Source organism: Nonomuraea sp. NPDC049129 (genome assembly GCF_040648495.1).
Classification (GTDB): Bacteria; Actinomycetota; Actinomycetes; order Streptosporangiales; family Streptosporangiaceae; genus Nonomuraea.
The window spans coordinates 228504-286174 of record NZ_JBEZDU010000001.1 but is presented as its reverse complement, the minus strand read 5'-3'; the positions used below and the strand labels follow the sequence as shown (position 1 = coordinate 286174).

The window sequence follows — 57671 nt, the reverse complement described above, 5'->3', positions numbered from 1 at the left end:
GCGGCAGCTCGGCCATCAGGATGCTCCGCGCCAGCTCGGCCACCTCGGGCCTGCTCAGCGGGGTGAGGCTGACCGACCGCGCCGGCCCCGACGGCGCGCGGGCGAAGGCCTCCCGGATCGGGAGCAGCCCCGCCTCCGTACGGACCGTGAGGATCACCGACAGGTGCCTCGGCTGGTGGGCGGCGAGGAAGGCGAGGAAGTCGTGGGTGCCGCTGTCGGCCCAGTGCACGTCCTCCAGGATCAGCACCAGCGGGCTCAGATGGTCGAGCAGGGCCACGGCCGCCCGGAACACCCGGTGCCGCTCCGCCCGCTGGTCGGGCAGCGGCGGCAGGGGCGGTGGCAGGTGCTCGGCGATCTCGGGGAGCAGCGGCGCGAGCGCCCCGATGACGGGGTTGACCGGGCGGGACCGGGCGAGCTCGGCCCCGGCCAGGCGGAAGGCGTCGAGCAGGGGGGACAGCGGAAGGGGTTCCTGAAGCTGCTCGCACTGGCCCACGAGCCGGCGGATCCCGGCCAGGCCGGGTGTGGCCAGCAGCTCGCTCACCAGCCGGCTCTTGCCGATGCCCGCCTCGCCTTCGATCAGGGCGAGGGAGGGCGGAGCGGTGATGACCGTGCGCAGGATCGCGAGCTCCGCCTGACGGCCGACGAGCACGTCGGACAGGGAGCCCGAGGGGGCGATGCGGGCCGGTCCCAAGGGCATGTGGCGAACCCCCTACCTGCTGGTATCAGCATGAGCAGGCTACCGGATCTTAAACCCGCGGTAAGTGGCGGCCAAAAATCCGTATACGGTACGGATGCTCCTTCCGGCCGGCTCTCAATAGCCTCGGCGATCGTCCGCGTGATCCGCGGCGATGCACTGAGGGGCGACGATGGATCTGTCCACATCTCCTGGACGCACTACCAGCAGGCGCCGCCGGCTGGTGGCGGCCATGGCATTAGCCGGATTGACGCTGACCGGAGCGGCCTGGCCCGGTCCGGTGACCGCGGAAGCCGAACCGGAACAGCAGAAGACCTACATCGTGCAGATGGCCGCCGACCCCGTCGTGACGTACGAGGGCGACGTGGCCGGGCTGTCCGAGACCAAGCCGCAGCGGGGCGAGAAGATCGATCCCCGCTCCACCGAGGTGACCAGGTACGTCGACCACCTGCGCGGCCGGCACGACGCCGCGCTCAAGAAGGTCGGCGGTGAGAAGGTCTACGAGTACGCCTACTCCTACGGCGGTTTCGCCGCCCGCCTGACCGCGTCCCAGGCGTCGCAGCTGCGCGCGATGTCCGACGTCGTGACCGTGGTCGAGGACAAGAAGGTCTCGGTGCAGACGTCCTCGACGCCGTCCTTCCTCGGGCTGGACGCGCGCGGCGGACTCTGGGACCAGCTGGGCGGGCCCACCGGCAAGCGCCCGGGCAAGGGCGCCGGCGAGGGCCTGGTCATCGGCGTGATCGACAGCGGCATCTGGCCGGCCAGCAAGAGCTTCGACGGCCGCGACGCGGACGGGAAGCCGTACGGCCCGGTTCGCGGATTCCACGGCACGTGTACGACGGGGAGCCCGGACGACTCCTGGAACAGCGGGATGTGCAACGGCAAGCTGATCGCCGCCAAGCACTTCGACGCCGGGTGGGGCGGTGACGCGGGAATCAAGGAGCAGCTCCCGTGGGAGTTCCTGTCGCCGCGCGACTACAACGGGCACGGCACGCACACCTCCTCCACCTCGGGCGGCAACTACGGCGTGCCGGCGACCGGGGCGGCCGCGGCGTTCGGCAAGATCAGCGGCATCGCGCCGCGGGCCCGGATCGCCGCCTACAAGGCGCTCTGGTCGACGCAGGACGCCTCGACGGCCAACGGCTACTACTCGGACCTGGTCGCCGCCATCGACCAGGCGGTGGCGGACGGTGTCGACGTCATCAACTACTCGGTCTCGGGTACGCAGTCGGACTTCCTCGACCCGGCGGAGATGGCGTTCCTGTCCGCCGCGGAGGCGGGCGTCTTCGTCGCCGCCGCGGGCGGCAACAGCGGCCCGGCCGCCGCCACCGTGGCGCACCCGTCTCCCTGGGTGACCACGGTCGCGGCCGGTACGCACAACCGCGGCACGCAGGGGTCGGCGACGCTCGGCAACGGCACCACTTACAGCGGCGCCTCGCTGGCCGCCACCAAGGTCGGGCCCGCGCCGCTCGTGGACGCCACGGCGGCGGGGCTGCCCGGCGCCGATCCGACACGGCTGGCGCAGTGCTACGCCGCCAGGGACAACGACGGCAAGGCGGTGCTCGACCCGGCCAAGGTGAAAGGCAAGATCGTCGTCTGCGACCGCGGCGAGACGCCCCGCGTCAACAAGAGCGTGGCCGTCGCCGAGGCGGGCGGCGTCGGCATGATCCTCACCAACACCGACGAGAACTCGCTCAACGCCGACCTCCACTCCCTGCCCACGGTGCACCTCGCAGTCAAGGACAGGCAGGCCGTCAAGGACTACGCCGCCGCCGACGGCGCGACGGCGACGATCGACCAGGCCAAGATCAACAACAACACGCCGGCTCCGTACGTCGCGGAGTTCTCCTCGCGCGGCCCGCTGTACGCCGCGGGCGGCGACCTGCTGAAGCCGGATGTGATCGCTCCGGGGCAGGACATCCTCGCGGCGTTCGCGCCGCCGGGCGCCAACGGGGCCGAGTTCAACATCTCCAGCGGCACCTCGATGGCGGCCCCGCACGTCGCCGGGCTCGCCGCGCTGCTGAAGGACCTGCACCCGGACTGGTCGCCGATGGCGATCAAGTCGGCGCTGATGACGAGCGGCTCCGACATCCTCGACGGGCCCGGCACCGACCCGTCGGTGATCTTCAGCCAGGGTGCCGGCCACGTCACCCCGAACAGCGCCGCCGACCCCGGCCTGGTCTACGACAGCGGCATCAAGGACTGGATCGCGTTCCTGTGCGCCACGACCAAGGGCGTGTCGGACCAGGTCTGCGACGCGCTGGCCAAGAAGGGCTATTCGCTCCAGGCGCGTGAGCTGAACGTGCCCTCGATCTCGCTCGGGCGGATGGCCGGCACCCAGACGGTGACCCGCAAGGTCACCAACGTCGGCCGCTCGACCGCCACGTACACCGCCTCCACCGCCGGCCTGACCGGGATCACGGCCAAGGTCACACCGAGCCGGATCACGCTGCGGGCGGGGCAGACGAAGTCGTTCGCGGTCTCCTTCACCCGCACTACCGCCCCGATGAACAGCTACCAGGGCGGGCGGCTCATCTGGAAGGACGGCCGCCACACCGTACGCGTCCCCGTCATCCTGCGTCCGGTGCCCGAGACATGGGCGGCCACCCACGGAGTCACGGGCGGGCAGGACTCCGCCGAGTTCATCGCCCTGGACCCCAAGGGCAAGCGGGTCTACGTGACCGGCGCGAGCTTCGGGTCCTCGCCCGGCATGCTCAGCCCGCGGATCGAGACCGTCGCCTACGACGCGGCGACCGGCGCCGAGCTGTGGAGCAAGGGCTACACGGGCCCCGCGGGGAACTATGACGAACCGCACGCGCTCGAGGTGAGCCCCGACGGGAGCAAGCTCTTCGTCACCGGCACGAGCGCCGGGAAGGAGACCGGCAACGACGCGGTCACGATCGCGTACGACACCGCCACCGGCCAGGAGCGCTGGATCGCCCGGCACACCGGGCCGGCGGGTCTGTCGGACTTCGCCAACGCGCTGACGATCGGGCCCGACGGGAAGAGCGTCTACGTCACCGGGATGTCCACGCTGGCCGAGGGCGGCAAGGACGACTTCTTCACGGTCGCCTACAACGCCGACAGCGGTGAGCGTACATGGCTCGCGTACTACGACGGGCCCGGAGCGGCCACCGACGACGCCAGGGCGATCAAGGTGACGCCGGACGGGTCCAAGCTCGTCGTCACCGGCCAGAGCCAGGGCGAGCCCGGCACCGGCCTGTCCGACTGGGGCACGGTCGCCTACGACGCCCGCACCGGCGAGCAACTCTGGACGGCCCGGCACAACGGCCCGTCGAACAGCATCGACATCCCCGTCGGCATGTCGGTCGCCCAGGACGGTAAGTCGGTCTTCATCACCGGAGCCAGCCAAGCCCCCGGCACGCAGACGGACATGACCACGATCGCCTACGACACCACCTCAGGAAAGGAGATCTGGGCGGACCGCTACGACGGCGCCGCGCACGGCAGCGACAACCCGCACGACATCACCCTGGCGCCCGGCGGCGGCAAGCTGTACGTCACCGGCAACACCGAGGGCGAAGGGACGCGGTCGGACTACACCACGATCGCCTACGATCCCGCCACGGGTAAGCGGTCCTGGGTCCAGCGCTACGACGGCCAGGCGAAGGGCGACGACGTCGCCTGGGACCTCGCCGTGACGCCGGACGGCGGCAAGGTCGTCGTCACCGGTCAGAGCACGGACGACGAGGCCAGGGGCGGCGACTACGTGACGATCGCCTACGACGCCGCGACCGGCGGGCAGACCTGGACGGGCCACTACGACGGCCCGGCCGGCGCCTCGGACAACGCGCACGCGCTCGCCGTGGACGCGGCCGGCGGTGCCGGGGTCCGGATCTTCGTGACCGGATCGAGCGCGACAGGCGGGAGCCCGCCCGACGCGCTGGAGATCGACTTCGCGACGGTGGCCTACTTCGAGCCCTGGAAGAAGCCCTGATCCTGGAGTGAATCGCGCGCCTCCGGCTCCCGCCGGGGGCGCGCGAGGCGTGTCAGGGCTTCGGCGAGGGTACGGTCGAGCTCGCTCTCCTCGGCTCGGGCACGCTCGCGGGCGTACTCCCGCATCAGGTCGTGGAAGGTGTAACGGCCCGGCTCACTCTCCTCGATGAGGTGCGCGGCGGCGAGCCGGCACAGCAGGAGGTCGGTCTCGTCCGGGGGCGCACCGGAGAGCGCGGCGGCGGTCTCGGCGGTGAACGTCGGCCCGGGGATGAGGCCGAGCAGCCGGAACAGCCGCCGTGACGGCGGGTCCAGACGACGATAGGACAGGTCGAACGCCCCACGCACCGCCGCGTGCGGATCCCCGTTGACCGCCAGCGAGGACAGCCGGGTCCCGGCGAGGCGGCGCACCTGGCCGGCGATGCCCCCGGCGGGTCGGCCGAGGACGCCGGCCGCCGCGACGCGCAGCGCCAGTGGCAGGTAGCCGCAGGCACTGGCCAGCTCACGGGCGGCGTCCCGCTCGGCCGCCAGGCGCTCGTCGCCGAGGAGCCGGCCGACCAGGGTGCCCGCCTCGTCCGGGGCCAGCATGCCGAGCGGAACGGGGATCACGCCGTCCCGGGCGACGAGGCCGGTCAGCCGGTCCCGGCTGGTGATCACGGTGGCGCAGCGCCGGCCGCCGGGCAGGAGCGGACGGACCTGCTCCTCGCTGCCCGCGTCGTCCAGGATCACCAGGACCCTCCTGTCGGCGAGCAGGCTGCGATAGGCGGCGCTGGCCTCCTCCTCCGCGTGCGGCACCCGTTCGGCGGGCACGCCGAGCCCGCGCAGGAACTGCCCGAGCGCCTCGATCGGGCGCAGCGGACGCTCCGGCGAGTGGCCGCGCAGGTTGACGTAGAGCTGGCCGTCCGGGAACAGCGAGCGCATCCGGTGCCCCCAGTGGACGGCCAGCGCCGTCTTCCCCACCCCGCCCGTGCCCGTGACCATGGAGATCGCCGCCGTGTCGCCGCCGGTCGCGGCCGAGTCCAGGAGACGGAGCTCGGCCGCCCGCCCGGTGAACTGCCCCGGCTCCGGCGGCAGTTGCGCCGGCATCGCCGACGCGTCCCACGTCTCGCCCTCGTTGAGAGCGACCCCGTTGAGAGCCGAAAGGTCGGGTGACCTGATGGTGGAGACCTTCCCCCGGAGGATCCGCTGGCGCAGTTGCCGCAGCTCGGGACTGGGGTCCAGACCCAGCTCCTCGATGAGGCGGCGGCGGGTGCGTTCGTAGCGCTCCAGCGCGTCCACCCGCCGGCCCGCCCGGTACAGCGCCAGCATGAGCAAGCCGACCAGGCCCTCCCGGAACGGGTTCTCCGCGACGAGCGCGATCAGCTCGGGGACCAGCCCGGCGTGCCGGCCCGCCCGCGTCTCGGCGTTCAGGCATTCCTCGGTGACCGCGAGCCGTTCCTCGACGAGGGCGTCGCGCAGCAGGTCCAGCAGCCCTCCGCCGGAGACGCCGCTCAAGGGCTCGCCCCGCCACAGCGCCAGCGCGCGTCTGAGCCCGGCGGCCCGTGCCTCGGCGGACTCCATCGTCCGCGCGCGGGCGACCGCGTTCCTGAACTCGTGTACGTCCACCTGCTCAGCGGCGAGCCTGAGCAGGTAACCCTGCGAGTAGTACGCGATCGTGACGTTGGCTCTGGCCAGGGCGGGCCGCAGCCGCGAGACGTACCCCTGCACCATGCCCCGGGCGCCCGTGGGGGCCCGCTCTCCCCACAGCCCTTCGATCAATCGTTCGACCGACACGGTCCGGCCCGCCTCCAGCGCCAGCAAGGCCAGCACCGCCCGCTGCCGGGGTGGTCCGAGTAAGACCTCCTGATGTCCGTGCCACGCTCGCACCGCTCCCAGCAGTCCGATCTTCAGCGCTTGGCCGAGGCCCTGCAGTTCTAATCCGTCTGGCATATCGCTCCCCGTCTGGCACGTCGTGGTTACAGGCCGCCATACGAAAGACACGAGACGCAGTCCAGTAGAAATCCTTCCGGAATCAAGCCCCCCTGCAGCGCCGTGCGGCACTCTGAACGCGTTCTCCGGGGTGCATTCGACGTCGAATGACCGTGGGATGAAAATACGCGGTGCTCCCCGGGGTCAGCTCGGAAAGAGGCAACCTTGTTTTATCCGTACGACCTGATCAAGGACTTCGCCGGCGCGGCCGGCCGCCATCCCGACCGCCCGGCCATCGCGTACAACGGCCAGACCCTCACCTACGCCCAACTCCACGCGTGGATGTGCGCGACCGGCCGGCGGCTGGGCCCGCGTCCCGGGGTGGTCGGGGTGCTGGCGTCCCGGTCGCCGGAGACGGTGGCCGCCCTGCTCGGCATCCTGGTGGCGGGCGGAACGTACGTACCGATCGATCCGGGATTCCCGTTGCCGAGGCGGCGGGCGCTGATGTCGGCGAGCGGGTGCACGACGCTGATCCCCACCACCAATTCCACCAAGCCCACCAAGCCCACCAGCAGTCCCAATGATCCCGCCGACCCCAGTGAGCCCGGCGTGCGCCTGGTGGATCTTCCCGATCTCCCCTCCCGCGCCGAAGCGGGCCAGGCCGCCCGTACACCGGACACGGAGGTCGTCGTCGCCGGGGACGATCCGGCCTACATCCTGTTCACGTCCGGATCCACCGGCGCGCCCAAGCCCGTGGTGACCCCGAGGCGGGCCATCGCCGTCGTGACCGGCGCGCTGCGGGAGCTGTTCGGCCTCACCCCCGAAGACCGCGTCCTGCAGTTCGCGTCCCTGAACTGGGACACCTGCTTAGAGGAGATCCTGCCCACCCTCACCACCGGCGCGACGCTGGTCTTCCACGACCACGCACACTCGGGATCGTTCCATCGCATGCTGCGCATGATCGCCGCCGAGCGGATCACCGTGCTGGACCTCCCGTCGGCGTTCTGGCACGAGCTGGTGCGCCACCTGGTGGACGAGGGGGCCACGCTGCCCGCCTGCGTCCGGCTGGTCGTCATCGGCGGGGAGGCCGTGAGCGCGGCGCGGCTGGCCGACTGGCGCGCGCTCGACACCGACGGGATCCGCCTGGTCAACACCTACGGGTGTACGGAGACGACGCTCATCACCCACGCCATAGACCTGCACGGCCCGCTGGCAGCAGGGGGAGCGGGGGAGCGGGTGCCGATCGGGCGGCCGCTGCCGCACGTCGGGCAGCACGTCAGCGAGGATGGCGAGCTGCGGGTCGGCGGTCCGTCACTAGCGCTGGGCTACCGGGGCCTGCCGGAGGCGACGGCGGAGCGGTTCGTCGAGCTCGGCTCCGAGCGGTACTTCCGTACCGGCGATCGGGTCGGCGTGGCCGCCGACGGCACGCTCACGCACGAAGGCCGGCTCGACCACGAGCTCAAGATCCGCGGCATCCGGGTCGATCCGGGCGAGGTAGAGGCGCAGATCTCCGGTCATCCGCGAGTGCGCGCCGTGGCGGTGGCGGGCGTCACCGTCGCCGACCACACGACGCTCGCGGCCTACATCGTCCCCGGCCGACCCGCCGACGGCGGCACGACGCTGGCCGCCGATGTCCGGGATTACCTGCGCGACCGCGTCCCCTGTCATCTCGTGCCCAGCCGGATCACCGTCGTCCCCGAACTCGTCTACACGGCGAGCGGAAAAGTCGACCGGGCCGGTTCGCATCGGCGATACGCGTCCGCCACCGTTTGAGGAGACCATTCCGTGAATGTCAACGCCGTCTCGGCGGTATTTCAGCGTGTCCTGGAGAATCCGGAAGTCAGCGCGGACTCAGACTTTTTCGTCATGGGCGGGGATTCGCTGCTCGCCACCCGTGTACTGAGCGCGATCGCCCGTACCAGCGGCGTTGAACTGGATTTCGACGACTTCCTCGACGCGCCGACCCCGAGCGCCCTGGCCAAGAAGATCGCGAGCGCCGAGCAGAGCGCGAGCCCGGCATGAGCGTCGTCGTCGTGGGAGCCGGCCTGGCCGGGCTCACCGCCGCCACGGACCTGGTGGCGAGCGGCGTCGAGGTCACCGTCCTCGAGGCACGCGAGCGGGTCGGCGGCCGTACGCACGGCATCGAGGTCGCCCCGGGCGTCTGGGTGGACGCGGGCGCCGCGTACCTGGGAGACCGGCACACAGCCCTGACCGCCCTGCTGGCCGAGCTGGACCTGAAGACCACCCCGACCACCATGACCGGCGCGAGCCGGTTCGCGCTCGGCGGCGAGGGGCAGGGCCAGACCCGGGCCGGCCGGTTCCCGCCGCTGTCGGCGGTCGCGCTCGGCGAGCTGTTCGACGCGCTGGACGAGCTGGACCGCGGGCTGCGCGCGGACGCCCCCTGGCTGTCGGCGGGCGCCGCCCGGCTGGACGCGCTGACCGCGGCCGAGTGGGCGCGCGAGCACCTGCGTCACCCGGACGCGCGGCTGTTCTTCCCGCTGTTCCTCGGCGAGATGATGGCCGCCGACCCGGCGGCCGTGTCCGTTCTGCACATGGCCTTCTACCTGCGCTCGGGTGGCGGGATCCGCTACCTGAACGCCTTCGCGGGCGGCGCGCAGGAGGACCGGATCGACGGCGGCGCGCACCAGGTGTGCCGGCGGCTGGCCGCCGGACTGGGCGACCGGGTGCGGCTGGGCGAGCCGGTGCGCGCGATCCACCAGGACGGCGACGGCGTGACCGTCGTCGCCGCGACCGGATCGGTACGGGCCAAGGCCGTGGTCGTCGCGGTGCCGCCGTCGCTCGCCGACGCGATCGACCACCGGCCCGGCCTGCCCGAGACCCGCTCCGGCGAGCGTACGGCGCCCGGCTGCGCGGTGAAGGTCCACCTGGTGTACCCGACGCCGGCCTGGCGGGAGCAGGGGTTGTCCGGCTGGTCGGTCAACGCGCGCGGCCCCTTGCTGTCCACCGTGGACGACTCGCCGGTGGACGGCGGAGTGGGTGTGCTGACCGGGTTCGTGACCGGCGGGGAGGCGCACAGGTACGCCGCGCTGCCCGCCGCCGAGCAGCGCGAGCAGGCGGTCGCCCAGGCGGCGCGGCTGTTCCCCGGGCTGCCGGAGCCGATCGGCTGCCACATCACCGACTGGGTCCACGAGCGCTACAGCCGGGGCTGTTACGCGGCGCTGTTCGGGCCGGGCGACTGGCCGCGGCTCGGCCCGCGGCTGACGGCCCCCCACCGGCGGGTGCACTGGGCCGGCACCGAGACGAGCACGGAGTTCTTCGGACTGATGGAAGGAGCCATCCGATCGGGGCACCGGGTGGCCGCGGAGATAAGCGCGACGTACCGATGGAGGGACATCCATGACTGACAGCACGTCCATCGCTCCCCTGGCCGTCCGGCAGGGATTCATGACCGAGCCCGGCCTGGGCGCGGGCAACTTCCTCGACCACGCCCTGGCGGCCAACCCGAACCGGGCGGTGCCGTTCGTCTACAGCCACCACAACGACCACCGAGGCCGGGTGGTGCTGCGCGGCCACAGCCTGGTCGACCTCGCGGCGCTGCGCGACCGGTACGCCAAGTGGTACTGGGCCAACGGGGTGCGGCCCGGCGAGCCGGTGGGCATCGTGGTGGCCGAAGGGCTCGAACCGCTGCTCCACTTCCTGGCGCTCACGGCGCTCGGCGCCATCCCGACGATGATCAACGACGCGATGCGGGCCGACGTCATGGTCCGCTACCTCGACCACGTGGGCGTCGTCGGCATCGTCGCCGACGACACGACCAGGCTGCAGATGGCCTACCGCAATGCCCCGCAGACCAGGCCCAGGTTCATCGCCCTGGCCGCCGAGGTACGGGCCTACGACGCCGACTCCGGCCGCTTACCGGAGGAGTACCCCTACCAGCACGCTCCCGACGACATCGTGGCGTTGATCCACTCCTCCGGCACCACCGGCACCCCGAAGTCGACGACGCTCGGGCATCGCAGCTTCTGGGACGGCAAGCAGCCGCGGATGCTGCGCTTCCCCGCCGAGCCGTACGACAAGCTGATGTCGCTCATGCCGCACACCCACGCCGGCGGGCTCAGCTACTTCCTCACGGCGGTGCTGCTCGGACTGCCGACCGTGGTCATGGCGGACTGGCGGCGCACGGTCGTGGAGCCGGTGATGGAGGCGTTCCAGCCGACCATGGTGGCCTCCTTCCCCCGGACGTTCGTGGAGCTGGCCACCGGCGAGCTGCCGGTCAAGGGGGCGGCGAAGGTCCACTCCTGGTTCAACACCGGAGACAGCGCCCATTACGGGCACATCAGGCGGCTGGTCGAGCTCGGCGAGCGGCCCGCCGGCCTGATCAAGTCGTGGCTGCTTCCGCAGGGCGACGCCGGCGAGCCGCTGCCCGGCTCCCAGTTCGTCGACGGGCTCGGCTCCTCGGAGATGGGGATGGCGCTCTTCGGCCAGGTGACCGCGCCGGAGACCCCGCGCGACGACCGGTGCGTGGGCAAGGCGCAGGACGCGGTGATCAAGGCCGCGGTGCTGGACGAGAACGGCGAGGAGGTGCCCGACGGCACCGTCGGCCTGCTGGCCGTGATCACCCCCTCGCGTACGCCGGGCTACTGGAACGACCCGCGGCTGACCAGCAGCTTCGAGCTCAACGGCTACTGGCTGACCGGGGACGTGGCGCGCCGGGACAGCGAGGGCAATTTCTACCACCTCGACCGCACCGTGGATGTCATCGACACCGCGACGGGGCCGGTCTACAGCCTGCCCATCGAGGAGATCCTCATCGCCGACTGCGCCGACCTCGTCCAGGACTGCTCGGTCGTGGGCGTGCCCGGCAAGGCGGGGGAGGGGCAGCGCCCGATCGCCGTGGTGCGGTTGCAGGCCGGCGCCGCCGACGCCACCGCCGACGAGGTCATGGACAAGGCGAACAAGGCCCTCGCCGACGCCGGTCTGGCCACGCTCGCCACCGTGATCATCGCGCGGACCGACGAGGACTATCCGCTCGGCCCCACGGGCAAGGTGCTCAAGCGCGAGCTCCGTACCCGCCACGCGGTGCTGTTCACCGGATGAGCCATCAGATGAACGCCGACGCCGCCCGCGGCCCGTACACCTATGTGCGCCGTCCGCTCGTCGAGCCGGACTGGCGACGGCTGCCGGGCTGGCGCGGCGTCACCGACGCGCAGTGGCGCGATGCCCAGTGGCAGCGCGCCCACTGCGTGAAGAACGCCGGGCAGCTGCGCGCGGTGGTGGGCGACCTGCTCCAGGGGTCCTTCTACGCCGACCTGGCGGCCGACGTGGCCCGGTTCGCGACCATGTCCATGCTCATCACGCCGCAGTTGCTCAACGTGATGACGCCGGAGCCCGTGAGCGATCCGGCCGCGTTCACCCGGGCCTTCCTGGCGGACCCGGTCCGCCGCTACCTGCTGCCGGTCCGCTCCGACCGGCATCCGGTCTGGCCCAGCCATCCGCGCGCCCGCCGCGACTCGCTGCACGAGGCCGAGATGTGGGTGGTGGAGGGGCTGACCCACCGCTACCCGACGAAGGTGCTGGCCGAACTGCTGTCCACCTGCCCGCAGTACTGCGGGCACTGCACCCGGATGGACTTGGTCGGCACCTCGACGCCGCAGGTCGTCAAGGCCCGGCTCGCGCTCAAGCCCGTCGATCGGCAGGAGCTGATGCTGGACTACCTCAAGCGCACGCCCGGCGTACGCGACGTGGTGGTCTCCGGCGGCGACGTGGCCAACCTGCCGTGGCCGCGGCTGGAGGCGTTCCTGCTGCGGCTGCTCGAACTGGAGTCCGTCCGGGACGTCCGCCTGGCCAGCAAGGCGCTGATCGGCCTGCCCCAGCACTGGCTCCAGCCCCGCGTGGTCGAAGGGATGGGCCGGGTGGCCGCCATCGCCCGCGCCCGCGGCGTGAACCTGGCCATCCACACCCACGCCAACCACGCCCGGTCGGTGACGCCGCTGGTCGCCGAGGCGGCCCGGGTCATGTTCGAGGCGGGCGTACGGGACGTGCGCAACCAGGGCGTGCTCCTGCGCGGCGTGAACACGACCACGGAAGACCTGCTGGACCTCTGTTTCGCGCTCCACGGCGAGGCCGGAATCCTGCCCTACTACTTCTACCTCTGCGACCTGATCCCCAACGCGGAACACTGGCGGATCCCGGTCCACCAGGCCCAGCGGCTGCAGGAAGCCATCATGGGCTACCTCCCCGGCTACGCGACGCCGCGGCTCGTGTGCGACGTGCCCTACGTCGGCAAGCGCTGGGTGCATCAGGTGGTGGAGTACGACCGGGAACGCGGCATCTCGTACTGGAGCCAGAACCACGGAATCGGGCTCCAGCCGGTCGAGGACCGCATGTTCCCCTTCTACGACCCGATCGACACCTTGCCCGAGCCGGGCCGCCGCTGGTGGGCCGACGGAGAGGGACGACCATGACCCCGAGCACGCTGCGCCGCATGTGCTGGATCTTTCCCGACCGCGAGTCCACCCGGGGCACCGCGATGTGGCACCCCTTCTTCTGGGACCTCTACGCCGAGGTGGCCGCCGAGCTCGGCCTGAGCTGGTGCCGGCATGCCCCGGACGCGGTGACGGTCGACGGCCTGGAGACCGGCAAACCGCGTGTCTACGTGGACGACGAACTCGTCACCCCGGAGGACACGCTCTTCATCACCGCGTTGTACTCGCTGCCCTACCAGTCCATGGACGTCTTCAACCAGTACGCGCTGTACGCCGTGCTGGAACAGGCCGGCTTCTACCTGTCGTTCCCGCCCAGCCTGTCGCCCATCGCCAACGACAAGCTGGCCACGGTCCTCTACCTGCACGATTCGCCCATCCCGCCGGTGCCCACCCTCCGCATCGGAACCGGGCGGGACACCAGCAAGCACCTGTACGAGGTGGCGCTGGCGAACCTGACCTACCCGGCCATCGTCAAGCCGTCCGGCTGGTGCGGCGGCGGCGGGGTGAACCTGGCCCGCGACGCCGAAGAGATCCGCGGCCTGGCCAGCCTCGCGCAGGGCGGCGACACCACGCTCGTGATCCAGCCCTACCTGGGCGACGGCACGGTCGACTACCGGGTCTACGTCGTCGACGGCGAGCCGTACGCCGTGATGAAGCGGATCCCCGAGCCCGGCTCGCCGGTCGCCAACGCCAGCCGGGGCGGCGCGATGGAGTTCCCGCCGGTCCCGCCCGAGCTGGCCGAGGCGACGGCGTACTTCTACGACAAGCTGCCCATCCCCTTCTTCTGCGTCGACTTCCTGTTCGACGGCGAACGGTACTGGTTCTCCGAGCTCGAACCCGACGGTGTGATCGCCCCGGACTACGGCGACCCGCACCGCACGCTCCAGCGCGAGGTCACCCGGGCTCGCTGGACGGCCTACCGCGACGCCCACACCCGCTGGCTGACCGAAAGTCAGGTGAAGAAATGACCGAATCGTTCTCGCTGTCGCCCGAGGCGGCCGAGCCGCATCTGCGCGTCCCGCGCCGAGCCCTGGAGCGGCTCAAGACCGTGCCCGCGCTGGCGCCACGCTACGCCGGCTGCGACAAGCTGCTCACGCTGGAGGACGTCGCCGCGCTTCCCCCGCTGGCTAAGGACGACCTGAACGTGGCGCTGGCGCACCTGACGCCCAAGGCCGAGCAGGGTGCCACCTGGCTGTTCCAGAGCGGCGGCAGCACCGGCGCGCCCAAGGTCGGCTACGCCCCCACCGGGTTCTACATGGCCGGCGTGTACGAGCAGTGGCGGCCGCTGGACCCGGACGACGTCTTCGTCAACGGCTGGGGTGCCGGCCGCATGTGGGGCGCCCACTTCCTGGCCGGGGCCTTCGCCGACCTGTCCGGCTGCCGGGTCATCGCGCTGGGCTCGGTGACGAAGGAGGAGTACGGCGACTGGCTGTCGTTCTTCGCCGCCCAGGGCGTGACCGCGTTCGGCGGCACCCCCAGCGTGCTGCGGCTGTGGTTCGCGCACGCGCGGGCCACCGGCGTTCGCCTGCCCGCGCTGCGCAAGGTGCTCTGGCTGGGGGAGGCGTGGCACCCCCAGCTCGACGAGGACATGGCCGTGGTGGCGCCGGACGCGCGCCGCTGGGGCATGTTCGGCAGCACGGAAACCTGGGTGATCGGCACCAACACCCCGCAGTGCCCGGCCGACGTCTTCCACCCGCTGCCCGCGCAGCTCGTGCACACCGACGCCGACGAGCTGCTGGACTTCACCACGCTCGACCCGGACATGCTCAACCCGGTGCTGCGCTACCGCACCGGCGACGCCGGCCGCTTCGTCACCTGCGAGTGCGGCCGGGAGGACCGGGCGCTGCGGGTGCTGGGCCGCCGCGACTCGGTGGTCCAGGTACGCGGACTGGGGCTGCACGTGGACGACATCCTCGCCCAGGCGGAGCGCGAGCCGGGCGTCTCCCGGGCGCAGATCCTCATCACCGAGCAGCGCGGCCGGGTGTCCGCGGTGGACGTGCTGCTGCTGACCGACGCGGACGCGCCGCCGGACCTGCCCGAACGGCTGCGGGCGGAGCTCATGTCCGCGACGTTCACGATCAGCACGGCCTTCCAGCACGACCCGCACGCCTTCCGGGTCACGGCCGTCGACGCGCTGATCAGCAACGAGCGCACCGGCAAGACCGCCGGCTTCGTCGTACGGGAGGAGCCGTGAGGTTACCGGAGTCCCTGGGCAGGCAGTTCAACCTGTACTGGGGCGGTCAGACGGTGAGCCTCGTCGGCGACCGCGTCACGGTGTTCGTGGTCCCGACCCTGATGATCTTCGTGCTGCACGCCTCCGCATTCGAGGTGGGCGTCGTGGCCATGGCCCAGTACCTCGGCATCCCCGTGCTGGGGCCGGTCGCCGGGGTGCTGGTCGACCGGTGGGACAAGCGCCTGACCATGCTGCTGTGCGACATCGTACGGCTGGTGGCGGTGACGGCGATCCCCGTGGCCTACTGGTTCGGTGTGCTGTCGACGCCGTTGCTGTTCGTCTGCGTGGCGCTGATCAGCGGCGCGACGATCTTCTTCAACGTCGGCTACCTCGTCGCCGTGCCCACCACGGTGCCGGAGGACAAGCTGGTGCGGGCGTACTCGCGCCTTGAGGGCAGCAGCACGGTGTCTGAGGTGGCCGGGCCGTCGATCGCGGCGGGCCTGTACCACGTGCTCGGGGTGGCCGCGCTGCTCGTCGACGCGGCCAGCTACCTGGTCTCGGCGGCGTGCTTCCGCGCCATGCGGCCCTGGGGGGTCAAGGCCGTCCAGCAGGGTTCCGTGTGGTCGCGGCTGGTGCTGGGGTTCCGGCTGAACTGGGCCGATCCGGTGCTGCGCCGGGTGGTCATCGCGGCCGTGACCCTGAACTCGGGCGGCCCGATCTTCGTCACGGTCCTGCCGGTACTGGCCTACCAGGGCCTGGGCATCTCGGTGGGCGTGTTCGGGGCGGCGATGTCGGCCGGGGCGGGCGGCGCGGTCATCGGCGCCCTCGTCGCGCCCAAGATCAGCGACCGGCTGGGCCTCGGCCGGACCATGGCCTGGGGACTGCTGCTGCACTGCCTGGTCGGCCTGGGCATCCTCGCCGCGCCCGCGCTGCCCGCCGCGCCCGTGATCGCCGTGACGTTCGGCTGCTACGGCTTCTTCATGTCGTGCATCAACGTCTGCAGCGCCCCGATCCGCCAGTCACGGATGACGGCCGAGAACCAGGGCGTGATGCACGCGGCCTTCCGCACCGTGACCTGGGGAGTGATCCCGCTGGCCGCCCTCGTCGGCGGCACGGCGGTCACCCTGCTGACCGGCAGCCTGGGCGTGCTCGACGCGGCCAAGGTGGTCATGGTCGCCGGCACGCTGCTGGCCGCGTTCTCCTTCCTGCCCGCGGTGGGGATCCAGCCGCTGATGAACCGCGCCAAGAACCTTGAGGAGAGCCCGGCATGACCGTGCTGATCACCGGTACGTCCTCCGGCATCGGCCTGGCCACCGCGGTCACCGCCGCCAGGGCCGGGTTCACCGTGGTGGCGACGATGCGCGACCCGGGCAAGGACGGCGCGCTGCGCGAGGTGGCCGACCAGGCCGGGGTCACGCTGGACATCCGCCGCCTGGACGTCACCGACGCCGCGTCCATCGACTCGTGCCTGCAGGGCGTGCGGGAGGAGTACGGGCGGCTGGACGCGGTGGTCAACAACGCCGGCGTCTCCAACTTCGACCCGACGATGGAGATGTCCACCATGGAGGCCCTGCGGGCCAACCTGGAGGTGAACTTCTTCGGCGTCATCGCCGTGAGCCGGGTCGCGATGCCGCTGCTGCGTGCCGCCCGTGGCCGGCTGCTGACGATCGGCAGCGTGCACGGGGTCGTGGGCCAGCCGTTCAACGAGGCGTACGCGGCGGCGAAGTGCGCGGTCGAAGGGTTCATGGAGAGCCTGGCTCCGGTCGCGGCGGTGCACGGGGTGCGGGTCAGCGTGGTCGTGCCCGGCTTCGTACCAGACACCGAGTTCGGGATTTTTCCGGACATCAACCGGGGGACCATCCGGGCGGCCTCGGGGCCGTACGCGCGGACGTTCGACGGCTACCTCGACTGGGTGCGCGGCGCGGGCTGGGAGGGCGCCGGCCAGTCCAAGTGGGAGGTGGCCGAGGTGGTGGTGCGCGCGCTGAGCGAGGACGAGCCGCCGTTCCGGGTCCTCACCAGCGAGTGGGTGGCGGCGTACCTGGCGCGGAAGCTCGCCGATCCGGACGGGTCGGCTGTCCAGGCGCAGGCCAGGACCTGGATCGGAGCCCCCGTATGAACGGTATGAACGGTATGACCACCGAGGACCCGGCCTGCCGCTCGCTCGGCATCGCGCTGGAGGAGGTGGCCGCCGGCCGGGCGCGGCTGCGGATGCGGATCACCGACGAGATGGTGAACGGCCACGGCATCGCCCACGGTGGCTACCTGTTCCTGCTCGCCGACGCCGCGTTCGCGTACGCCTGCAATTCCTACGGCCGCGTCACGCTGGCGCACAGCGCGCAGGTGACGTTCCTGCGCCCGGTCGCGGCCGGTGACGAGCTGGTCGCCGAGGCCACGGAGCGCGTCAGGTACGGCAGGAACGGCGTCTACGACGTGACCGTACGCCGCCCGGCCGGCGAGATCGTCGCGGAGTTCCGCGGCCAGAGCGTGACGGTCTCCGGCCGGCCCGATGGGTCCACCAGCGAAGGGAAGCATTCATGAGCGAGCAGCGGACGGCGCCCCGGCGGACCGGGCGCTGGATCGATCACTGGGAACCGGAGGACCCGGGGTTCTGGGCGGCCACCGGGCGCCGCGTCGCCACCAGGAACCTGGTCTTCTCCATCTTCGTGGAGCATCTCGGCTTCGCGATATGGCTGCTGTGGAGCGCGATCGTCGTCCTCCTCCCCAAGGCGGGCTTTCCCTTCACCGTCGACCAGCTCTTCTGGCTGGTGGCGGTGCCGAACCTGGTCGGGGCCACGCTGCGGCTGCCCTACACCTTCGCGGTCTCGGCCTTCGGCGGCCGCAACTGGAACGTGGCCAGCGCGCTGCTGCTCCTGCTTCCGGTAGGGCTGCTCGCCTGGATGGTCACGGATGCGGCGACCCCGTACTGGATGTTCCTGATCGCCGCGGCGGTGGCCGGGTTCGGCGGCGGGAACTTCGCCTCCTCCATGGCCAACGTCTCCTACTTCTATCCCGAGCGGCACAAGGGGTTCGCGCTGGGCGTGAACGCCGCCGGCGGCAACCTGGGGGTGGCCGTCGTGCAGTTGCTGATCCCGCTCGTGGCGAGCGCGGGCCTGGTGTACGCCGGCCTGGTGTGGGTCGTGCCGATCGTGGCCGCCGCGATGTGCGCGTACTTCTTCATGGACAACCTGGCCGTGGCCAAGACCGACTTCGGCACCCAGGGGCGGGCGTTCCTGCGCAAGCACACCTGGGTGATGTCCTTCCTCTACATCGGCACCTTCGGCTCCTTCATCGGCTATTCGGCGGCGTTCCCGCTGGTCGTCAACGCGACGTTCGCCGAGTCCGCGTCGCCGTACTTCGCCTTCCTTGGCCCTCTGGTCGGCTCGTTGTCGCGGCCGGTCGGCGGGTGGCTGGCCGACAGGTACGGCGGGGCCAGGGTCACCGCGTGGTCCTTCATGGCCATGGCGGTGGGGGTCGTCGGCGCGCTCGCCGGGCTCGGGCAGCACGGGTTCCCGCTCTTCCTGAGCGCGTTCCTGCTGCTGTTCACCGCGTCGGGGATCGGCAACGGGTCCACGTACCGGATGATTCCGGCGATCTTTACCATCCAGGCGGCGCACGGCGAGCCGGACGCGCGGCTGCGCGCCAGGCGGGAGGCCGCGGCGGCCATCGGCATCGCCTCGTCGATCGGCGCGTTCGGCGGGTTCCTCATCCCGCGCGGTTTCGCCATCTCCATCGGCCAGACCGGATCCATCGACCTGGCGCTGTACGTGTTCGTCGCCGGTTACGCCGTGTTCCTGGCGACGAACTGGTGGTTCTACCGCCGCCGGGTGCTGCTGACCCGAATCCCCAGCCTGGCCCACAGCCGGATCTGACCCGCCGGATCTAGGAGAGGCACATGCCCGCCAAATCCCTGCGTGACCTGGTCGACTTCGCCCGCCGCCACTCGCCCTTCTACGCCGAGGCGTACCGCGACGTGCCCGAAGGCGCCTCAGACCTCAGCCAGCTGCCGATCATCGACCAGACGGCCTTCTGGGCCGCGAACGTCTACCCGGACAACCGGCTGCTGACCGGCCCGCTGACCGACGCCGGCGTGTACACCTCCGGCGGCACCACCGGCGCGCCGAAGTTCTCCCCCTGGACCCGCACGGAGCACGCCGACTCGGTGACCGCGTTCGGCGCGGGCATGGTCCGGGCGGGGCTGAAGCCGGGGCACCGGGTGGCGAACCTGTTCTCGGCCGGCGAGATGTACGGCGGCTTCCTCTACATCGAGCACTCGCTGCACAACGCCCCGGTGGAGAACGTCCGGCTGCCCATCGCCTGCCACGCCTCCGACGACTCCGTCGCCGACCTGATCGCGTACTTCGGCGTCGACGTGCTGGCGGGCCCGCCGATGAAGCTCGCCACCGTGGCCGACGCGGTGGCCGCCCGTGGGCAGGTGGCCGACACGGTGGAGTTGCTGCTGTTCGCCGGCGACTTCCTCTTCGACGACCTGCGTCCCCAGCTGGCCAAGGCGTTTCCCGGGGCCAGGATCGCCTCGCTCGGATACGCCTCCGTGGACGCCGGGCTGGTCGGCGGCCCGGTGCCGGGCGACGACGTGCGCGTGCACGAGGCCTTCGCCAACCGCACCCTGGTGGAGCTGATCGACGACTCGACCGGCGAGCCGATCACCGTGCCCGGCGTACCCGGCCGGGTGATCGTCACCAATCTGTTCAGGACGCTGATGCCGATCATCCGCTATCCGGCCGGCGACGTGGCGGAATGGACAGACCCGGACTGCCGCGCATTCCGGCTGCTCGGCAGGTCGGCCGAGGGCGCCAGGGTGGAGACGGTGTCGATGTCGACGGAGGCCATCCGCGCGGTCCTCATCGCGGCGGACCCGGACCGGGCCATGTCGGGGATGCAGATGGTGCAGCGCCGCTGGAACGGCAAGGACGGGCTGACGCTGCGGCTGGCCTGCACCGAGGAGCCGCCGCCCGAGCTGACGCAGCGGCTCATCGACGCCGTGTACGCGGCCAGGCCGCTGTACCCCCAGACGGTGGAGGAGGGGGGCGTCCACCCGCTGACGGTCGAATGGGTACGGCCTTCGGAGCTGGTGCTGCATCCCCGTACGGGGAAGGTCCTCCAGGTCGTGGACGAGCGCTCCTAGCATGGAGATTCATCCACCCTAGGGGTTGAATGCGGTAGCAATCTCCATGGTCAGGCGCCTCTCCCGGCTGCTTGGCTGTCGGCATGCGAGTCATCGTGCCCGCCGGCGAAGGGCGGGCGGTAAAGGTCAGTACCGGTCAGCGCGTGCGCGTCACCGATCTTGACGGAGGTCAGGTCGGTGACGTGTTCGCGTTCGCCGCTGACGACGTGAGCGAGCACCTCAGCGCGTCGCACACGCGGGCCGCCATCAGCCGCCTGTTCCCGGTGGTCGGCGAGCAGTTCGTCACCGACCGGCGCAGGCCCGTCCTCACACTGGTGGCGGACACCTCGCCGGGCCGGCATGACATGCTCATCGCGGCCTGCGACCCGGCGCGCTATCGCGCTCTGGGCGTGCCCGGGTTCCATGCCTCCTGCGCGGACAACCTGGGCGAGAGCCTGTCCCGGCTCGGCCTGGCCTGCCCGAGCACTCCGCAGCCTGTCAACGTGTTCATGCGGATTCCCGTGGCGGACGACGGCCGGCTGAGCTGGCTGAGCTCGGTCAGCCGCCCCGGTGACGCGATCACGTTCGAGGCGGCGATGGACTGCGTGTTCGTGCTCTCGGCGTGCCCGCAGGACCTGGTCGGGATCAACGGGCACCGGCCGACGCCGCTGGCGATCGACCTGATCACACAAGGAGAGAGCGAACAATGAACGATGTCCAGCACCCCGCCCTACGACCGGAACGCGTCGGCGGGCTCAGCCTCGCCAACCGGCTGGCGGTCTCGCCCATGACCAGGGTGTCCGCTGCCGCCGACGGCACGCCGACAGCCGAGATGGCCGACTACTACCGGGCGTACGCCCAGGGCGGCTTCTCCCTCGTCGTGACCGAGGGAACCTACACCGACACCTGGCACAGCCAGGGGTACGCCAACCAGCCGGGCATCGTCACCGACGGCCACGAGGCCGCCTGGCGGGAGATCGTCGGGCAGGTGCACGACGCCGGCGCGTCGATGATCCTCCAGCTCATGCACGCGGGCGCGCTGTCGCAGGGCAACCGCTACCGCGACGAGACGGTGGCGCCGTCGGCCGTCCCGCCACGCGGGGAGAAGATGCCCGAGTACGGCGGGCACGGCTCATGGCCGACACCTCGCGCGATGAGCCAGGAGGACATCGACCGCGCGGTGGCCGGTTTCGTGGCCTCGGCCGTCCGCGCCCGGCGGGCGGGTTTCGACGGGGTCGAGGTGCACGGCGCCAACGGCTACCTGGTGGACCAGTTCCTGACGGACTACACCAATGAGCGCGACGATCGCTACGGCGGCCCGGTCGCCCGTCGGGTACGGCTGGCGGCCGACATCGTCTCCGCCATCCGTGCGGAGCTCGGGCCGGACTTCTGCGTGGGGATCCGGCTGTCCCAGGGCAAGGTCAACGACTTCACGCACCGATGGGCAGGCGGCTCCAGGGACGCGGAGACCATCTTCGCCGCGCTCGCCGAGGCGGGCGCGACCTACCTGCACATCGCCAGCGAAGGACGGGACTGGGTGGAGACGGCGACCCTGGACGGAGGGATGACGATCACCGGCCTCGCCCGGAAGGTGACGGGACTGCCCGTGCTGGCCAACGGCGGCATGCACGACCTCGACCAGGCGGCCATGCTGCTGGAGGACGGCCACGCGGACGTGCTGACCCTCGGCCGGGGCGCGCTGGCCAACCCTGACTTCCCGCGGCGCCTGGCCCAGGGGCTGCCCATGGCGGCCTTCGATCACCAGATGCTCCAGCCGATGGCGACGCTGAGCAACGCCCGCCTGTGGCGGCAGACGGTCTGAGCTCGGTCCAGCACGTCGATGCTCAGTCCATCGCGTCGATGGTCAGCGCCAGGAACAGATCCACCCGATCCTCGGTGCGTCCCACGTCCCTGCCGGTGAGCTCGGTGATCTTGGCCAGCCGGTTGCGGAGGGTGTTGACATGGACGTGCAACGCTCCGGCCGTCGCCGCCCACTGCCCATCGTGATCGAGGTACGTCCGCAGCGTCAGCTCGAGCTCACCGCCGCGCCGCGCGTCATGGTCCTTCATCGGCCCGAGGAGCTCGCCGGAGAACTGGTGCAAGGTCTCCACATCGAGCGAGCCGAGGAGCAGCCGGTGCGTACCCAAGTCGGCGAAGGCCCGTACGGAAGGCCCCGTGCGGGTCCGCCGCAGCACGCGGCAGGTCTCCCTGGACTGCAGCAGCCCGGGTCGCAGCTCGGCCGAGTGGGCGGCGAGTCCGCCCAGGCCCGCGACCGGGCGGCGGCCGGGGAAGCGCCGTTCGACGTCGCGTACCAGGCGCTGGGCGAGCAGCGGCAGCTCACGCTCGGGATGGCGCCAGGGCAGTACGGCGACGACGTCCTGCGTGCCATCGGCCACGACGACCGGCACCCCCTCGGCCGCGAAGAACTCCCCGATCACCTCGGCGAGCCCGTGCATCGTCGCGGTCTCGCCGAGCGCGAACGCCACGGCGCAGACGGCCAGCGGACCGCCCGGATCGACGCCGAAGGCGCGCAGCCGGCCAGGGACCTCGGCGGAGCGCCGCCCCCCTGACAGGATCATCTCCAGGAGCTCACTGGCGAAGCGCATCTCGATCGCCTGGACCGCCTGCTGCTTCGCGACCTCCAGGCTGAGGAAGCGGGCCGTCTGCTCCAGTGCCGCCCGCTCGTCCGCCGCGAGCTCGCGCAAGGGGCGCAGACAGATGAGAGCCGCGTCGATGTCGCCGACGGCACCCACCGGGAACAGCGCCGCGCGTCCCGCGTCCCCCAGATCCACCTCCAGGGCCGGAGGTCTCTTGGCCAATCCCGTGGCCACGGCGTGCAGCTGGTCCGTGTCGAGATCGGCGCCGGCCATCGCGAGCGACCGCGCCATCCTGTCGACCACCGCGAGCGGCAGGTCGTGGTCGCGCCGCAGGACGTCGAGCACGCCGGAGGCGCCGGCTCCCCGGGAGATCGCCGTGGCCAGGGCGTCTCCCCGGCGCACCATGCCGACCAGCGACTGCTTGCGTTCGTCGGTCAGCATGTCGGCCACGGCCTGTGAAACCGCCGTGAACGGCACCGCGATGGAGATCTCCAGCAGCGGCAGCTCCCCTTCGCGGCAGGCGTCGACGAGCTCCGGGGGAGTGGCGGGCGTCTCGGCCCGCAGGCCGAACACGATGCCGCCGGCCTTGGCCTTCATGACGTTGCGTACGAACTGCTCCGGCGGCACTTGGTCGATCCACAGGCCGTTCGTCAGTACGAGCTCGCCTTCGCGTACGTAGTGCGAAGGGTCGGCCAGCTCGGTGTTGTGCACCCAGGCGACCGGCTCGTCCAGCGCGCCCGGCCGGCCCGGCACCAGCACCCGCAGTTCGAGTGAGGCGCGATCCACCAGGGCTTGAAGCGTGAACACGGTGTAACTATAGACAGCCAACAGCTGATTCTATGGAGCTTCCTCCGATGGGGGTCAGGCCCCTTCCACCGCGTACGTGACCAGCGTCGTGAGCACTTCCTTGACCGACTCGCGTTCGCGTACGTCGCACAGCACCACCGGAGTGGTCTCGGCCAGGCCGAGCGCCCGCCGTACCTTGGCCGGGTCGTAGCGCTTGGCCCCGTCGAAGCAGTTCACGGCGACCAGGAACGGGATGCCGCGCTGCTCGAAGTAGTCCACCGCCGGGAAGCAGTCCTGCAGGCGGCGGGTGTCGGTGAGCACGACGGCGCCGAGCGCGCCGACCGACAGCTCGTCCCACATGAACCAGAACCGGTCCTGCCCGGGGGTGCCGAACAGGTACAGCCACAAGCCGTCGCGGATGGTGATGCGGCCGAAGTCCAGCGCCACAGTGGTGGTGACCTTGGAGTCCACGCCGGAGGTGTCGTCCACCCCGATGCCCCGCTCGCTCAGGAGCTCCTCGGTGTGCAGCGGCCGGATCTCGCTGATGGTACCGACCATGGTGGTCTTGCCGACGCCGAAGCCGCCCGCGATGAGGATCTTGATGGCCAAGGCCGAGGCGACCGCGGTCGCCCCCGGCTCAGAGGCTGCGTAGCCCATGCAGCACTTCCCTGTAGATGCGTTCGTCGATCGTCTGCGCCGCGGGGCGCGGGCGCTCGATGGTGACAAGACCCTCGCGTCGCAGGTCGCCCAGGATCACCCGCGTGATGTTGAGCGGCAGCTTGAGGTGGGCCGCGACATCCGCCACCGGTGTGGGCCTGCGGCACACCGACAGCACGGTGCGATGCTCCGGGATCAGGTCCGCGATCTCGTGGGAACCGCCGACCGTGGTGACGATGGCCACCAGGTCGAACGTCTCGCCACGCGGTCGCGCCCTGCCTCCGGTCAGCCCGAAGAGCCGGATCAGCGGCCCGGGATCCTCCCCGGTCACGGTCTTGCGCCGTTCCAGGCGGGTGCCGGTGCCGCTCCCCTCGGCTGAGAGGAGAGGTGCTCCCCGACCCGCTTGACCATGAGCGCCATCTCGTAGGTGACCATGCCCAGCTCGGCGTCACCCGAGGCGAGCACGGCCAGCCGGGCGCCCTGGCCCGCCGCGGTGACGAACAGGAAGCCACCCTCCAACTCGATGATGGTCTGTCGTACGCCACCCAGGCCGAAGTGCCGTCCCGCGCCCATGGCGAGGCTGTGGCTGCCGGCGGAGATGGCGGACAGGTGCTCGGAGTCCTCCCGCGTCAGCTCCCGGGACCCGCCCATGGCCAGCCCGTCGGCGGACAGCACGATGGCGTGCCGGATGCCGGGGACCCGCTGGGTGAGGTCGTCGAGGAGCCAGCTCAGTTCACTTCTGGCGTCAGGCATCGGGTTGGTCGTCCTTTCGATTCCACACGTCGTGCTCCTGCTCCGTCTGGCCGCGACCCTGCTGCCAGCCACGTTGCATGGACGACATGATCTGTGCAAGCTCCTCCGGCGAGCGCACCGAGACCGCGCTGCGGTCCGTGCGCCGCGCGGCGCGCAGCTGAGGAGCCATGTTGGCTTGAGGTACGCGCATGGGCAACCCGTCGAGGTCCTCGTCGGCCTCCTGGGCGGGCACCGTGCGGCTCCACTCTACGGATGGGCCGGGGGATCCGGCTGAGCCGCCCCCTCGCCTGGAAATCGGTCCGGTACTCGGCTCGGCGACGGCCTCGCTCCCCGGCCAGGTCGCCGGTCCGTTCCCCAGCCCATTGTTCCCTAGCCCATCGCTAGCCGGGCCGGGTGCCGGCCTCGGCACGGGGCCGGCCTCGAACCAGGTCGCGCGCTCGGGCTCCGGAGCGGGGACGGGCGCGTCCGGCGAGCCGTCCGGGTCTGCCGAGACCCCGTGGCCGCCGGGGTCGCCGGGGACCTCTCGGCCGTTCACGGCCTCCGCCCCGCGAGCGGGGAAGGCATCCGAGGCGGAGAAGGCATCCGAGGCGACCGGGGAGAAGGGCTCCGGAGAGAACGGCTCCGGGGACAGGGAGACCACGCGGGGCCGGGCCTCGGCGGGCGCGGTGCCGATCGCGCGCATGGGCCTGGGCGCGCGACCGCCGTGGCCCACCGGGTGCGCCGCGGCGACGGCCAGGGCCTCGGCGTTGGCGAGCAGCGCCGTGGGGAGCAGTAGGATCGCGGTGGTCCCGTCGTACGGCGAGCGGCGCAGCATGATCTTGATGTTGTGCCGGGCCGCGAGCCTGGACACCACGAACAGGCCGAGCCGGTCGCTGTCGGCCAGGTCGAACTCCGGCGGGTTGACCAGCCGGGCGTTGAGCTCGTCGAGGGTGTCCTGGTTCATCCCCAGGCCCCGGTCCTCCACCTCCAGCGCGAAGCCGTTGGCCGCCGTCATGCTGCGGACGTGCACGGTCGTGTCGGGCGGGGAGAAGACGGCGGCGTTCTCCACCAGTTCGGCGATCAGGTGGATCACGTCGGTGACCGCGGCGCCGACCAGCAACGGGGAGTCCGGCATCGGCGCGACGGTGACGCGGGTGTAGTCCTCGACCTCCAGCACCGCCGCCCGTACGACGTCGAACAGCGGCACGGGGTCGCGCCAGCGGCGGGCGGGGGCGGAGTCGGACAGGATGATGAGGTTCTCCGCGTGCCGCCGCATGCGGGTGGTCAGGTGGTCGAGCTTGAAGAGGTCTTCCAGGACCTCCGGATCGTCGACCCGGCGCTCCATGGTGTCGAGCAGCGCGAGCTGGCGATGCAGCAGCGCCTGGTTGCGCCAGGCCAGGTTGAGGAAGACCTGGGCGACGCCCTTGCGCAGCGTCGCCTGGCCCACCGCGGCCTCGACCGCGGTGCGGCGTACGGCGGAGAACGCGTTCACCACGCGATCGACCTCGGCGGTGTGGGCCGGGTCGAGGCCGGGGGCCTCTGTGGCCGGGTCGACGTCGTCGCCGCGGCGCAGCCGCTCGACCAGCCGGGGCAGTCGTTGTTCGGCGAGTTCGACCGCGGACGCCTGAAGCCGTCTGAGCTCGCTGATCAGCGACTGGCCGAACCGGTACGACAGCGCCACCGACGCGACCACCGCGGCCAGGCCCAGGATCAGGACCAGCCAGATCCGCCAGTACGCCCCGGTCTTCTGATCCTCGGCCTCCACCGAGGTGCGGCCCAGCTCGGCGTGCGTGTCGAGGTTGATCGCGCTGAGGAGGGTCTCGGCGTCGGCCTTCCACTCGTCGGGGTCCACCGGCGGCGATCCGTTGGTGTCCCAGTTGAACAGCCGGTCTTCCACCGTCAGCAGCCGCTTGTACGGGGCGCTGGCGACCAGCTTGTCGTAGTTCTCCCGCAGTTCGGGGCCCGCGTCACGTTCGGCGTTGGCCCAGACGAGCCGGCGGCTGGTCATGGCGGCGACGAACGAGGCACGGTCCGTGGGGGACATCTTGCGGCGCACGATCGTGCTGGTGAGCACGGCGTGCTCCTGGCCCAGGTATTCCGCCGCGGAGCTGTAGGCCGCCATGCCGCGCACCGCGCGGTAGGACGAGAGGCTGCTCAACGCGTCGTAGTCGGTGAATTGCCGGTTGGCGATGCTGATCAGGTTGCTGTACGCGTCGATGATCTTCAGCGGCGGGGACAGCGCGCCCTCGTCCGCGCGCTCGCGCAGCGACTGGAGGCCGTCGAGGGCCCGTACCAGCTCCCGCACCTCGGCCGGGGTGTCGTCCTCCGACCCTTCGCCACCGGTGCCGATGGATCCGATGGCCTCGCGCAGCCGCGCGACCTTGCCGTCGGTGATCGGCCGCTGCTCGGCCAGCAGCGGGTAAGCACCGGTGCTGCGCGGCGCCGCCGCCGAAAGCTGCCGCTCCTGCTGCAGCTCGATGATCAGCTCCAGGACCGGCGACCCGATGGCGTCCCACCGGTCCTGCCTCTGGGAGACCGCGGCGATCTCATCCACACTGGAGTAGGCGATGAACCCCCATAAGGCGATCATCGAGACCAGCGGAAGCAGCAGGATCCTCAGCAGTTTGGTGCGGATCGGCGGAGGCGAGCTCATCCATCGTGTCCAATTCCGCGCGTAGTGGTGCGCCGCTAGGCAGTCGTGAACTGGTAGCGGCCCCCCAGGATGCCCGCCACGACTGATACGCCTGTGGTGCGTCCACTATGCCGATGGGGCAGATGTACTTCAAGCTCCAGATGTGAAGATTCGTGCACAATGGCGGGTTGACTCTTTGTCAGTGCACGGTTCGTGATCGTGACGGTTTGCGGCTGACGCACAGTGACGAGCGTGGATGCCGCCGCGGCCCGGATCGCCGACGGGCTCGGGGGTTTGGCGTAAAAGCCTTCCATCCACCGGGAGAGCGCTATCCGAGAGATCGGACCAGAGCTATGTTTCAGGCGCCTGATTCCCTCCGGCCCGTCCCGAAGGAGTTGCGTACATGCCTGAAACCCTCGTTCCTACGCCGAAAAGGAGAACGCGTCGTCGCGTCGTCGCGCTGCTGACCGCCGTCGCCGCCCTTCTCTTAGGACTCCCCGCGACCCCCGCTCTCGCCGGCGCGGCCCGCCCGGTGGTGCGGGTGGAGGCCGGTCTGCTCAAGGGCGCCGTGGCCGATCGCGTGGACCGGTTCCTGGCTGTACCGTACGCGCAGCCGCCGGTCGGCGACCTGCGCTGGAGCGCACCCCGCCCGGCCCGCGCGTGGACAGGCGTCCGCGACGCCGCCGAGTGGGGCAACCGCTGTCCCGCCGCGGCCAGCACCAACGGACCGCGCTCCGAGACCGAGGACTGCCTGTACCTCAACGTGTTCAGGCCCGCCGGCACCAAGGCCGGGCAGCGGCTGCCCGTGCTGTTCTGGATCCACGGCGGCGGCCTGGTCAACGGCTCAGGCAACCAGCACGACGGCAGCCTGATCGCCCGGCTCGAGAACGTCGTGGTGGTGAGCATCAACTACCGCCTGGGCGTGTTCGGCTTCCTGGCCCACCCGGCGCTCACCCGGGAGGCCGGTCAGTCCGGCAACTACGGCTTCCTCGACCAGCAGGCGGCGCTGCGCTGGGTGCGGCGCAACATCGGCGCCTTCGGCGGCGACCCCCGGCAGGTCACCATCGACGGCGAGTCGGCCGGCGGGTTCTCCGTCTGCGGCCACCTCACCGCCCCCGGATCGAGCGGGCTCTTCAACCGCGCGATCATCCAGAGCGGCGCCTGCGTCAGCCAGCCCGTCAGCCAGGGGGAGCAGTCCGGCACCTCCATCGCCGGCCAGCTCGGCTGCGCCGACGACGCGACCGCCGTCGCCTGCCTGCGCGCGCTGTCCCCGGCGCGGCTCGTCGACGGGCCGCAGTTCAGCTCGTTCGTGCACGGCGGCCCGGTGTTTCCTGAGGCTCCCGGTGACGCCGTCCGTGCGGGTCACTTCCAGCGCGTCCCCCTGATCGTGGGCTCCACCCGCGACGAGGGCCGTACGTTCGCGCAGGGCAACCTGGACTGGACCCAAACGCAGTACGAGAACTTCGTCCGATCCCTGTACGGCGGCAACGCCGACGCCATCCTGCGCCGGTATCCCTGGCCGGCGACGCCGGACCGGTTCACCGGCGCGTACCTGGCGGCGGCGATCTTCACCGACTCGGGGTTCATCGCCGGTCTGGGCGGCTGCCCGACGCTCAAGTTCATCAAGGACCTGTCCGCCTACACCCGCGTGTTCGCCTACCGGTTCGACCACCGTACGGGGCCCGGCCTCACCCCCGAGCCGGTCGGGTACGAGTGGGGCGCCGGGCACGCCGCCGAGCTGGCCTACCTGTGGCCGAGCTTCGACAACGGCACACCGATCGCGCCCACCTTCGACGCGGCCGAGCGCCGGCTGGCGGCGGACATGGTGCACTACTGGGGCTCGTTCACCCGGCTCGCCCGGCCGCAGGCGCCGTACGCGTCACCGTGGCCGGACTACAACCGCACCTCGCGCGTCATGTCACTGCGCGCGGGCGGACGCTCGGTGATGGTCCCGGCCACCGAGATGGCCACCGAGCACAACTGCGACCTGTGGGACGCGCTCTGACCGCTTCTATCGGTGCGACTCCTGTTGGTAGACCAGGGCCGGGGCGACCACCCCGGCCCTGGGCGGGGTGCATGCTGCCGTGACTAGCCGAGCAGGGAGCGGACATACTCGCCGATCGGCTGGGTCGGCCGGCCGATGAGCTCGCTCAGCGTGCCGGGAGTGTCGGCGAGCCAGCCACGGGAGATGTTGACGTCCACGTCGGCCATGAGCGCCGCGAACGGAGCCGGAAGACCGGCACCGGCCAGAACGCCCGCGAAGTCGTCCTTCGGCAGGTTCTGGTAGGCGACCTCCTTGCCGGTGACCTTGGAGATCTCGGCGGCCAGGTCGGCGAGCGTCCAGGCGGTGTCGCCGCCCAGCTCGTAGATCTTGCCGTCGTGGCCCTCTCCGGCCAGCACGGCGGCCGTGGCGGCGGCGTAGTCCGCGCGCGAGGCGGAGGCGATCCGGCCGTCGCCGGCGGCGCCGTAAACCGCGCCGAGCTGGGGAGCGCCCGCGATCGACTGCTCGTAGTTCTCGTGGTACCAGTTGTTGCGCAAGATCGTGTACGTCACGCCGGACGCCTTGATGTAGTTCTCGGTCGCCTTGTGGTCGGCGGCGAGGCCGGCCTCGGTGACGTCGGCCTTGGGCGCGCTGGTGTAGGTGAGCGTGGCGCCGGCCGCCTTGGCCGCGTCGACGACCGCCGAGTGCTGCTGGAGCCGGTTGCCCTCGGTGCCGGAGATGAGCAGCACCTTGCCGGCGCCCTCGAACGCGCTCTTGAGCGTCTCGGGCCGGTCATAGGACGCTTCGCGGACCTCGACGCCGAGATCCGCGGCCTTCTCCGGGGTACGCGCCGCCGCGACGATCTGCCCGGCGGGAACCCGCTTCTTGAGCTCCTCGACCACCAGCCGGCCGAGGTGTCCGCTGGCTCCGGTTACCACGATCATGATTACTCCCTCTCAGTACGAACTAGCGGTTAGTACTTTCTATCAGAAAGCACTGTAAGCTAGCACGCATGGAGGAGTTCGAGAACCTGGTGGCCGACGTCTTCTCGCGCAAGTGCACCTCTCGCTCGGTGCTGGAGACGATCACCGGCCGCTGGGCGATCCTGGCGCTGGTGGCCCTCTACGAGGGGCCCTACCGCTTCAACGCGCTGCGCCGCCGCGTCGACGGGGTGAGCGAGAAGATGCTGTCCCAGACCCTCCAGACCCTGGAACGCGATGGCATGGTGCTGCGGGTGGCCGAGCACACGATTCCGCCCCGGGTCGAATACAGCCTCACCTCGCTGGGTCGCGAGGCCGCCGAGCGGCTGATCCCCCTCATCACCTGGCTGGAGGACCGCATGCCCGACGTCGTGACCGCCCGCGAGGGCTACCAGGGCCGTTAGGGCGCGCGGGCACATCCGCTCGCCGTCCGCGCCGGGTGTCCGCGCGTCATCCGCGCCGGCAGGTCAGCTAGCCGTACGTGCCTCTGGCAGCAGGGCGAAGCCCGCCCCGAAGTCGCGGTTGATCGGCAACGTGACCACCACCAACTCCTTCCTGGCCACCTCGACGCCCTGGATCTTGCAGGCGATGGCGGCTGTGCAGTCGCCCCCGGTCAGGCCCATCAGCCGGCCGCCGCGGACCCTGGCCTGCACCATCGTGAGATGCAGGATGAGGTCCACGCCGAAGGTCAGCCGGCCAACCGGCCGGCCGTTGACCTGTACCTCGACATAGGGCTCGTGGTGGGAGACGACCTCGTGCTCGGCCAGCGGCACGACCTTTCCCATGCCCGGGTTGTCCAGGGTGCTGCGGGCAGCGGCGCGCAGGCTGCGGTACTTCGCCCAGCCACCCAGCAGCACCGACCCCACGTCGATGCCGCCGAGCAGGTCGGCGCCCGCCTCCGCGGCCCGGCGCGCCAGCTCGCCGGGCGGCGTCTGGACCTGCCGGTTGATCTCGTCGAGCACCCGGCGGGCGTCCACGGCCCGCGCGAGCTCCTGGGCCGCCTGTCTCGGGTCGGCGTAGAGCAGCAGGTCGGCGGTGCTGGGGTGGGTGATTAAGGTAACGGTCACCGTACGATCTCCCTGATCTCCTGCCGGCCCGGGTCGTGGTGGCAGACGAAGTCGAGGTTGAGCGAGGGCGCGAACTCACGGATCTGCAGGCTCGGCGAGAGGTCGGCGTACGGGACGCAGACCACGGAGGGCGTCGTGGAGGTCCGCCGGCCGCGGCGGGCGCGGCGCAGCGCCCAGACCACTACGCCCACCGCCACGAGCGCGCCCACCAGCAAGCCGGGCAGCGGCGTGCTCGATGAGTCGGTTTCCCGCGAGTCGATGTCGCTGACCCGCGGCGACTCGTCGGTGCCGGAGGGGGTGACGTCCGGGCTCGCGGGGTCGGTTGGCGTGGGCCCCGCTGTCAGGGTGACGGTGACGGAGCTGCCGCGGTCGACGATGGTGCCGGCGGCCGGATCCTGCTCGCTCACGCGGCCCGAGTCCCCGCTGCCGACGACGAGCGTGAGCCCCAGGCTCTGAAGCTGCCGCCGCGCCACGTTCGCGCTGAGCCCGTTCAGGTCGGGGACCTCGACGCGGTCGTCCGGCGTTGGGGACGTCGGTGTGGGGGGACGCAGGGTCAGTGTCACGGTGCTGCCGCTGGGCACCTGCGTGCCGGCGGCGGGATCCTGGGCGTCCACCACGCCCGTCCCGTCTCCCTCGGTCACCGACGGGACGAGCCCCTTGTCGCGGATCTTCTTCTCCGCCGTGTCCCGCTGGTCGCCCACGACGTCCGGGACCGCCACGGTCGGCGCCTGCAGGTCGATGGTGACGGTGGAGCCGCAGTTCGCGAGCTCCTCGCTGGTGGGGGTCTGGTCGGTGACCGTCCAGTCGGCCGCCGCGTCGGAAGGTGTGGACTCCGTGTCGAAGCCACCCTGGGCCAGCGCGGCGACCGCGCTGTCCCGGGTCATCCCCATGACGTTCGGCACCGGCCCGGGGCGGGTGCCGTCATGCGTCTCGCTGTTCCATTCGGACAGCGTCGGGCAGGACGGTTCGGCCGTCGGCCCCACCACCTCCGTTGCCCCGGCCGTCGGCTCCGCCGCCCCCGCTGCCCCGGCCGTTGCCGGGCTCAGCCCGATCACGCACGCGGCCATCAGCACCATCACGCTCGCGGCAAGTACGTAGGCCATCAGGCCGTACCGGCGCATCGCCACCTCCCCGGCTCAGGGCTTTGACGCTAGGCGCGCAGCTCGGCCGGGTCATGAGTAGGCCTCTACTCAACTTGCGGGGCGACCTTTCCGCAGGGCCAGGGCCAGGGCAGGGCCGCCGGAGGGAATCAGCGGGAAGGCTCCTTCGCGGGCGCGGGGACGGCGGTGTGCGTCGTCCCGGTGGCGGCGGCCGGCCGTCGGCCGGGGATGAACGACATGATCACCAGAGCGATGAGGGCCATGACGGCGCCGAGGGCCAGGACGACGCGGAAACCGTTCTGGGAGGGGACGATCACGGGGCCGAGGGACATGGTCAGCTGGGCCAGGATGGCGCCCGAGACGGCGCTGGAGATCGAGGTGCCGATCGAGCGCATCAGCGTGTTGAGGCTGTTGGCGGCGGCCGTCTCGGACAGGGGTACGGCGGCCATGATGAGCGCGGGCATGGCCCCGTACGCCAGCCCGATGCCGGCCCCGATGACCGCGGAGACGAGCACGAGCTGCCAGATCGCGGACATCAGCACGGTGCCCAGGCCGTAGCCGGCGGCGACCACGACGGCGCCGACCATCAGCGTCGTCTTGGGACCCCTGGCCCTGGAGATGCGCGCGGACAGCGGTGCCATGGCCATCATCACCAGGCCCGACGGACCCATCACCAGGCCCGCGACCAGCATCGACTGGCCCAGCCCGTAGCCGGTGGCCTCGGGCAGCTGCAGCAGTTGGGGGAGCACCAGGGACATCGCGAACATCGCGAACCCGAACACGGCGGAGGCGAGGTTCGTGAGCAGCACCTGACGGCGCGCGGTGGCGCGCAGGTCCACCAGCGGCTGCCTGGTACGCAGCTCCCACCAGCCCCACAGCAGCAGGACGACGACCGCGACCGCGAACAGCCCGATGGTCCGGCCGCTGGTCCAGCCCCAGCCGGCGCCCTGGGAGATGGCCAGCAGCAGGCAGACCAGCGCGGCCGACAGTCCGGCCGCGCCCACCAGGTCGAAGCGTCCCCCGCTGCGGACGCTGGACTCGGGTACGAGCGTGAGCACGAGCACGGCGGCCACGGCGCCGAATCCCGCCGCGGTCCAGAACAGCACGTGCCAGTCGGTTCGCTCGGCCAGGAAGGCCGCCGCGGGCAGGCCGAGCGCGCCGCCCACGCCGAGTGAGGCGCTCATCAGCGCGGTGGCCGAGCCGAGGCGTTCGGCCGGCAGTTCGTCGCGCATGATGCTGATGCCCAGGGGGATGACGCCGGCCGCCAGCCCCTGCAGGACCCGTCCGACGACCATCGGCGCCAGGGAGTCGCTGAGGGCGGCGACGGTGGAGCCGGCCACCAGCAGGGTCAGGCTGATGAGCAGCATGAGCCGCTTGCCGTACATGTCGCCCAGTCGTCCCATGACCGGGGTGGCGACGGCGCCGGCGAGCAGCGTCGCGGTGATCGCCCAGGTGGCGTCGGAGGGCGAGGCGCTCAGGAGCCGGGGGAGCTGGGGGATCAGCGGGATCACGAGGGTCTGCATCAGCGCGACCACGATCCCGGCGAAGGCCAGCACCACCACGACGGCATTGGTCCGCGGCGGGCCGGGCGGCTCGGCCTCGAAGGGCTGAGCTTGTGCATGGCGCATGGAAAGGTCTCCGTCCGAGCGGCCGGATATCAGCGATCCGGTCACAACTTAAATCAACTGTTTGACTTAAATTAGCAGGGCCGGTTGACTGGGCGCGTACCGAGGGCCGAATTCGAGGAGGACGTACGGTGAGCCAGAGCCAGGACCAGCAGGCGTTGAGCTACCCGCTTTCCAGAGAAGGGGCGCTGGAGCCGCCGGCGGAGTGGGCGCGGCTGCGGCAGGAGTGCCCGGTCGCGCGGGTGACGCTGCCCAGCGGGGACGAGGCGTCGCTGCTCACGCGCTACGCGGATGTCAAGCAGGTGCTGTCCGACCCGCGCTTCACCCGGCAGCTGAGCGCCGACGACGCGGCCCGGATCTCCGACAGCGAGTCGGGCGGCGTGTTCAACAGCGAGATGGCGACGGCGCTCCCGCAGAGCGGCGAGGGCCATCTGCTGTGGCGGCGGATGATCACCAAGTGGTTCACGGCCAAGCGGATGAACGCGCTGCGGCCGGGGATCGAGGCGATGGCCGAGCAGCTCATCGACGACATGGTGCGGCAGGGTCAACCGGCCGATCTCAAGGCGAGCCTGGGCTTCCCGCTGCCGGTCTGGGTGATCTGCGACATGCTCGGGGTCCCCGACTCGGACCGCGACAGGTTCTCCTACTGGTCCGACTCGCTGCTCAACCTGACCCGCTACACGCAGGCGGAGACCGAGGCGGCGCAGGCCGAGTTCGTGGCGTACATGGCCGGCCACATCGCCGCCAAGCGCGAGGAGCCGGGCGACGACCTGCTCAGCGAGCTCATCACGGGCACCGACGCCGAGGGCGGCAAGATGTCCGACGCGGCGCTGGTGGCCACCGGCATGGGCCTGCTGGTCGCCGGGCACGAGACCACCGCGAACATGATCGCGAAGATGATGGCCATGCTGCTGACCGACCGGAGCCGCTGGGAGCGGCTGCTGGCCGATCGGTCGCTGGTCCGCACCACGGTGGAGGAGGCCCTGCGCTTCGACGCCAACCTCGGGTTCGGGATGCCGCGCTACATCGGCGAGGAGGTCGAGGTCGGCGGCACCCTCCTGCCGCGCGGCACCACGGTGCTGTGCGACATGGCCGCGGCCAACCGGGACGAGAGCGCGTTCGACGGGGCCGGCGAGATGGACCTCAGCCGCAGCCCGAACCCACACCTGGCCTTCGGCGCCGGGGCTCATTCGTGCCTCGGCCAGCCGCTGGCCCGTACCGAGCTGCAGGCGGTGCTCGACGTGCTGCTGCGCAAGCTGCCCTCCCTGGAGCTCGCCGTCACGGCCGAGGAACTGCGCCGGGTCGAAGGGCTCGTCGTCGGCGGACTGAGCGAGCTTCCAGTACGGTGGTGACCTGATGGAGAGAACCGCCCGGGCCGAGCGCGTGAGCGCGACGCGAGAGCAGATCCTGACGGCGGCGGAGCGGCTGTTCGCCGAGCACGGGGTCTTCGCCGTGTCCAACCGCCAGGTCAGCGAGGCCGCCGGCCAGGGCAACACGGCGGCGGTCGGTTACCACTTCGGCACCAAGGCGGATCTCGTACGCGCCATCGTGCGCAAGCACACCGAGCCGATGGAGCGGCTGCGCCTGCGGATGCTGGCCGAGACGGCCGGCTCCACGGACGCGCGGGACTGGGTGGGCTGCCTGTTGCGCCCGATCACCGAGCACCTGGGCGCTTTGGGAAACCCCACCTGGTTCGCCCGGTTCAGCGCCCAGGTGATGACCGATCCCGCGCTGCGCGAGATCATGATCGAGGAGACGATCAGCTCGCCGTCCCTGCGCCAGGCGATCGACGGGCTCAACCGGTGCCTTCCCGACCTGCCGCTGGAGGTACGCCTCGAACGCGGTGACATGGCGCGTCAGCTGATGGTGCACATGATCGCCGAGCGCGAGCGCGCGCTCGCCGAAGGCACCCCCACACCCCGGTCCAGCTGGCACGACGCCGCGACCGGGCTGATCGACGCGATCGTCGGTCTCTGGCTGGCTCCGGTCACGCCCCGCTCGTAACCGCTGGACCGTTCAGGCAAGGCTCACCGCACCTGAACGGTCCAGTGACGTGCGGTACTTAGTCCGATCTGAGGCGAAAGCTGTTTGATCGTGCGTAATTAGGCCCTCCTCGATCGGCGTAAGCCGGGTTACATTCACGTTAATTTGCCCTCTCTTATCCCCCTGAGCAGAACGAAGGGAGAGGCATGAGAACGAGAACCGCGCTCGCCGCCCTGACCGCTGCGGCGATCCTCATGCCGGCCGCCGCCGCCAACGCCACCGAGACCGTCACTGTCACTGAGACCGTGGGCATCGCGGCTCCGCCGCCCGACAGCCAGTTCCAGAAGGTGACGCTGAACGACAATCCGGGTGAGCCCATGGACCTGGCGGTGTTACCAGATTCGAGGGTCCTGCACACCACCCGGCCCGGTGTGGTCTGGTTGCACGATCCGAAGACCGGTCTCAACACGGAGGCCGCCCGGCTAAACGTCTATCGGCACGACGAGGAGGGACTGCAGAGCATCGCCCTCAGCCCCGGCTTCGGCAAGGGCTCCAAAGCCGACGACTGGGTCTACCTCTACTACTCCCCGCCGCTCAACACTCCCATCGACGACCCGGCGACGCCGGACTTCAACGAGGGCGACGCCCCGGTCACCGGCACACCGGCGGACTTCGCGCCGTTCAACGGGCTGATCAGGCTGTCCCGCTTCCGCTTCACCGGCACCACGATCGACCTCCGTACCGAGCAGCGCATCCTCGACGTGCCGGTCAACCGCGGCATCTGCTGCCACGTCGGCGGGGACATCGTCTTCGACGCCGACGGCAACCTCTACCTGTCCACCGGCGACGACACGAACCCGTTCTCCTCCGACGGCTACAACCCCATCGACGAGCGGCCCGACCACAACCCCGCCTTCGACGCCCAGCGCAGCGCCGGCAACACCAACGACCTGCGCGGCAAGGTCCTTCGCATCAAGGTCCGCGCCGACGGGTCCTACACGATTCCGCGCGGCAACCTGTTCCCGCCCGGCATGGCGCGCACCCGGCCGGAGATCTACGCGATGGGCCTGCGCAATCCCTTCCGCATCGAGCTCAACCGGTCCACGGGCGAGCTCTACGTCGCCGACTACTCGCCCGACGCGCGGGAGGCCGATCCCCAGCGCGGCCCGTCGGGGACCGGCAAGTGGACGGTGATCCGCAAGGCCGGTAACTACGGCTGGCCGTACTGTGCGACGGCGCGGCTCCCGTACGTCGACTACGACTTCGCGACCGGTACGTCAGGCGCGGCGTTCAACTGCGCCGCGCCGGTCAACGAGTCGCCGCACAACACCGGCCTGCGCGCGCTGCCACCGGTGACGCAGCCGAACGTGTGGTACTCCTACGGGGCTTCAGCGGAGTTCCCGCAGCTGGGCACCGGCGGCATCGGGCCGATGGCCGGTCCGGCGTACCACTTCGACCCGCGCAACACGCGCGGCCGGACTGCCGTGGGGTGGCCGAAGTACTTCGACGGCGTTCCGCTCTTCTACGAGTGGACCCGCGACTACGTCAAGGCGTTCCACCGTGACGGGCGGATCGAGGACGTGCTGCCCTCGTTCGTCTTCGACAACCCGATGGACATGGAGTTCGGCCCTGATGGCGCGCTCTACGTGCTGGAGTACGGCGACGGCTACTTCCAGGAGAACCCGGACGCCCAGCTCGCGCGCTACGACTACATCGGCAACACCGGCAACCACACTCCCGTCCCGGCCGCCGCCGGCTCGCCGACCGACGGCCACGCGCCCCTGACCGTCCGCTTCACCAGCGCGGGTACGACCGACCCCGACGGCGACAGGCTCCGCTACGCCTGGGACTTCGACGCCGACGGCAAGGTCGACTCCCGCAGCCCCGAGGCGTCGTACACCTACCAGAAGAACGGCCTCTACAACGCCACGCTCAAGGTCACCGACACCGCCGGCATGTCCGCGGCGACATCGGTACGGATCGTGGTCGGCAACGCCGCGCCGGTCGTGGAGCTGATCCGGCCCGCCGAAGGGCAGGCGTTCCACTTCGGCGACGTCGTCGAGTTCGAGGTGCGGGTCACCGACGACCAGCCGGTGGACTGCGCCAAGGTGACCGTGGACTACATCCTCGGCCACGACGACCACGGCCACCCGCAGACCACGGCCCGCGGCTGCACGGGCTCCATCCAGACCACCTTGCCGAGCGGACACGATCCGGAGACCGACCATCTCACCGGCGTCTTCGTCGCCGGCTACACCGACCCCGGCGGCACCGACCTGCCCCCGCTGACCAGCAGCGACCAGGTCGTCCTCCAGCCCACACGTTAGGAGTTCTCCCATGTGCTACGGCTACGGTCCCAGCAGGCGCTCCCTGCTCGCCGCGGGCCTCGGATTGGGGGCGGCCGCGCTGGCCGCCGCTTCGCCCGCCGCCGCGGCGACGCCGCCGCACCACTCCGGCGGGGAGCGCATCCCGCCGAACCAGATCAGCATCCAGCTCTGGACGGTACGCGACGACCTCGCCCAGAACTACGATGCCACGCTCACCTATCTGGCCGAGACCGGCTACCCGAAGGTCGAGCTGGCGCTCGGCTACTTCGGTCGTACCGCCCAGCAGCTGCGCCAGTTCCTCGACGGGATCGGCATCCGGGCCAGCTCCAGCCACGACGGCCTCACCACCGACCAGGCCGGTCTGGACACGAAGATCTCCAACGCGCTGACCCTCGGCCAGTCCTTCATGGTCGTGCCCTACCTGAACTCCACCAGCGAGGACGAGTGGAAGGCGTGGGCCGAGCGCATGAACGTCGAGGCGCGGGCCGCCCGCTCGGCCGGGCTGCGCTACGGCTACCACAACCACGCCCACGAGTTCACCACCGACCTCGGCGGCGGTAAGACGCCCTGGGACGTGCTCACCGCCGAGCTCGATCCGCATCTGGTCCATCTGGAGATCGACCTCTATTGGGCGGTCACCGGCGGCGTCGGGCGCGGGGCCCCCGATCCGGTGCGCTTCGCGCTCGACGTCATCCGCAGGGCGCCGCAGCGGGTGCTGCAGTTCCACGTCAAGGATCGAGCGCCCGACGGCGACATGGCCGACCTCGGCACCGGGACCATCGACTTCCGGCGCATCTTCGACAAGCACCGCGTGTTGGAGTACATCGTGGAGAACGACACTCCCGATGTGACTCCCCGGCGTACCGCCGAGGTCGGATATCGCTACCTGCGGAAGGTGCGGTTCTAGAACCTGGTGGTGGTGGTGGCCCAGGTGGCCTGATGCGACGGGTTGTTCAGGTCGAACGTGGTGCCGGACAGGCGCCTGTCCGGGCCGAGCGAGCCCTCGTATCGGCCTCTGGGTCCGTTCGACCAGCCGATGGTGAAGAAGATGTGCGTGCCGTCCACCGCCCCCTCCTCGATCGTCCCGACGCCGCCAGGCCAGGAGGCGGTCCCGAACAGCCGCCCGTTCCCGTCCTGAGTGACGTTCATCGCCACCGCGAACCCGCTGCTCTGGATGAAGTTCCCGCAGTGGGCCGGCTCGCCCGAGGTGCCCCGAGCCTTCGATGCCGTGAATGCGGGAGGTAATCAGACGATCATCACGATTTATCGGCCTGCCGGCTCTGCCGAATAGCCGCCGTGGTGTCGGCCGAGGGTTGGCTCAGCCGCCGCGCCGCGACGACCAGCAGGACCATCGCGCCTACGGTGAAGAGGGCGTTGCTGGCCAGGTCCACCGGAAGGCCGGGCGGTGGGTTTCCAGGGAGCGGGATGACTCTCCACGGGAAGGAGTGCCAGGCGTAGGTCAGCATGGCCCCGCCGGCGAGTGCCAGCCGGTGGGCCTGCGACCAGCCCGCGCGGCGTGACCAGCGGACCAGCACGGTGACCGCGGTCACGAACAGCGCCAGATAGAGGAGCATGCTGAGCCACGCGGGGAGGGGGATCGCCTCTGCCAGCCAGGGCGACAGGCCGGTGGGGTCGACCGCGTACAGCAGGACGAAGACGGTTCCGGCGATCAGGGCGAAGGTGCCGGCGACCCACGGGCTGGGGGCGCGGCCGGGCAGGGGAGTGGCATCGGTGCTGTGCCTGGGGAGGCGCAGGCCGACGACGATGATCGCGGCGATGGCGACTCCGGCGCCGATGAGCTGGGGCGGGGAGGCGAAGTCGGTGAGGGCGATGGCGGCGATGGCGCCGCCCAGGACGACGACCCCGTATAGCACGCTCGTGACCGTGAGGCCGATCTTGCCCAGCCACGGTGTGGTGCGCCGCGAGCCGGCGAGGGTCTCCGCGACCGCGATCGGGACGCTGATGCTGAACACCGTGTGTACGCCCACCATGAACATCGTCCACGGCCCGGCCAGGCCGAGCGCGGGGATGAAGCCGTAGTCGAGGATGCGGAAGCCGGACCAGTTCGGGTTCCAGAGTGTCTGGGTGACGAAGGCCTCCTCGATCATGCCGTAGGCCAGCGCGAAGATCATCATGGTGGGCCAGCCGCGTCCGGTGCGGCGGGCGAACTCGCGGATGAGGAGGGCGCCGCAGCCGTACAGGGGGATCAGGGCGAGCAGGTTGCCCACGTCGGTGATCGACATGTTGCCCATCAGGTATTCGCCCGTCAGCGGTGCCAGGAAGAGCAGCCAGACGGCGGGTGCCAGGCGAGGTAGTAAGGCTCCTTGGGTCATGACTCCTGGATACCATCAATTGGTGCAAATTTACAACAGTGTAAAAATATTCTGATGTAAGATCACACCTTATGGAGGAGACACGGCGTGAACGCAAGAAGCGGCAGACCAGGCAACTGCTCATCCGCGCGGCCGTCCGGCTGTTCGCCGAGCAGGGCTACGAGGAGACCACCGGCGCGCAGATCGCCGCGGCGGCGGACGTGTCCACCAAGACGTTCTTCAACTACTTCCCCAGCAAGGAGGACGTGCTGTTCGCCGAGGTCGAGCAGTACTACGGGCTGGCGCTGGAGGTGATCGCCGACCGCGCGCCGGACGACACGGTGCCGCAGGTGCTGCGCAGGACCTATGACCAGGTCATCGCCAACTACCTCCGCCAAGGGCCGGGGATCGAGGACCCAGAGCTGGCGGAGGTTTACCAGAGGGTGCTCGCGACCGTTCCCGCCGTGCAGGCCAAGGCCTTGCTCATGACGTTCGACGCGCAGCGCCGGATCGCCGGCGCGTTGCTGGCGGCATTCCCCGACCGGCTGGACCCCATCAGCGCCGCGTCGGCGACCGGCGCGTTCATGGGCGCGGTGCAGGCGGCTGGGCTGGCCAGCCTGGAGACGTACGGCGAGTCGGAGCAGGACTATCTGGCGTCGACCCGGCGGGCCGTGGACATCGCCATACAGGGCCTGGAATCGCTGTGATGGACAAGGGGGGCGTCCAGGCGGAACCGGCGGTCGGCCACCGGAAGGGGCCATGTTGCCGATCGGGACGCGTAGCACGTTGCCGATTCGGACGTTTTCAGACCGAAAACTGGGTGGCATCCTCACGGTTGTAGGAAACCTGTTCGCAACAATCCTGGCGAGCGGCCATAAATCGCTGCTCGCGGGCCGGGATCCCTCCGCCGCGACAGGTCCTGTCCGCCGTACTCGCGCATCATTCACACCGTGGGGTGATTCACCATGCCCGCAGCCAGGGGCCTTCCCCTCGCCGGTCTTCGGGTCATCGACCTGGCCGATGGCAAGGCCGAGATGTGCGGCCGCTTCCTCGCCGACCTCGGCGCCGACGTCATCCGTGTCGAGCCGCCCGGCGGCGCGCCGACCCGTCACCGCGAACCGGTCCACGACGGCGTGAGCCTCTACTTCGCCACGCACAACGCCAACAAGCGCGGCGTCACCCTGAACCTGCGCGACTCCGCCGGCCGTGACCGGCTGCTCGACCTGGCCGCCGGGGCGGACTTCCTCATCGAGACCGAACGCCCAGGTACCCTCGACGGCCTCGGTCTCGGCGCGGACGCGCTGCTCGCCCGCAACCCGGCACTGGTCGTCGTCTCAATCACCGACTTCGGGCAGACCGGCCCATACCGGGACTGGGTCGGCACCGACTGGACGCACATGGCGCTCGGCGGGGTGCTGTCGCGCTCCGGCATCCCGGGCCGCGAGCCGGTCATGCCGCCCGGCCCGCTGGCGTACGAGTCGGCGGCCGTCCAGGCCGCGTGGGCGGGCCTGCTGGCGTACCTGAACCGGCTCGACACCGGTCGCGGCGACCACGTCGACTGCTCGGTGTACGAGATGACCGCCCAGGTCCTGGACCCGGGCTTCGGCATGGGCGGCTCGGCCACCGGCGGGGTCCCGGCCACCCGGCTGCCGCGCGGCCGTCCGCAGGCGGGCGACCTGTACCCGATCTTCCCGTGCGCCGATGGATACGTCCGGATCTGCGTGCTGGCCAAGCGTCAGTGGCGTGGGATGTTCGGCTGGCTGGGGGAGCCTGAGGAGTTCGCCGACCCCAAGTACGACAGCATGGGCGCCCGATTCGGAGCCGCTGAGCGGCTGCGCGTCCTCATGGGAGAGCTGTTCAGGGACCGGACCAGGGACGAGCTCGTGGCCCAGGGCCAGGAGCGCGGCGTGCCGATCGCGGCACTGCTCGACCCCGGCGAGGTGCTCGACAGCCCGCACTTCCGCTCGCGGGGCAGTCTGCTCGACGCCGAGGTCGCCCCGGGGCTGACCGGCCGCGTGCCGTCCGGGTACGTGGAGGTGAACGGGGTACGGGCCGGGTTCCGGCACCGGGCCCCCGAGCCGGGGGAGCACGACGACGAGGTCTTCGCCGCTGCGTCCGGCGGGCCGGTCACCTCCGACACGGCCCCCGACAAGCTGGTCACTTCCGGCACGGCCTCCGGCAGGCCGGTCACCACCGACGCGACCGAGGTTGCGCCACGTCGCCCCCTCGACGGGCTTCGGGTGCTGGACCTGGGTGTCATCGTGGTCGGTGCGGAGCTGGGCCGGCTGCTCGCCGACCAGGGTGCCGAGGTCATCAAGATCGAGAGCCGCGCCTACCCCGACGGCAGCCGCCAGTCCCTCGGCGACGAGGTCATCAGTGTCGGCTTCGCCTGGGGCCACCGCAACAAGCTCAGCGCCGGGATCAACCTCCGCTCGCCCGAGGGCCTGGACCTCTTCAAGCGGCTCGCCGCCGACTCCGACGTCATCCTGTCCAACTTCAAGCCGGGCACGCTGGAGTCGCTGGGTGTCGGCTACGACGTCATCAGCGAGCTGAACCCCAAGATCATCATGGCCGACAGCAGCGCTCTGGGCCCGACCGGGCCGTGGAGCAGGCGCATGGGCTACGGCCCGCTCGTCCGCGCCTCCGCCGGGCTGACCGGGCTCTGGCGGGACACCGAGGTCGAGGCCGGGTTCTGCGACGGCATCACCATCTATCCCGACCACATCGCCGCGCGGGTCGGCGCCGTCGCCGTGCTCGCCGCGCTCATCGAGCGGCGGCGTACCGGGAAGGGCGGCACGGTCAGCGTCGCCCAGGCCGAGACGATCCTCACTCAGCTGTCCACCGGCTTCCTGCGCGAATCACTGGAACCCGGCTCGTTCACCGCCCACGGCAACAGCGGCGAGTGGGACGCGCCCCAGGGGGTCTACCCGTGCGCGGGCGACGACGAGTGGTGCGTGGTGAGCGTGGACGGCGACGAGCAGTGGCGGCGCCTGTGCGAGGTGATCGGCCGCGCCGACCTGAGCACTGACGCGCGGCTGGCCACCGCCGCGGGTCGCCGCGCGCACCGCGACCTCGTGGACGCGGCCGTGACCGAGTGGACGGCCGCCACCCCGCCGGGAGTGGCCATGGAGCGGCTGCAGGAGGCCGGGGTGCCCGCCGGGATGATGCGGCGGGTCATCGAGTATCTGGACGACCCCCAGCTCACCGCCCGTGGGTTCCTGCGGGAGATGCGCCATCCGTACATCGAGCACGCCCTGCGTACCGAGAACGCCCCGGCCACCTTCCGTGGGGTCGCCGACCCCGAGCTGCGCCCCGCGCCGCTGGCGGGAGAGCACACGCGGCTGGTGGCCGCCAAGCTGCTCGGCCTGGCCGAGTCCGAGATCCAGGCGCTCATCGACGAGGGCGTGCTGGAAGAAGCAACCGTACAGAGTAAATGAAGGAGTCGACCATGGGTGAGCCCGCCGCGCTCGTCGAGCGCCGCGACCACATCGTGTTGATCACATTGAACCGGCCCGAGGTCCGCAACGCCGTGAACGCGGAGCTGACCCGCGCCGTCGGTGAGGCTCTCGACGAGGCCGACGCGGACGCGTCGGTCCGGGCCGTGGTGCTGACCGGGGCGGGGGACAAGGCGTTCTGCGCCGGTGCCGACCTGAAGGCGGTGGCCCGCGGGGAGTTCTCCACCGAAGGGCTCAAGCCGCACTGGGGCTTCGCCGGATGTGTCACGCATCCCATCGCCAAGCCGGTCATCGCCGCCGTCAACGGGTTCGCGCTCGGCGGCGGCACCGAGATCGCCCTGTGGGCCGACCTGGTGGTGGCCGCCGAGACCGCCGCGTTCGGGCTGCCGGAGGTCAAGCGCGGGATCCTCGCGGGCGCGGGCGGCGCGTTCCGGCTGGCCGCGCAGCTGCCCACGAAGGTCGCCATGGAGATCCTGCTGACCGGTGAGCCCGTCACCGCCGCCGAGGCCCTGCGGCTCGGCCTGATCAATCGGGTCGTACCGCGGGCCGAGCTGCTGACCGCCGCGTTCGCCCTGGCCGAGACGGTCAGCGCGAACGCCCCGCTGTCCGTGCAGGCCAGCAAGCGGATCGCGCGCGGCATCTCCGACGGCACCATCCCGTCCGAGCAGGCCGCCTGGGAGCGGACCGCCGCCGAGAGCGCCGCGCTCATGCGGTCGGCGGACGCCAAGGAGGGGCCACGCGCCTTCGCCGAGAAGCGCGCCCCGGTTTGGGAGGGACGATGAACCACACGTCGGTCATCGCCGGTCTCGGCATCACCGAGATGGGCAAGGTCTATGGCCGGAGCGCGCCGGAGTTCGCCGCCGACGCCGTACGGCTCGCCGCCGCCGATGCCGGTCTCGACCTGCGCCAGGTGGACGGCCTGCTGACCAACACCGGTCTCACCGCCGACGTCGGCCTGAGCCTCCAGCGGGACCTGGGGCTGCGCGAGCTGCGCCTGCTGTCGGAGGTGCAGGCGTACGGCTCGTCGGCCGGCGCCATGGTCCAGTACGCCGCCATGGCCGTCGCCTCCGGCATGGCCGACGTGGTGGCCTGCGTCTTCGCCGACGCACCGCTCAAGGACAAGGCGTCCGGGGGCGGCGCGGCCTACGCCGGCGCGGGCCGCAGACTGGCCGGCTGGCAGGGCCTGACTGCGGCCTCCGGGATCTACAGCGCCAACACCATGTACGCGCTGGCCGCACGCAGGCACATGCAGAAGTACGGCACGACCAGCGAGCAACTGGGGCACATAGCCGTCGCGCAGCGCGCCTGGGCGGCCAGGAACCCCCTGGCCCAGATGCGGGCTCCGATCACCATCGAGGACCACCAGAGCTCCCGGTGGATCGCCGAGCCGTTCCACCTCCTCGACTGCTGCCTGGTCAGCAACGGCGGCGTCGCGGTCATCGTCACCTCCGCCGACCGGGCCGCCGACCTCCCCCAGCCCGCCGTGCACATCCGCGGCTGGGGACAGGCGCATCCGGGGTACGTCATGGGCAGGGACAGCGAGTTCGGCCTGGTCAGCGGCGCCGCTCTGTCAGGGCCGACGGCGCTGAAGATGGCCGGGGTGTCGATCGACGACATCGACGTCGCCGAGCTGTACGACTGCTACACCTACACCGCGCTCATCTCCCTGGAGGACTACGGCTTCTGCGCCAAGGGCGAGGGTGGCCCCTTCGTCGCCAGCGGCGTACTGGGACCGGAGGGGACGCTGGCCGTCAATACCGGCGGCGGCCAGCTCTCCTCCTATTACATGTGGGGGATGACCCCGCTGTCGGAGGCCGTCATCCAGGCCCGCGGCCAGGGCGGCGACCGTCAGGCCCCGCGCAACGACATGGTGCTGGTCAGCGGCAACGGCGGCGTACTCGACCACCACTCCACCCTCATCCTCAGCCCGCACGCGCGATAGGAGCATGCCGATGCCCGTGGGAATCGTCCACCGCGACGCGGCCACCGCCGAGTTCTTCGACGGCACCGCGCGCGGCGAACTGTTGATCCGGCACTGCGATCAGTGCGGCGGCTTCTCCGCTCCGCAGGCGCGTACGTGCCCGAGGTGCGGCTCACCCGAGCTGTCCTGGACGGCCGCCTCCGGCACGGGGTCGGTGGTGAGCTGGTCGGTGCTGCACACCAAGGGCGCGCCGCCGACCGTGGTCGCGATCGTCGAGCTGGAGGAGGAGCCGTGGCTGCAGCTCCAGATCACCGGTGCCGCGCCCGAGGAGGTGTACGCCGGCCTGCCGGTCCGCGTCGCCTTCGAGCACCCCGAGGGCGGCGAAGCGGTCCCCGTCTTCCGCCCGGCCGCAGGGTCGGGCTGAGGAGTCACACCAATACCGCGCCACCGGCGATGTCGACGATGACGCCGGTGATCCAGCTCGAGTCGTCGGAGGCGAGGAAGAGCGCGGCCCGGGCGACGTCCTCGGACGTGCCGAGCCGCCGCAGCGGGTGCGACTCGGCAAGCGAGCGCTGGACGTCGGCCGGTAGCCAATGCTGATTCGTGTCGGTGAGGATCGTCTCCGGGGCGAGGCAGTTGGCCCGGATGCCGAACGGACCCACCTGGGCGGCCAGATCCTGGGTGAACAGCTGCACACCGGCCTTCGCCGCGGCGTACGCGACGATCGTCCGTTCGCTCGGCTTGCGCCCGGCCGCCGAGGACAGGGTGATGATGTTGCCGCTCCGGCGCTCCTTCATACCGGGCAGGAAGCACTTGACGGTCAGGAAGGTGCCGGTCAGGTTCCGGTCGATGTCGGCCCGCCAGCTCTCCTCCGTGATGTCCTCGATGGGTACGGGGCGGCTGTCCGAGCTACCGGCGTTGGCGACCAGCACGTCGACGCGGCCGTAGCGCTCGAGGATCTGCTCGCGGATCCGGTCGAGGTCGGCGGCGACGGTGACGTCTCCGGTCACGCTGATGGCCTCGCCGCCGAGGTCGTCGACGCGCGCCCGGACCGCGGCGAGCGCGGCCTCGTCGCGGCCGTGCAGCACGACTCGGGCGCCGGCCTGCGCGAACGCGGTCGCGATGGCCGCCCCGATCCCTCGGGAGCTGCCGGTGACCAGGGCGACCCGGTCCTTGAGATGGCTCATCATTCCTCCGGGGTCACGCCGTCGCCGTCAGGACGATGATCGCCACGGCCAGAGCGGTGTCGAGCACGAGACAGAACTCGGCGAGCGACCGGGTCACCACTCGGTTCGCCCGGTAGTGGTAGACGTCCCATGCGGCGTGGCCGAGCAGGCCCAGCGCCACCAGGTAGCTGCCGACCGTCGGGTTGACGAACAGCGCGATCGTGGCCGCGGCGCCGAAACCGAGCATGGCGACCAGCTGTAACGGCAGCCCTCCGGGCTCAGGGCGGATACCGCGCCGGGGACCGTAGCCGCGCAGCAGACCGTAGCCGCCCAGCAGGACGCCCAGGCCCAGCACCGCCCAGGTCGCCTCGAAGTCGTCATCGATGAGGTCCGCGGCCAGGATGACGACGAAGGTCAGGAAGAACACGGGCCAGGTCGAGGCGGGTTTCCCGAACGCGGCCGCACCCAGGTACACCACCGCCGAGGCGGCCAGCACCTTCGCCAGCTCGAGGCCCGTGGCCATGTCCAGGATCATGAGCACGGCGGTCCCGACCCCGACCAGAACCGGCCAGTGCCGCAGCACCCGGCCGAGCGGAGGGATCGTCTGTGTCGTCATCGTGCTTACCGCCTTGGGGGTCGCGCAGTGGTCTCCATCCTCTATCCCAGCGGATCATCGGGCCAGGACAGCAACCGGACATTTACCGGACATTGGGCCAGGACATTTACCGGACATCGGGCGGCATGTCCGAGGACGGGGACGAGGACGGGCTACGCGTCGTCGGCCATCGGGCTGAACTGGATGCCCGCCAGCCGCCACGAGCCCTCCTGCCTGACCCACGTCTGAGACACCCGCACCCGCAGCGCCACCGCCCGGCCGTGAGAGGTCGCCTGGTTGCTCTGCACATTGCGCACGATCGCGGCGTCGCCGTACATCCGGATGTCGATCTGGCTGGTGTCCAGGGCGTGGTACTGGAATTGGGCGTGGCGACCGATCCACTGCTCCTTGTCGAGCACGTACCCCTTGGGCCCGATCGACTGGAAGTCGTCGGCCAGTAACTCGCGCAGGCGTCCGGCGTCGGCGGCCAGCTCCGCCGCGTCGAACTGCCGCTGAAGGCCGAGAACCGTCTCTTTCTCCGTGGTCTCCATGTTCTCCATGGGAGCCGAGCATAAGCGGGAGAACCGGAATAATCACCGGACAAAATGCCCTCCCGAATTGTCCGGTAAATGCCCTGGACTGCCTTCCCGGCGATGGCCGAAAATTGGCCCGCGTCATGTCTTCTCGGGCCCGCCCCGGTGACATCGCGAGCCGCTGATCAGTCGTGCGCATGGAACCAAGTGCCCCGGACAACCCGTTTCTTGAAAGAGTGTGTTTGCCGTGCGTGCCGGGTTGTTCAGCGGAAAGGGTGGCATATGGAGCCGCTATGGGCCGATGATCCACGCCAAGTGGGGCCAATTCGGCTGAGGGGCCGGCTGGGCGGTGGCGGCATGGGGCAGGTGTACTTGGGCCGTACCCGGGGCGGCCGGCCGGTCGCGGTGAAGGTGGTGCGCTCGGACCTGGCCGGCGATGCGGAGTTCCGACGCCGGTTCGCGATCGAGGTGAGTATGGCCCGGAGGGTCGGCGGGTTCTACACCGCGCAGGTGGTGGACGCGGACACTGACGCCGATTCGCCGTGGATGGCCACCGCTTACATCCCCGGCCCGACCCTGCACCAGGCCGTCGCCACGCACGGACCGCTGCCGCCTGCGGCGATCGGTGTGCTGGGGGCGGGCCTGGCCGAGGGCCTGATCGCCATCCACGAAGAGATACTGGCGCACCGCGACCTCAAACCCGGCAACGTGATCCTCGCCGGCGACGGTCCCCGGGTCATCGACTTCGGCATCGCCCGCGCTTTGGAGGCCGCCTCCCACAGCGTCTCGGGGGCCGTGATCGGCACTCCGGCGTTCATGTCCCCCGAACAGAGCCGAGGCGGCGAGGTGGGCCCGGCCAGCGATGTGTTCTCGCTGGGGGCGGTGCTGGTGTTCGCCGCCACCGGCTGCGGCCCGTTCGGTACCGGTCAGGGCCACGCGGTCATGCACCGCATCCGCCATGACGACCCCGACCTGACCGGCCTGCCGAAGGACCTGGTCGACCTGGTGGACGCCTGCCTGGCCAAGACTCCTGAGCACCGGCCCAGCCCCGCCGATCTCCTCGACCGGCTCGCCGCATCGGCCGAAAGCACCACGCCATGGCTCCCGCCCACGGTCACCGCGCTGATCACCCAGCTCGAAGAGGACCTCTCCGAACCTTCTGGCGGCGCTACGATCCCTGGGCAGGCCGCCCCTATCCCTGGGCGGGCCGCCGATTCGACGGACCGACCGGCGATCGACCACGCCCTACGGATCGCCGGTTCCATCGCCGATCCCGACGAGCGAGAAGAGGCGCTGTACGGAGTCGCTTACGCGATCGTCGAGGCCGATCCCGACCACGCGGAGCAGTATCTGCGGCGCATCCCCTCGGAGGTATGCCGAGCAGTGGCTCTACTGGCCCTCGCCGACGAACTGCCCGACAGGAACCGCGCCCTGCGGCTGGTCGGCCACGCCGAACAGCTCTTCGCCCAGCACCTCGACGACGGTCCGAACGCCGTGGAACACAAGGTGTTCGTTTATCTGGTCGACCAGCTGATCGCGGTGGATCCTCAGCGGGCGCTCACGGTGCTCGACAGCGTTGAGCGGCGGGTCGTGGACTTCGACGATTGCGAGCTGCGAGCCAAGGCGCTGGCGGCCACGGCCGACAAGATGGCCGTCAACGCCCCTGACCACGCCACCGAGCTGATGGCCCGGGCAGTAGAAGTGGCCCGCATGCTCCCACCCCACTCCGACTACACGTTCCTCCAGCCCCAAACCCTGGCGGAAATCGCCAAGATCGGTTATGCCGCCGATCGGCGACACGCCGAGCAGCTGATCGACCTCGCCGAAGCCGCCGCGCTCGACGTCCCGGGCGAAGCCAGCCAGCGGAACTTCGCACTCAAGGAGACCGCTGTGGAGGTCGCGCGGGTCGACCTCGCCCGGGCGGAACAGATCATCAGCAAGATCAGAGAGTCCGTCGTTCGCTCATGTGCCTGGGGCGACATCCTCAAGGCAGCGGGCTCTACCCGGCAGGATCACCGGCCGCTGCTCGACGCGGCCGAACAGAGCGTCGCGGCACCTGCGGCCCAGAAACCGGTCTCGGTGAAGCCCGCTTCCTGGTGGGCCCGCTGGGGAGCCCAGCCCAAGGTCGGCGCCGGCCAGAGGAACGTCGGTCCGTGGCATCTGAAATACATCGCCACCGGCGCGGCATGGTGCGACCCGTCGCGGGCCGAAACCATCGCCTCGCGGATCAGTGATGTCGAATATCGGATCGAGGCCTTCGTCGACATGGCGGGCGCGCTCGCCGAGACCAACCCTCTGCAGGCACGGTGGTGGCTCAACACCGCGTACCAGACCGCCCTCGAAGCCGAGGGAACATGGGTTCTCCCCATGATGGGCAGGATCGCAGCGGCCGGGCGCGCCGTCGCCGCCGAAACCGCGCAGCAGGCTGCCCAGTACATCACGAGTCGCGCCGACGCCACGGACCTGAGCGCGCAGCAGCTGACAGTGGTCGCCCGAGATGTCGTCGCCGTCGATCCGGAGCTGGCCATGCGCCTCATCGACCTCGCTGAGACCCGAGCACAACAGCCCGGCAAGGCACGGCTCGACAAGAATGATCTGGAGCGCGTCGCCACGACCCTGATGGCCGTGGCGGCGACAGCATGGGCCGACTCCAGGCCCGAACGTACCGGTCCCATCCTGCGCCACCTGCTGGAGGTCGCCCTGGCCGCAGGATCGACCGCGTATCTGTCGATCATCGAGACCGCCGTACCGAACCCACATGTCGTCGAGCAGCTCCTGCGGGAGTACCGCGGTCCCGGCCGGGATCATCTGCGGTACATCGCGGTTGCGGCGTTCGCGGTAACCGACGCCCACCGCGCCGAGCAGCTCGCCCAGGAGATCACCGACGACTCCCTGCGGTACGCGGCACTCAACGCCCTCGCTGTATCGATCACCAGACAGGCCATGGGCTCGGCGAGCGGCCCAGAGACCAAGCGCGCCACATAGCACCACATCAACCGGTGCCTCCCCAGACACCGCATCCCCGGCTACGAGGGGCCGCACGTGTGCCGTAAAGTGCCACATCATGGTGGATTGGGGTATTCGGCGGGCTTTGGCGGCGGACATCGAGGCGATGGTCGAGCTACGCGCCGTGGTGATGCGGGCGGATCTGGAGCGGCTCGGCCGGTACGACGAGCACCGGGTACGGCAGCGAATGCGGGACGCCTACGACCCGTCGCACACCTGGGTGATCGAGGTCGGCGGCGAGTTCGCCGGCTGCGTGGCGCTACGGGAGGCCGAGGACGCCCGCTGGCTGGAGCACTTCTTCCTGGCCCCGCACCTGCAGGGCTCCGGCATCGGTTCGGGCGTCCTGCGCGAGCTGCTGGATCAGTGTGACCGTGACGGTGTCCCTGTCCGGCTGAACGTGCTGCAGGGAAGCCCTGCCCGGCGGCTGTACGAGCGGCACGGGTTCACGCTGGAGACCGAGGATCCGGTGGACGTGTTCATGGTCCGCACGGCGTCTTGAGATCGCCCGCCCTGGATGACCGCAAAATCGTTGGACAACGCGTACACCCATGACCATCGTCGGCGGCATGCAACAGGAGGAGATCTGGGATGCTATGACACGCCGGGCACCGGCATGTGCGCGCCCGAGGTCTTGGGCCCGACCGTGGACCGCCTCGCCGAGCCCCATGTGTCCGTCTACCGCGTCCCGCCGGACCACTAGCTTCACCTGTCCTGGTAGGCCCGTGGCCAACTGGGCTGGTAGCAGCAGCGCATGCCCGTCTGTACGGTGGCGCGCAGTTCATCCCCGATAACCGGATCGGCCTCCGCGATGCGGTTCACCGTACGTCTGATGGCCTTGCCCACCGCGACCCTGGCGCGCTCGGCGCTGCCGGTGAAGTGGCGGGTCCGCTCGCCGAGGCCGGTGGCCGCGGCCAGCTCGTCGAGCAGCCAGTCGCGCTCGGCGCGTACCCCGGCGACCCGTTCCGCGTCGTTCATCGACTCGAGCTCGTCGATCTCGGCCTGCAGGTGCGACAGCCGCTGCATGTAGCGGCGTTTGGCCAGGTCGTCGAGCACCGGCTGGGCGCTTTCGCCGTCCCGGCCTGTCGACTGGCCGGGGAGGGTGGAGCCGGCGGCCAGTTCGAGGGCGGAGATCTCCTGGTACGGGTTGGCCAGCAGGAGCGCCAGGTGGTTCATCCCCACGCTGTGCTCGACGTACACGGTCCGGCCGGCCAGCTCGATCCGCCATTGCCGTCCCCAGCGCCGGCAGGACACGGCCGATCGGCCGGCATCTTCGATCGGCCGGGCCAGCAGGGTGCCCAGTTCCAGCAGGCACTGCTCGGCGCGCGAGTCCGTGGGCTGGAACAGGTCGATGATGCGCCGCAGCAGCTCCATGAGCAGGTCGGCGCGACCGTCGCTGGTGATCGGCCGCATGTCCATGTCCATGTCCATGACAATCGGCCGCATGTCCATGACAGACGGGCTGGTACACCGCGCCATGCCGTCCCCCTTATCGCCGTAATGAGTCCCCGTGCCGTGGTGAGTGGCTCGACCGTACGGGGACAGGGCGGCGGTGGGGATCGGTGGCCGATCCCTATATTGCGGCGGGCGATGCCTAACTTTCCGCCCTGGGTTCCCGCTCGGCCAGGCCGAGCCTGATGGCCTGGTCGGCGGCGGCGTTGCGGCTCGGGGCGCCCAGTTTGGCGAGGATGGACGAGACGTGGTGACCGACGGTCTTGGTGGAGATGAATAACTTCGCGGCGATCTCGGCATTGGTGCATCGGGCGCAGAGCAGGGCGAGCACTTCGTGTTCGCGCCGGGTCAGCCCGAACGGATGCCCTCGGGTCGCCGCACGCGGACCGGCAGGGAGTGACCGGGCGCCGAGTTCGCGGAGCTTGCGCCTGACGATGCGAGTGGCGGGGAAGGCGCCGAGACCGGTGAGGATCTTCAGGGCCTGACGGAGCTCCGGCTCCCGTGGGGCGTGTGCCAGGGCCAGCGCGGCGTCGTACGGGCACCCCAGCTCAGTCCAGGCATGCGCGGCCTTCGTCGCATCACCGCCGAGCTCCAGCCGGTACGGCTCGGCGTGCGCGCCATGCGCCCGCCGGCGAGAGCCGGTCCGCCGCAGCCAGACGGCGACCGCGCCGAGATCCCAGGCGTCGCAACCCTCGGCGGTGTCCGCGGCCAGTTCGGCCTCGCGGCGGGCGTGGTCCGGCTTCCCCTCCAGCCAGTACGCCTCGGCGCGGGTGAGCCGGACGGGCACGATCTGCTGCGGCTCGCGGGTACGGTCGGCGATCTCGGCCGCCTCGTCGAGATACGCCCAGACGCCGGGCTCGCCACGGCGGGCGTGGATCGCGCCGAGCTTGCGTACGATGCACAACCGGCTGCACGAGGAGAGCGGCGTGACGGCGAGGATCTCGGCGCAGAGCGTCACCGCCTCGTCCCAGCGTCCCATCCGCTCCATCATGGCGGCCTGCTCGCTGCGCAGGTGCATCGCGTACGTGGTGAGGTCCCGCTCATCGCAATAGGCGAGGCCCTCGACCAGCAGCGGCTCGGCTTCGGCGAACTGCCGCTCGCTCACGTACGTGGCGCAGAAGTTCGCGAACGCCCGGCCCGCCTGATCTTGGTGGCGCCCGGACAGACCGAGATCCAACGCCCGGCGCATGCCCCCCACCCAGTCCTCGCCCTTGGCCGCGGACGACGCCGCCATGGTGTTGAGCACATCGCTGAGCACGTCGGTGGCGCCCAGACGCTCGGCGATCGTCTGCGCCCGCCGTGCCAGGTCGATCGCCGCGTCGTGCTGGGCCTGCAGCATGCGCCGGTTGGCGAAGATGGCGTACGCCCAGGCCAGCTCGACGCTCGGCCCGAGCGGTTCCAGAACCGACACGGCGGCTTCGACGGCGGCGACCGCCTGATCCGCGCGGACAAGGTTCCACAGAGTGCGTGACAGCCGCCGCAGCGTGTCGCCCTCCCGCAGCCGATCGCCCGCCTCGCGCCACTGCGCCAGCGCGTGCTCGCAGGCATCGGCCGCGTCCTCCCACTGGTCGAGCAGCGCCGCCTCGTCGGCCAGCCCCTCGTACAGCCGGGCGATCGTCGAGGCGTCCGCCCCGTCCGCGAACCGCAGGGCCCGCCGGAACTGCGCCGCCGCCTCACGGTGCGAGGCCAGCCACGCTGCACGGCGGGCGGCGGCGGGCGCGTGCCGCAGAACCGCCTCGGCATCGCCGGCCGCCTCGGCGTGGAAGGCCATCCGGGCCTCGTCGTCGCACCCCAGGTCGGCCAGCGCGGTCAGTACGAGGCCGTGAATGGCCCGGCCGCGATGCGCCGAGACCGCCCCCGCCACCGCCAGCCGCGCGATCTCATGACGGAACCTCAGCCACGGGCCGTCCTCGATCACCAGCCCGCACCCGAGCAGCTCGTCCAGGGCGGACGGCGGGCAGCCGGTCACCGACGCCAGTAATCGCGACTCGACCCTGGTCCCGGTCAGCGCCGCCACGTCCAGCACCTGACGGGACCCGCCGTCCAGGCGCGTCGCGCGCGCCAGCACCGCGTCCCGCGCAGATGGGGGCACTTCTGTCACGCCGGCCTGTACGACCTCGGTCACGTAGAACGGGTTCCCGCCGGTCAGCCGGTGCAGCGCGGACGCCTCCCACCCGCTCCCACGGGCCAGCAGCCCCACCGCGTCGGCGGACAGCGGCGCCAGCGCGATCCGCCGCGTCGACCGCTGCGAAGCCAGATCGCCCAGGGCGACCCGGAACAGATCGTCCGCCGCCAGACCCTCGTCCCGGTAGGTGGCGATGACCAGCACCGGAGCGCTCCACAGCCGCCGGCTGAGGAACCGCAGCATGTCCAGGGTGGCCTCGTCGGCCCAGTGAACGTCCTCGACCGCGACCACGTTCAGCGTCCCGGGCTCACTGACCTCGTGCAGCAGCCCGCGGAACAACTCCTCCCGCCCGGCCCCCGCGCGACACAGCTCCAGCAGCGCGCCACGACGCTGATCCGCCACGTCGAAGAGCGGCCCGAGCGGGCGCGGAGTGAACAGCCCGTCGCACATCCCCCACGACCAACGGGCATCCGGCAGCTCTTCCTGGAAGCGCTCCACCAGCGCCGACTTCCCGACGCCCGCCTCACCCGAGACCAGAACCAGCCGCCCGGCACCCTGCCTGGCCTCGGCCGCGTACTCAGCCAGCGCCGCCAGCGACGGCTCCCGCTCCAGCAACCGCATGCCCGCAGTATCCGCTAAATCCACGGAAACCGTAAGACGAAGGATGGCCCGCCTCAGGGCGACGGGCGATGAGGGACATCAATGCTGTTCCACCCCGTTCACGAACACCTTGCGCAGGGTCAGGTCGTCGGTGAACGTGATCGTGTTCGCGCCGGTGATGTTCGTGAACGCGCACTTCTCCAAGCGCACTCCGGTCAGGTGGTCGGTCTCCAGGCCGACGAGGTTGAGTACGGCGTCGGCGCCGTCGAGCCTGGTCCGCTCCATCCGGATGTCGCGGACCGACACCGGCTCGGTGCCTCCTTCGTTGCTGTTGTAGGCCATGTTGACGAACATCACCTCGCGGTCCACGTTCTGGCCGGTGAAGCCGCGTACGTAGACGCCCTCGATGTAGGCGCCGCGCTTCTTGCTGGCCTTGATGTAGACGGGGTACTTCACCGGGTAGTTGCCGGGGAAGTCCGGCGAGTTGATCACGCACCGCTCGGCGAAGACGTTGCGGACGCCGCCGGACATCTCGCTGCCGACCGTGATGCCGCCCCAGCGGCCGGAGAAGGCGCAGTCCTGGACGACGATGTTCTCGCTGGGCACGCCCACCCGGCGGCCGTCGGCGTCGCGTCCCGACTTGACCGCCACGCAGTCGTCGTTGGTGTTGAAGCGGCAGTCGTGGATGTGCACGTACGACGACGCCTCGGGGTCGCAGCCGTCGGTGTTGTACAGCGTGCTGACGACGGTGATGCCGCGCACGGTGACGTTCGTGGACAGGACCGGGTTCACGGTCCACATGGCCGGCTCGAGGATCGTGAGGTCGCTGACCAGGATGTTCTGACATTTCACGAACTGGACCATGGCGGGGCGCAGATAGTGACCCGCCCCGAACATGCGCTGTTCGACCGGGACGCCGTCGTCGCCCATCTTGCGCAGCGCCCGCTGGTCGGCGCCCTGCGGGCCGCTGTTGGCGTACCAGCTCTCCCAGGGGCCCTGTCTGGCTTGGCCGTCGAGTGTGCCCTTGCCGGTGACCGCGATGTTCCGCTGGCCGTGGGCGTAGATGAAGGGACTGTAGTTGTAGCACTCCGTGCCCTCCCACCGGGTGAAGACGACCGGCAGGTAGGCGTTCGGATCGGTGCTGAAGGCGATCACGCCGCCCTCGGACACGTGCAGCTCAACGTTGCTGAGCAGGTGGACGGCGCCGGTGAGGAAGCGTCCCGGTGGGACCACGACCCGGCCGCCGCCTCTGCGATGGCACTCGGCGATCGCCGCCTTGAACGCGGCCGTGCAGTCGGTCGTGCCGTCACCCACGGCGCCGAACGCGGTGACATCCCACCTTCGGTTGGGGAAGCGAGGGGGCCGGATCCTACGCAGGATGTCCGGCACTTGGTGCCAGGGATCCGCTGATCGGGCCTCGGCCTGCGCCGACGCGGTTCCGGGGACGAGTGTGGCGGCGGCTAGAGCGCCGCCAGCCTTCAATAGAGATCGTCTGGATGGCATGGTCACCACCGGGGGATGCGGAGACATCGGATCTCTGGAGCGTAAGTGCGGCCCGGACGTAATTCAAATCTTGACGAAGTAAATGATGAGATTCGCTCGATCGAGCGTGCTCCCCTTGGGGTCCGGTGAGGAGGGAGTGGTGGAGTTTCTGGTGGACATGATCACGCCGTTGTCGCCGCATCCGAGCGACCCGGGCCGGTCGGCCCTGGGACGCGGAACGGGTCGCCGACGGGCAGCCAGGC

48 protein-coding genes (2 of these 48 cut by a window edge) are annotated in these 57671 nt (G+C 70.8%); 28 read left to right on the top strand and 20 right to left on the bottom strand.

The window, feature by feature from the left end:
• Nucleotides 1-697: the beginning of an AAA family ATPase gene (locus AB0B64_RS01265; RefSeq protein ID WP_358173665.1), read on the bottom strand. Its footprint begins 2210 nt before the window's first position; the window shows 697 of its 2907 coding nt (coding positions 1-697); its start codon is at nt 695-697; its stop codon lies off the left edge, out of view.
• A 169-nt stretch (nt 698-866) separates the two neighbouring features.
• Here AB0B64_RS01265 and AB0B64_RS01260 point away from each other — a divergent pair, with 169 nt between their 5' ends.
• A complete protein-coding gene (locus tag AB0B64_RS01260) occupies nt 867-4652 on the top strand; it encodes a S8 family serine peptidase (protein WP_358173663.1) in 3786 nt (1261 codons plus the stop codon).
• Here AB0B64_RS01260 and AB0B64_RS01255 read toward each other — a convergent pair.
• Nucleotides 4625-6577: a BTAD domain-containing putative transcriptional regulator gene (locus tag AB0B64_RS01255; protein ID WP_357952281.1), complete on the bottom strand. Its 1953-nt coding sequence runs from the start codon at nt 6575-6577 to the stop codon at nt 4625-4627. The genes AB0B64_RS01260 and AB0B64_RS01255 overlap by 28 nt on opposite strands.
• Nucleotides 6578-6781: 204 nt before the next feature.
• On the opposite strand from AB0B64_RS01255, the gene AB0B64_RS01250 reads away from it, so the two are divergent.
• The 14 genes from AB0B64_RS01250 (at nt 6782) to AB0B64_RS01185 (ending at nt 22119) form a co-directional block, all read left to right on the top strand.
• A complete protein-coding gene (locus tag AB0B64_RS01250) occupies nt 6782-8329 on the top strand; it encodes an amino acid adenylation domain-containing protein (protein ID WP_357952282.1) in 1548 nt (515 codons plus the stop codon).
• Between the two features lie 12 nt (nt 8330-8341).
• Complete coding sequence (locus AB0B64_RS01245; protein WP_357952283.1) at nt 8342-8578, top strand: phosphopantetheine-binding protein; 237 nt, start codon at nt 8342-8344, stop codon at nt 8576-8578.
• Nucleotides 8575-9921: an FAD-dependent oxidoreductase gene (locus AB0B64_RS01240; protein WP_358173660.1), complete on the top strand. Its 1347-nt coding sequence runs from the start codon at nt 8575-8577 to the stop codon at nt 9919-9921. Before AB0B64_RS01245 ends, AB0B64_RS01240 begins: the two co-directional genes overlap by 4 nt.
• A complete protein-coding gene (locus tag AB0B64_RS01235) occupies nt 9914-11614 on the top strand; it encodes a class I adenylate-forming enzyme family protein (protein ID WP_357952285.1) in 1701 nt (566 codons plus the stop codon). The genes AB0B64_RS01240 and AB0B64_RS01235 overlap by 8 nt, the downstream gene beginning before the upstream one ends.
• The gene (locus tag AB0B64_RS01230) at nt 11611-12981 is read left to right on the top strand and encodes a lysine 2,3-aminomutase (protein ID WP_357952286.1); all 1371 of its coding nucleotides are present in this window, start codon (nt 11611-11613) and stop codon (nt 12979-12981) included. The genes AB0B64_RS01235 and AB0B64_RS01230 overlap by 4 nt, the downstream gene beginning before the upstream one ends.
• On the top strand, nt 12978-13970 hold the full coding sequence (locus tag AB0B64_RS01225) for a hypothetical protein (RefSeq protein ID WP_357952287.1): 993 nt from the start codon (nt 12978-12980) through the stop codon (nt 13968-13970). Before AB0B64_RS01230 ends, AB0B64_RS01225 begins: the two co-directional genes overlap by 4 nt.
• Entirely contained in the window at nt 13967-15196 is a 1230-nt protein-coding gene (locus tag AB0B64_RS01220; RefSeq protein WP_357952288.1) for an AMP-binding protein, read from the top strand. Before AB0B64_RS01225 ends, AB0B64_RS01220 begins: the two co-directional genes overlap by 4 nt.
• Complete coding sequence (locus tag AB0B64_RS01215) at nt 15193-16446, top strand: MFS transporter (RefSeq protein ID WP_357952289.1); 1254 nt, start codon at nt 15193-15195, stop codon at nt 16444-16446. Before AB0B64_RS01220 ends, AB0B64_RS01215 begins: the two co-directional genes overlap by 4 nt.
• Nucleotides 16443-17291, top strand: a complete 849-nt coding sequence (locus AB0B64_RS01210; RefSeq protein ID WP_358173657.1) for an SDR family NAD(P)-dependent oxidoreductase — start codon at nt 16443-16445, stop codon at nt 17289-17291. Before AB0B64_RS01215 ends, AB0B64_RS01210 begins: the two co-directional genes overlap by 4 nt.
• Nucleotides 17288-17713: a hydroxyphenylacetyl-CoA thioesterase PaaI gene (gene paaI, locus AB0B64_RS01205; RefSeq protein WP_358173654.1), complete on the top strand. Its 426-nt coding sequence runs from the start codon at nt 17288-17290 to the stop codon at nt 17711-17713. The genes AB0B64_RS01210 and paaI overlap by 4 nt, the downstream gene beginning before the upstream one ends.
• Complete coding sequence (locus AB0B64_RS01200; protein ID WP_357952292.1) at nt 17710-19044, top strand: MFS transporter; 1335 nt, start codon at nt 17710-17712, stop codon at nt 19042-19044. Before paaI ends, AB0B64_RS01200 begins: the two co-directional genes overlap by 4 nt.
• Before the next feature lie 23 nt (nt 19045-19067).
• Complete coding sequence (locus tag AB0B64_RS01195) at nt 19068-20318, top strand: hypothetical protein (protein WP_357952293.1); 1251 nt, start codon at nt 19068-19070, stop codon at nt 20316-20318.
• An 83-nt stretch (nt 20319-20401) separates the two neighbouring features.
• A complete protein-coding gene (locus AB0B64_RS01190; RefSeq protein WP_357952294.1) occupies nt 20402-21007 on the top strand; it encodes an urea carboxylase-associated family protein in 606 nt (201 codons plus the stop codon).
• Nucleotides 21004-22119: an NADH:flavin oxidoreductase gene (locus AB0B64_RS01185; protein WP_357952295.1), complete on the top strand. Its 1116-nt coding sequence runs from the start codon at nt 21004-21006 to the stop codon at nt 22117-22119. The genes AB0B64_RS01190 and AB0B64_RS01185 overlap by 4 nt, the downstream gene beginning before the upstream one ends.
• A 22-nt stretch (nt 22120-22141) precedes the next feature.
• On the opposite strand, the gene AB0B64_RS01180 is transcribed toward AB0B64_RS01185, so the two are convergent.
• Genes AB0B64_RS01180 through AB0B64_RS01160 form a run of 5 tightly spaced genes read right to left on the bottom strand, consistent with a single transcriptional unit; the run spans nt 22142 to nt 27722 of the window.
• A complete protein-coding gene (locus AB0B64_RS01180; protein WP_357952296.1) occupies nt 22142-23701 on the bottom strand; it encodes a helix-turn-helix domain-containing protein in 1560 nt (519 codons plus the stop codon).
• Nucleotides 23702-23755: 54 nt separating this feature from the next.
• Nucleotides 23756-24337, bottom strand: coding sequence for an ATP/GTP-binding protein (locus AB0B64_RS01175; RefSeq protein ID WP_357952297.1), 582 nt, complete (start codon nt 24335-24337; stop codon nt 23756-23758).
• Complete coding sequence (locus tag AB0B64_RS01170; RefSeq protein ID WP_357952298.1) at nt 24318-24668, bottom strand: DUF742 domain-containing protein; 351 nt, start codon at nt 24666-24668, stop codon at nt 24318-24320. The genes AB0B64_RS01175 and AB0B64_RS01170 overlap by 20 nt, the downstream gene beginning before the upstream one ends.
• Nucleotides 24665-25090: a roadblock/LC7 domain-containing protein gene (locus AB0B64_RS01165; protein ID WP_357641159.1), complete on the bottom strand. Its 426-nt coding sequence runs from the start codon at nt 25088-25090 to the stop codon at nt 24665-24667. Before AB0B64_RS01165 ends, AB0B64_RS01170 begins: the two co-directional genes overlap by 4 nt.
• Nucleotides 25083-27722, bottom strand: a complete 2640-nt coding sequence (locus AB0B64_RS01160) for a nitrate- and nitrite sensing domain-containing protein (protein ID WP_357952299.1) — start codon at nt 27720-27722, stop codon at nt 25083-25085. Before AB0B64_RS01160 ends, AB0B64_RS01165 begins: the two co-directional genes overlap by 8 nt.
• Nucleotides 27723-28104: 382 nt before the next feature.
• Here AB0B64_RS01160 and AB0B64_RS01155 point away from each other — a divergent pair, with 382 nt between their 5' ends.
• On the top strand, nt 28105-29706 hold the full coding sequence (locus AB0B64_RS01155) for a carboxylesterase family protein (protein WP_358173652.1): 1602 nt from the start codon (nt 28105-28107) through the stop codon (nt 29704-29706).
• 83 nt (nt 29707-29789) lie between these two features.
• Here AB0B64_RS01155 and AB0B64_RS01150 read toward each other — a convergent pair whose 3' ends face one another.
• The gene (locus AB0B64_RS01150; protein WP_358173649.1) at nt 29790-30626 is read right to left on the bottom strand and encodes an SDR family oxidoreductase; all 837 of its coding nucleotides are present in this window, start codon (nt 30624-30626) and stop codon (nt 29790-29792) included.
• 68 nt (nt 30627-30694) lie between these two features.
• Here AB0B64_RS01150 and AB0B64_RS01145 point away from each other — a divergent pair, with 68 nt between their 5' ends.
• Nucleotides 30695-31066, top strand: coding sequence for a helix-turn-helix domain-containing protein (locus AB0B64_RS01145; RefSeq protein WP_357952302.1), 372 nt, complete (start codon nt 30695-30697; stop codon nt 31064-31066).
• A 63-nt stretch (nt 31067-31129) separates the two neighbouring features.
• Here AB0B64_RS01145 and AB0B64_RS01140 read toward each other — a convergent pair whose 3' ends face one another.
• The 3 genes from AB0B64_RS01140 to AB0B64_RS01130 form a co-directional block, all read right to left on the bottom strand.
• The gene (locus AB0B64_RS01140) at nt 31130-31729 is read right to left on the bottom strand and encodes a hypothetical protein (RefSeq protein ID WP_357952303.1); all 600 of its coding nucleotides are present in this window, start codon (nt 31727-31729) and stop codon (nt 31130-31132) included.
• Nucleotides 31726-32850, bottom strand: a complete 1125-nt coding sequence (locus AB0B64_RS01135) for a PASTA domain-containing protein (protein ID WP_357952304.1) — start codon at nt 32848-32850, stop codon at nt 31726-31728. Before AB0B64_RS01135 ends, AB0B64_RS01140 begins: the two co-directional genes overlap by 4 nt.
• 128 nt (nt 32851-32978) lie before the next feature.
• Nucleotides 32979-34457, bottom strand: a complete 1479-nt coding sequence (locus AB0B64_RS01130) for an MFS transporter (protein ID WP_358173646.1) — start codon at nt 34455-34457, stop codon at nt 32979-32981.
• 128 nt (nt 34458-34585) lie between these two features.
• On the opposite strand from AB0B64_RS01130, the gene AB0B64_RS01125 reads away from it, so the two are divergent.
• From AB0B64_RS01125 to AB0B64_RS01110, 4 genes are all read left to right on the top strand, one after another.
• The gene (locus tag AB0B64_RS01125; RefSeq protein WP_357952306.1) at nt 34586-35806 is read left to right on the top strand and encodes a cytochrome P450; all 1221 of its coding nucleotides are present in this window, start codon (nt 34586-34588) and stop codon (nt 35804-35806) included.
• Between the two features lie 4 nt (nt 35807-35810).
• On the top strand, nt 35811-36458 hold the full coding sequence (locus AB0B64_RS01120; protein ID WP_358173643.1) for a TetR/AcrR family transcriptional regulator: 648 nt from the start codon (nt 35811-35813) through the stop codon (nt 36456-36458).
• A 185-nt stretch (nt 36459-36643) separates the two neighbouring features.
• Nucleotides 36644-38764: a PQQ-dependent sugar dehydrogenase gene (locus tag AB0B64_RS01115; protein ID WP_358173640.1), complete on the top strand. Its 2121-nt coding sequence runs from the start codon at nt 36644-36646 to the stop codon at nt 38762-38764.
• Nucleotides 38765-38774: 10 nt separating this feature from the next.
• Nucleotides 38775-39671, top strand: a complete 897-nt coding sequence (locus tag AB0B64_RS01110; RefSeq protein ID WP_357952309.1) for a sugar phosphate isomerase/epimerase — start codon at nt 38775-38777, stop codon at nt 39669-39671.
• Here AB0B64_RS01110 and AB0B64_RS01105 read toward each other — a convergent pair.
• Together AB0B64_RS01105 and AB0B64_RS01100 are read right to left on the bottom strand one after the other, a co-directional pair.
• Entirely contained in the window at nt 39668-39913 is a 246-nt protein-coding gene (locus AB0B64_RS01105) for a hypothetical protein (protein ID WP_357952310.1), read from the bottom strand. The two genes, AB0B64_RS01110 and AB0B64_RS01105, sit on opposite strands and share 4 nt — an antisense overlap.
• A 107-nt stretch (nt 39914-40020) precedes the next feature.
• Entirely contained in the window at nt 40021-41097 is a 1077-nt protein-coding gene (locus AB0B64_RS01100) for a hypothetical protein (RefSeq protein ID WP_357952311.1), read from the bottom strand.
• A gap of 71 nt (nt 41098-41168) precedes the next feature.
• On the opposite strand from AB0B64_RS01100, the gene AB0B64_RS01095 reads away from it, so the two are divergent.
• The 5 genes from AB0B64_RS01095 to AB0B64_RS01075 all read left to right on the top strand — a co-directional run bounded on the left by AB0B64_RS01095 (nt 41169) and on the right by AB0B64_RS01075 (nt 46876).
• Nucleotides 41169-41783 (top strand): TetR family transcriptional regulator, encoded by a 615-nt coding sequence (locus AB0B64_RS01095; protein ID WP_357952312.1) that lies wholly within the window; start codon nt 41169-41171, stop codon nt 41781-41783.
• Nucleotides 41784-42041: 258 nt separating this feature from the next.
• A complete protein-coding gene (locus AB0B64_RS01090; protein ID WP_358173637.1) occupies nt 42042-44513 on the top strand; it encodes a CoA transferase in 2472 nt (823 codons plus the stop codon).
• Nucleotides 44514-44524: 11 nt separating this feature from the next.
• Nucleotides 44525-45313, top strand: a complete 789-nt coding sequence (locus AB0B64_RS01085; protein ID WP_357952314.1) for a crotonase/enoyl-CoA hydratase family protein — start codon at nt 44525-44527, stop codon at nt 45311-45313.
• Nucleotides 45310-46473, top strand: coding sequence for a thiolase family protein (locus AB0B64_RS01080; RefSeq protein ID WP_357952315.1), 1164 nt, complete (start codon nt 45310-45312; stop codon nt 46471-46473). Before AB0B64_RS01085 ends, AB0B64_RS01080 begins: the two co-directional genes overlap by 4 nt.
• A gap of 10 nt (nt 46474-46483) precedes the next feature.
• A complete protein-coding gene (locus AB0B64_RS01075; protein ID WP_358173634.1) occupies nt 46484-46876 on the top strand; it encodes an OB-fold domain-containing protein in 393 nt (130 codons plus the stop codon).
• Between the two features lie 4 nt (nt 46877-46880).
• Here AB0B64_RS01075 and AB0B64_RS01070 read toward each other — a convergent pair whose 3' ends face one another.
• The 3 genes from AB0B64_RS01070 to AB0B64_RS01060 all read right to left on the bottom strand — a co-directional run bounded on the left by AB0B64_RS01070 (nt 46881) and on the right by AB0B64_RS01060 (nt 48773).
• Nucleotides 46881-47642, bottom strand: coding sequence for an SDR family NAD(P)-dependent oxidoreductase (locus AB0B64_RS01070; RefSeq protein ID WP_358173631.1), 762 nt, complete (start codon nt 47640-47642; stop codon nt 46881-46883).
• Nucleotides 47643-47652: 10 nt separating this feature from the next.
• Nucleotides 47653-48234: a hypothetical protein gene (locus AB0B64_RS01065; RefSeq protein WP_357952318.1), complete on the bottom strand. Its 582-nt coding sequence runs from the start codon at nt 48232-48234 to the stop codon at nt 47653-47655.
• Nucleotides 48235-48386: 152 nt separating this feature from the next.
• Nucleotides 48387-48773 (bottom strand): nuclear transport factor 2 family protein, encoded by a 387-nt coding sequence (locus AB0B64_RS01060; protein WP_357952319.1) that lies wholly within the window; start codon nt 48771-48773, stop codon nt 48387-48389.
• 69 nt (nt 48774-48842) lie between these two features.
• Here AB0B64_RS01060 and AB0B64_RS01055 point away from each other — a divergent pair, with 69 nt between their 5' ends.
• Together AB0B64_RS01055 and AB0B64_RS01050 are read left to right on the top strand one after the other, a co-directional pair.
• Nucleotides 48843-51731: a serine/threonine-protein kinase gene (locus tag AB0B64_RS01055; protein WP_358173628.1), complete on the top strand. Its 2889-nt coding sequence runs from the start codon at nt 48843-48845 to the stop codon at nt 51729-51731.
• Nucleotides 51732-51810: 79 nt separating this feature from the next.
• Entirely contained in the window at nt 51811-52251 is a 441-nt protein-coding gene (locus AB0B64_RS01050) for a GNAT family N-acetyltransferase (RefSeq protein WP_357952321.1), read from the top strand.
• A gap of 203 nt (nt 52252-52454) precedes the next feature.
• On the opposite strand, the gene AB0B64_RS01045 is transcribed toward AB0B64_RS01050, so the two are convergent.
• From AB0B64_RS01045 to AB0B64_RS01030, 4 genes are all read right to left on the bottom strand, one after another.
• A complete protein-coding gene (locus AB0B64_RS01045; protein WP_357952322.1) occupies nt 52455-53174 on the bottom strand; it encodes a hypothetical protein in 720 nt (239 codons plus the stop codon).
• A 169-nt stretch (nt 53175-53343) separates the two neighbouring features.
• Nucleotides 53344-55947: an AAA family ATPase gene (locus AB0B64_RS01040; RefSeq protein ID WP_358173625.1), complete on the bottom strand. Its 2604-nt coding sequence runs from the start codon at nt 55945-55947 to the stop codon at nt 53344-53346.
• A gap of 78 nt (nt 55948-56025) precedes the next feature.
• Complete coding sequence (locus tag AB0B64_RS01035; protein ID WP_358173622.1) at nt 56026-57429, bottom strand: glycoside hydrolase family 28 protein; 1404 nt, start codon at nt 57427-57429, stop codon at nt 56026-56028.
• A gap of 161 nt (nt 57430-57590) precedes the next feature.
• On the bottom strand, nt 57591-57671 hold the 3' end of the coding sequence (locus AB0B64_RS01030; protein WP_358173619.1) for a LysR family transcriptional regulator. It continues 879 nt past the right edge of the window; the window shows 81 of its 960 coding nt (coding positions 880-960); its start codon lies off the right edge, out of view; the stop codon is at nt 57591-57593.

Bases quoted from the DNA above. Each gene is read 5' to 3' on its own strand.
- AB0B64_RS01040 (WP_358173625.1), bottom strand. From the start codon at position 55,947: ATGCGGTTGCTGGAGCGGGAGCCGTCGCTGGCGGCGCTGGCTGAGTAC.
- AB0B64_RS01210 (WP_358173657.1), top strand. From the start codon at position 16,443: ATGACCGTGCTGATCACCGGTACGTCCTCCGGCATCGGCCTGGCCACC.
- AB0B64_RS01230 (WP_357952286.1), top strand. From the start codon at position 11,611: ATGAGCCATCAGATGAACGCCGACGCCGCCCGCGGCCCGTACACCTAT.
- AB0B64_RS01075 (WP_358173634.1), top strand. From the start codon at position 46,484: ATGCCCGTGGGAATCGTCCACCGCGACGCGGCCACCGCCGAGTTCTTC.
- AB0B64_RS01240 (WP_358173660.1), top strand. From the start codon at position 8,575: ATGAGCGTCGTCGTCGTGGGAGCCGGCCTGGCCGGGCTCACCGCCGCC.
- AB0B64_RS01065 (WP_357952318.1), bottom strand. From the start codon at position 48,234: ATGACGACACAGACGATCCCTCCGCTCGGCCGGGTGCTGCGGCACTGG.
- AB0B64_RS01095 (WP_357952312.1), top strand. From the start codon at position 41,169: ATGGAGGAGACACGGCGTGAACGCAAGAAGCGGCAGACCAGGCAACTG.
- AB0B64_RS01145 (WP_357952302.1), top strand. From the start codon at position 30,695: ATGGAGGAGTTCGAGAACCTGGTGGCCGACGTCTTCTCGCGCAAGTGC.
- AB0B64_RS01050 (WP_357952321.1), top strand. From the start codon at position 51,811: ATGGTGGATTGGGGTATTCGGCGGGCTTTGGCGGCGGACATCGAGGCG.
- AB0B64_RS01120 (WP_358173643.1), top strand. From the start codon at position 35,811: ATGGAGAGAACCGCCCGGGCCGAGCGCGTGAGCGCGACGCGAGAGCAG.
- paaI (WP_358173654.1), top strand. From the start codon at position 17,288: ATGAACGGTATGAACGGTATGACCACCGAGGACCCGGCCTGCCGCTCG.
- AB0B64_RS01175 (WP_357952297.1), bottom strand. From the start codon at position 24,337: ATGGGCTACGCAGCCTCTGAGCCGGGGGCGACCGCGGTCGCCTCGGCC.
- AB0B64_RS01165 (WP_357641159.1), bottom strand. From the start codon at position 25,090: ATGCCTGACGCCAGAAGTGAACTGAGCTGGCTCCTCGACGACCTCACC.
- AB0B64_RS01220 (WP_357952288.1), top strand. From the start codon at position 13,967: ATGACCGAATCGTTCTCGCTGTCGCCCGAGGCGGCCGAGCCGCATCTG.
- AB0B64_RS01055 (WP_358173628.1), top strand. From the start codon at position 48,843: ATGCCCTGGACTGCCTTCCCGGCGATGGCCGAAAATTGGCCCGCGTCA.
- AB0B64_RS01195 (WP_357952293.1), top strand. From the start codon at position 19,068: ATGCCCGCCAAATCCCTGCGTGACCTGGTCGACTTCGCCCGCCGCCAC.
- AB0B64_RS01255 (WP_357952281.1), bottom strand. From the start codon at position 6,577: ATGCCAGACGGATTAGAACTGCAGGGCCTCGGCCAAGCGCTGAAGATC.
- AB0B64_RS01160 (WP_357952299.1), bottom strand. From the start codon at position 27,722: ATGAGCTCGCCTCCGCCGATCCGCACCAAACTGCTGAGGATCCTGCTG.
- AB0B64_RS01045 (WP_357952322.1), bottom strand. From the start codon at position 53,174: ATGGACATGGACATGCGGCCGATCACCAGCGACGGTCGCGCCGACCTG.
- AB0B64_RS01100 (WP_357952311.1), bottom strand. From the start codon at position 41,097: ATGACCCAAGGAGCCTTACTACCTCGCCTGGCACCCGCCGTCTGGCTG.
- AB0B64_RS01090 (WP_358173637.1), top strand. From the start codon at position 42,042: ATGCCCGCAGCCAGGGGCCTTCCCCTCGCCGGTCTTCGGGTCATCGAC.
- AB0B64_RS01200 (WP_357952292.1), top strand. From the start codon at position 17,710: ATGAGCGAGCAGCGGACGGCGCCCCGGCGGACCGGGCGCTGGATCGAT.
- AB0B64_RS01260 (WP_358173663.1), top strand. From the start codon at position 867: ATGGATCTGTCCACATCTCCTGGACGCACTACCAGCAGGCGCCGCCGG.
- AB0B64_RS01135 (WP_357952304.1), bottom strand. From the start codon at position 32,850: ATGCGCCGGTACGGCCTGATGGCCTACGTACTTGCCGCGAGCGTGATG.
- AB0B64_RS01185 (WP_357952295.1), top strand. From the start codon at position 21,004: ATGAACGATGTCCAGCACCCCGCCCTACGACCGGAACGCGTCGGCGGG.
- AB0B64_RS01085 (WP_357952314.1), top strand. From the start codon at position 44,525: ATGGGTGAGCCCGCCGCGCTCGTCGAGCGCCGCGACCACATCGTGTTG.
- AB0B64_RS01130 (WP_358173646.1), bottom strand. From the start codon at position 34,457: ATGCGCCATGCACAAGCTCAGCCCTTCGAGGCCGAGCCGCCCGGCCCG.
- AB0B64_RS01150 (WP_358173649.1), bottom strand. From the start codon at position 30,626: ATGATCGTGGTAACCGGAGCCAGCGGACACCTCGGCCGGCTGGTGGTC.
- AB0B64_RS01060 (WP_357952319.1), bottom strand. From the start codon at position 48,773: ATGGAGAACATGGAGACCACGGAGAAAGAGACGGTTCTCGGCCTTCAG.
- AB0B64_RS01225 (WP_357952287.1), top strand. From the start codon at position 12,978: ATGACCCCGAGCACGCTGCGCCGCATGTGCTGGATCTTTCCCGACCGC.
- AB0B64_RS01105 (WP_357952310.1), bottom strand. From the start codon at position 39,913: ATGAACGTCACTCAGGACGGGAACGGGCGGCTGTTCGGGACCGCCTCC.
- AB0B64_RS01035 (WP_358173622.1), bottom strand. From the start codon at position 57,429: ATGCCATCCAGACGATCTCTATTGAAGGCTGGCGGCGCTCTAGCCGCC.
- AB0B64_RS01190 (WP_357952294.1), top strand. From the start codon at position 20,402: ATGCGAGTCATCGTGCCCGCCGGCGAAGGGCGGGCGGTAAAGGTCAGT.
- AB0B64_RS01155 (WP_358173652.1), top strand. From the start codon at position 28,105: ATGCCTGAAACCCTCGTTCCTACGCCGAAAAGGAGAACGCGTCGTCGC.
- AB0B64_RS01110 (WP_357952309.1), top strand. From the start codon at position 38,775: ATGTGCTACGGCTACGGTCCCAGCAGGCGCTCCCTGCTCGCCGCGGGC.
- AB0B64_RS01080 (WP_357952315.1), top strand. From the start codon at position 45,310: ATGAACCACACGTCGGTCATCGCCGGTCTCGGCATCACCGAGATGGGC.
- AB0B64_RS01235 (WP_357952285.1), top strand. From the start codon at position 9,914: ATGACTGACAGCACGTCCATCGCTCCCCTGGCCGTCCGGCAGGGATTC.
- AB0B64_RS01070 (WP_358173631.1), bottom strand. From the start codon at position 47,642: ATGATGAGCCATCTCAAGGACCGGGTCGCCCTGGTCACCGGCAGCTCC.
- AB0B64_RS01115 (WP_358173640.1), top strand. From the start codon at position 36,644: ATGAGAACGAGAACCGCGCTCGCCGCCCTGACCGCTGCGGCGATCCTC.